Source organism: Clostridium paraputrificum (assembly GCF_900447045.1).
GTDB classification, from domain to species: Bacteria; Bacillota; Clostridia; order Clostridiales; family Clostridiaceae; genus Clostridium; species Clostridium paraputrificum.
Genome location: NZ_UAWH01000016.1, coordinates 115,344 through 173,014 on the forward strand (window position 1 = coordinate 115,344; position 57,671 = coordinate 173,014).

Annotated in this window: 58 protein-coding genes, 1 pseudogene and 1 other annotated feature (2 of these 60 cut by a window edge); of the genes and pseudogenes, 5 read left to right on the forward strand and 54 right to left on the reverse strand. The window is 29.9% G+C overall.

What is annotated here, in order from left to right:
- From phoU to DR024_RS14015, 35 genes are all read right to left on the reverse strand, one after another.
- A protein-coding gene (phoU, locus tag DR024_RS13845) for a phosphate signaling complex protein PhoU (protein ID WP_027097470.1) crosses the window boundary here: on the reverse strand, positions 1–555 show its 5' portion. Its footprint begins 108 nt before the window's first position; only the first 555 of its 663 coding nucleotides appear in the window; its start codon is at positions 553–555; its stop codon lies beyond the left edge, outside the window.
- A 15-nt stretch (positions 556–570) separates the two neighbouring features.
- On the reverse strand, positions 571–1,320 hold the full coding sequence (pstB, locus tag DR024_RS13850) for a phosphate ABC transporter ATP-binding protein PstB (RefSeq protein ID WP_027097469.1): 750 nt from the start codon (positions 1,318–1,320) through the stop codon (positions 571–573).
- 9 nt (positions 1,321–1,329) lie between these two features.
- Positions 1,330–2,211, reverse strand: coding sequence for a phosphate ABC transporter permease PstA (gene pstA, locus DR024_RS13855; RefSeq protein WP_027097468.1), 882 nt, complete (start codon positions 2,209–2,211; stop codon positions 1,330–1,332).
- Positions 2,211–3,101 carry a phosphate ABC transporter permease subunit PstC gene (gene pstC / locus DR024_RS13860; RefSeq protein ID WP_027097467.1) on the reverse strand — a complete coding sequence of 297 codons (891 nt, stop codon included), beginning with the start codon at positions 3,099–3,101 and terminating at the stop codon, positions 2,211–2,213. Before pstC ends, pstA begins: the two co-directional genes overlap by 1 nt.
- A 19-nt stretch (positions 3,102–3,120) precedes the next feature.
- Entirely contained in the window at positions 3,121–3,990 is an 870-nt protein-coding gene (locus DR024_RS13865) for a phosphate ABC transporter substrate-binding protein (protein ID WP_027097466.1), read from the reverse strand.
- A 193-nt stretch (positions 3,991–4,183) separates the two neighbouring features.
- The gene (locus DR024_RS13870; RefSeq protein ID WP_027097465.1) at positions 4,184–5,860 is read right to left on the reverse strand and encodes a HAMP domain-containing sensor histidine kinase; all 1,677 of its coding nucleotides are present in this window, start codon (positions 5,858–5,860) and stop codon (positions 4,184–4,186) included.
- Position 5,861: 1 nt separating this feature from the next.
- A complete protein-coding gene (locus tag DR024_RS13875; protein ID WP_027097464.1) occupies positions 5,862–6,560 on the reverse strand; it encodes a response regulator in 699 nt (232 codons plus the stop codon).
- Between the two features lie 13 nt (positions 6,561–6,573).
- Positions 6,574–7,308, reverse strand: coding sequence for a peptidoglycan editing factor PgeF (pgeF, locus tag DR024_RS13880; RefSeq protein ID WP_111919040.1), 735 nt, complete (start codon positions 7,306–7,308; stop codon positions 6,574–6,576).
- Between the two features lie 145 nt (positions 7,309–7,453).
- Complete coding sequence (gene nrdR / locus DR024_RS13885; protein WP_027097462.1) at positions 7,454–7,906, reverse strand: transcriptional regulator NrdR; 453 nt, start codon at positions 7,904–7,906, stop codon at positions 7,454–7,456.
- A 75-nt stretch (positions 7,907–7,981) separates the two neighbouring features.
- Positions 7,982–8,248 carry a YlmC/YmxH family sporulation protein gene (locus DR024_RS13890; RefSeq protein ID WP_027097461.1) on the reverse strand — a complete coding sequence of 89 codons (267 nt, stop codon included), beginning with the start codon at positions 8,246–8,248 and terminating at the stop codon, positions 7,982–7,984.
- A 114-nt stretch (positions 8,249–8,362) separates the two neighbouring features.
- Positions 8,363–9,136, reverse strand: coding sequence for an RNA polymerase sporulation sigma factor SigG (gene sigG / locus DR024_RS13895; RefSeq protein ID WP_027097460.1), 774 nt, complete (start codon positions 9,134–9,136; stop codon positions 8,363–8,365).
- A gap of 81 nt (positions 9,137–9,217) precedes the next feature.
- Positions 9,218–9,922, reverse strand: coding sequence for an RNA polymerase sporulation sigma factor SigE (gene sigE / locus DR024_RS13900; protein ID WP_027097459.1), 705 nt, complete (start codon positions 9,920–9,922; stop codon positions 9,218–9,220).
- Positions 9,923–9,933: 11 nt separating this feature from the next.
- Complete coding sequence (locus DR024_RS13905; protein ID WP_027097458.1) at positions 9,934–10,737, reverse strand: sigma-E processing peptidase SpoIIGA; 804 nt, start codon at positions 10,735–10,737, stop codon at positions 9,934–9,936.
- 366 nt (positions 10,738–11,103) lie between these two features.
- On the reverse strand, positions 11,104–12,225 hold the full coding sequence (gene ftsZ / locus DR024_RS13910) for a cell division protein FtsZ (RefSeq protein ID WP_027097457.1): 1,122 nt from the start codon (positions 12,223–12,225) through the stop codon (positions 11,104–11,106).
- Between the two features lie 13 nt (positions 12,226–12,238).
- Positions 12,239–13,456, reverse strand: coding sequence for a cell division FtsA domain-containing protein (locus DR024_RS13915; RefSeq protein WP_027097456.1), 1,218 nt, complete (start codon positions 13,454–13,456; stop codon positions 12,239–12,241).
- A gap of 293 nt (positions 13,457–13,749) precedes the next feature.
- On the reverse strand, positions 13,750–14,805 hold the full coding sequence (locus DR024_RS13920) for a type IV pilus twitching motility protein PilT (protein WP_027097455.1): 1,056 nt from the start codon (positions 14,803–14,805) through the stop codon (positions 13,750–13,752).
- 107 nt (positions 14,806–14,912) lie between these two features.
- A complete protein-coding gene (sigK, locus tag DR024_RS13925) occupies positions 14,913–15,611 on the reverse strand; it encodes an RNA polymerase sporulation sigma factor SigK (protein ID WP_027097454.1) in 699 nt (232 codons plus the stop codon).
- Positions 15,612–15,882: 271 nt separating this feature from the next.
- A complete protein-coding gene (locus DR024_RS13930) occupies positions 15,883–17,421 on the reverse strand; it encodes a penicillin-binding transpeptidase domain-containing protein (RefSeq protein WP_081663562.1) in 1,539 nt (512 codons plus the stop codon).
- A 123-nt stretch (positions 17,422–17,544) separates the two neighbouring features.
- On the reverse strand, positions 17,545–18,162 hold the full coding sequence (gene udk, locus DR024_RS13935; protein WP_027097452.1) for a uridine kinase: 618 nt from the start codon (positions 18,160–18,162) through the stop codon (positions 17,545–17,547).
- Positions 18,163–18,184: 22 nt separating this feature from the next.
- Complete coding sequence (locus tag DR024_RS13940; protein ID WP_027097451.1) at positions 18,185–19,420, reverse strand: peptidase U32 family protein; 1,236 nt, start codon at positions 19,418–19,420, stop codon at positions 18,185–18,187.
- A 5-nt stretch (positions 19,421–19,425) separates the two neighbouring features.
- Positions 19,426–20,070: an O-methyltransferase gene (locus tag DR024_RS13945; protein ID WP_055184515.1), complete on the reverse strand. Its 645-nt coding sequence runs from the start codon at positions 20,068–20,070 to the stop codon at positions 19,426–19,428.
- 14 nt (positions 20,071–20,084) lie between these two features.
- On the reverse strand, positions 20,085–21,137 hold the full coding sequence (mltG, locus tag DR024_RS13950) for an endolytic transglycosylase MltG (RefSeq protein WP_027097449.1): 1,053 nt from the start codon (positions 21,135–21,137) through the stop codon (positions 20,085–20,087).
- 82 nt (positions 21,138–21,219) lie between these two features.
- Positions 21,220–23,046 (reverse strand): translational GTPase TypA, encoded by a 1,827-nt coding sequence (typA, locus tag DR024_RS13955; RefSeq protein ID WP_027097448.1) that lies wholly within the window; start codon positions 23,044–23,046, stop codon positions 21,220–21,222.
- 136 nt (positions 23,047–23,182) lie between these two features.
- Positions 23,183–24,850, reverse strand: a complete 1,668-nt coding sequence (locus DR024_RS13960; RefSeq protein WP_027097447.1) for a ribonuclease J — start codon at positions 24,848–24,850, stop codon at positions 23,183–23,185.
- 40 nt (positions 24,851–24,890) lie between these two features.
- Positions 24,891–25,352 (reverse strand): Fur family transcriptional regulator, encoded by a 462-nt coding sequence (locus DR024_RS13965; protein WP_027097446.1) that lies wholly within the window; start codon positions 25,350–25,352, stop codon positions 24,891–24,893.
- 26 nt (positions 25,353–25,378) lie between these two features.
- A complete protein-coding gene (locus tag DR024_RS13970; protein ID WP_027097445.1) occupies positions 25,379–25,648 on the reverse strand; it encodes a DUF1292 domain-containing protein in 270 nt (89 codons plus the stop codon).
- Between the two features lie 75 nt (positions 25,649–25,723).
- Positions 25,724–26,143 carry a Holliday junction resolvase RuvX gene (ruvX, locus tag DR024_RS13975; protein ID WP_027097444.1) on the reverse strand — a complete coding sequence of 140 codons (420 nt, stop codon included), beginning with the start codon at positions 26,141–26,143 and terminating at the stop codon, positions 25,724–25,726.
- 52 nt (positions 26,144–26,195) lie between these two features.
- On the reverse strand, positions 26,196–26,453 hold the full coding sequence (locus tag DR024_RS13980; RefSeq protein WP_027097443.1) for an IreB family regulatory phosphoprotein: 258 nt from the start codon (positions 26,451–26,453) through the stop codon (positions 26,196–26,198).
- 134 nt (positions 26,454–26,587) lie between these two features.
- Positions 26,588–29,227, reverse strand: coding sequence for an alanine--tRNA ligase (gene alaS, locus DR024_RS13985; RefSeq protein WP_027097442.1), 2,640 nt, complete (start codon positions 29,225–29,227; stop codon positions 26,588–26,590).
- Between the two features lie 52 nt (positions 29,228–29,279).
- Positions 29,280–29,458, reverse strand: a binding site (T-box leader).
- 73 nt (positions 29,459–29,531) lie between these two features.
- Positions 29,532–30,563, reverse strand: a complete 1,032-nt coding sequence (locus DR024_RS13990; protein WP_055184517.1) for an AI-2E family transporter — start codon at positions 30,561–30,563, stop codon at positions 29,532–29,534.
- Entirely contained in the window at positions 30,541–31,041 is a 501-nt protein-coding gene (locus DR024_RS13995) for a PRC-barrel domain-containing protein (protein ID WP_027097440.1), read from the reverse strand. The genes DR024_RS13990 and DR024_RS13995 overlap by 23 nt, the downstream gene beginning before the upstream one ends.
- A 113-nt stretch (positions 31,042–31,154) precedes the next feature.
- Positions 31,155–32,231, reverse strand: coding sequence for a tRNA 2-thiouridine(34) synthase MnmA (mnmA, locus tag DR024_RS14000; protein WP_027097439.1), 1,077 nt, complete (start codon positions 32,229–32,231; stop codon positions 31,155–31,157).
- A gap of 9 nt (positions 32,232–32,240) precedes the next feature.
- The gene (gene nifU, locus DR024_RS14005; protein WP_027097438.1) at positions 32,241–32,678 is read right to left on the reverse strand and encodes a Fe-S cluster assembly scaffold protein NifU; all 438 of its coding nucleotides are present in this window, start codon (positions 32,676–32,678) and stop codon (positions 32,241–32,243) included.
- Positions 32,679–32,680: 2 nt separating this feature from the next.
- Positions 32,681–33,862: a cysteine desulfurase NifS gene (gene nifS, locus DR024_RS14010; RefSeq protein ID WP_111917944.1), complete on the reverse strand. Its 1,182-nt coding sequence runs from the start codon at positions 33,860–33,862 to the stop codon at positions 32,681–32,683.
- Between the two features lie 12 nt (positions 33,863–33,874).
- Positions 33,875–34,318: an RrF2 family transcriptional regulator gene (locus DR024_RS14015; RefSeq protein ID WP_027097436.1), complete on the reverse strand. Its 444-nt coding sequence runs from the start codon at positions 34,316–34,318 to the stop codon at positions 33,875–33,877.
- Positions 34,319–34,472: 154 nt separating this feature from the next.
- On the opposite strand from DR024_RS14015, the gene DR024_RS14020 reads away from it, so the two are divergent.
- Positions 34,473–36,218: a glycosyl hydrolase family 18 protein gene (locus DR024_RS14020; RefSeq protein WP_055253729.1), complete on the forward strand. Its 1,746-nt coding sequence runs from the start codon at positions 34,473–34,475 to the stop codon at positions 36,216–36,218.
- A 48-nt stretch (positions 36,219–36,266) separates the two neighbouring features.
- On the opposite strand, the gene DR024_RS14025 is transcribed toward DR024_RS14020, so the two are convergent.
- The 4 genes from DR024_RS14025 to DR024_RS14040 form a co-directional block, all read right to left on the reverse strand.
- The gene (locus DR024_RS14025) at positions 36,267–37,538 is read right to left on the reverse strand and encodes a replication-associated recombination protein A (RefSeq protein WP_027097435.1); all 1,272 of its coding nucleotides are present in this window, start codon (positions 37,536–37,538) and stop codon (positions 36,267–36,269) included.
- Positions 37,539–37,631: 93 nt separating this feature from the next.
- Complete coding sequence (locus DR024_RS14030) at positions 37,632–38,429, reverse strand: ABC transporter ATP-binding protein (protein WP_027097434.1); 798 nt, start codon at positions 38,427–38,429, stop codon at positions 37,632–37,634.
- Entirely contained in the window at positions 38,389–39,315 is a 927-nt protein-coding gene (locus DR024_RS14035) for an ABC transporter permease (protein ID WP_027097433.1), read from the reverse strand. Before DR024_RS14035 ends, DR024_RS14030 begins: the two co-directional genes overlap by 41 nt.
- The gene (locus DR024_RS14040) at positions 39,315–40,316 is read right to left on the reverse strand and encodes an ABC transporter substrate-binding protein (RefSeq protein WP_027097432.1); all 1,002 of its coding nucleotides are present in this window, start codon (positions 40,314–40,316) and stop codon (positions 39,315–39,317) included. The genes DR024_RS14035 and DR024_RS14040 overlap by 1 nt, the downstream gene beginning before the upstream one ends.
- Before the next feature lie 281 nt (positions 40,317–40,597).
- Here DR024_RS14040 and DR024_RS14045 point away from each other — a divergent pair, with 281 nt between their 5' ends.
- Positions 40,598–41,404 carry a mechanosensitive ion channel family protein gene (locus DR024_RS14045; RefSeq protein ID WP_027097431.1) on the forward strand — a complete coding sequence of 269 codons (807 nt, stop codon included), beginning with the start codon at positions 40,598–40,600 and terminating at the stop codon, positions 41,402–41,404.
- 38 nt (positions 41,405–41,442) lie between these two features.
- Here the strand turns inward: DR024_RS14045 and DR024_RS14050 are convergent, their stop codons facing one another.
- The 4 genes from DR024_RS14050 to DR024_RS14065 form a co-directional block, all read right to left on the reverse strand.
- Positions 41,443–42,114 (reverse strand): M48 family metallopeptidase, encoded by a 672-nt coding sequence (locus tag DR024_RS14050; RefSeq protein ID WP_027097430.1) that lies wholly within the window; start codon positions 42,112–42,114, stop codon positions 41,443–41,445.
- A gap of 586 nt (positions 42,115–42,700) precedes the next feature.
- Positions 42,701–44,026: a family 4 glycosyl hydrolase gene (locus DR024_RS14055; protein ID WP_027097429.1), complete on the reverse strand. Its 1,326-nt coding sequence runs from the start codon at positions 44,024–44,026 to the stop codon at positions 42,701–42,703.
- 39 nt (positions 44,027–44,065) lie between these two features.
- A complete protein-coding gene (locus tag DR024_RS14060) occupies positions 44,066–45,628 on the reverse strand; it encodes a PTS transporter subunit EIIC (protein ID WP_055184523.1) in 1,563 nt (520 codons plus the stop codon).
- A gap of 71 nt (positions 45,629–45,699) precedes the next feature.
- Complete coding sequence (locus tag DR024_RS14065; protein WP_027097427.1) at positions 45,700–46,485, reverse strand: carbohydrate deacetylase; 786 nt, start codon at positions 46,483–46,485, stop codon at positions 45,700–45,702.
- Between the two features lie 237 nt (positions 46,486–46,722).
- Between DR024_RS14065 and DR024_RS14070 the strand changes: the two genes are divergently transcribed.
- Positions 46,723–47,442: a MurR/RpiR family transcriptional regulator gene (locus DR024_RS14070; RefSeq protein ID WP_027097426.1), complete on the forward strand. Its 720-nt coding sequence runs from the start codon at positions 46,723–46,725 to the stop codon at positions 47,440–47,442.
- A 264-nt stretch (positions 47,443–47,706) separates the two neighbouring features.
- A pseudogene (locus DR024_RS14075) lies at positions 47,707–48,033 on the forward strand (helix-turn-helix domain-containing protein); the annotation flags it as partial.
- A 127-nt stretch (positions 48,034–48,160) separates the two neighbouring features.
- Here DR024_RS14075 and DR024_RS14080 read toward each other — a convergent pair.
- The 4 genes from DR024_RS14080 to DR024_RS14095 form a co-directional block, all read right to left on the reverse strand.
- Entirely contained in the window at positions 48,161–49,720 is a 1,560-nt protein-coding gene (locus tag DR024_RS14080; RefSeq protein WP_027097425.1) for a MutS-related protein, read from the reverse strand.
- 276 nt (positions 49,721–49,996) lie between these two features.
- Complete coding sequence (locus DR024_RS14085) at positions 49,997–50,665, reverse strand: response regulator (RefSeq protein WP_027097424.1); 669 nt, start codon at positions 50,663–50,665, stop codon at positions 49,997–49,999.
- Positions 50,643–51,818 (reverse strand): sensor histidine kinase, encoded by a 1,176-nt coding sequence (locus DR024_RS14090; RefSeq protein WP_034865878.1) that lies wholly within the window; start codon positions 51,816–51,818, stop codon positions 50,643–50,645. The genes DR024_RS14085 and DR024_RS14090 overlap by 23 nt, the downstream gene beginning before the upstream one ends.
- A gap of 147 nt (positions 51,819–51,965) precedes the next feature.
- Entirely contained in the window at positions 51,966–52,202 is a 237-nt protein-coding gene (locus tag DR024_RS14095) for a TIGR04540 family protein (RefSeq protein ID WP_027097422.1), read from the reverse strand.
- A 155-nt stretch (positions 52,203–52,357) separates the two neighbouring features.
- On the opposite strand from DR024_RS14095, the gene DR024_RS14100 reads away from it, so the two are divergent.
- Positions 52,358–52,765, forward strand: a complete 408-nt coding sequence (locus tag DR024_RS14100) for a hypothetical protein (RefSeq protein ID WP_027097421.1) — start codon at positions 52,358–52,360, stop codon at positions 52,763–52,765.
- 24 nt (positions 52,766–52,789) lie between these two features.
- Here DR024_RS14100 and DR024_RS14105 read toward each other — a convergent pair whose 3' ends face one another.
- The 7 genes from DR024_RS14105 to DR024_RS14135 form a co-directional block, all read right to left on the reverse strand.
- On the reverse strand, positions 52,790–53,137 hold the full coding sequence (locus DR024_RS14105; protein ID WP_027097420.1) for a hypothetical protein: 348 nt from the start codon (positions 53,135–53,137) through the stop codon (positions 52,790–52,792).
- A 17-nt stretch (positions 53,138–53,154) separates the two neighbouring features.
- Positions 53,155–55,110, reverse strand: a complete 1,956-nt coding sequence (locus DR024_RS14110) for an elongation factor G (RefSeq protein ID WP_055253728.1) — start codon at positions 55,108–55,110, stop codon at positions 53,155–53,157.
- Between the two features lie 90 nt (positions 55,111–55,200).
- The gene (locus tag DR024_RS14115; RefSeq protein ID WP_027097418.1) at positions 55,201–55,377 is read right to left on the reverse strand and encodes a (2Fe-2S)-binding protein; all 177 of its coding nucleotides are present in this window, start codon (positions 55,375–55,377) and stop codon (positions 55,201–55,203) included.
- Between the two features lie 48 nt (positions 55,378–55,425).
- Complete coding sequence (locus DR024_RS14120; protein ID WP_027097417.1) at positions 55,426–55,608, reverse strand: ferredoxin; 183 nt, start codon at positions 55,606–55,608, stop codon at positions 55,426–55,428.
- Between the two features lie 99 nt (positions 55,609–55,707).
- Entirely contained in the window at positions 55,708–56,478 is a 771-nt protein-coding gene (locus DR024_RS14125; RefSeq protein WP_055185249.1) for an endonuclease/exonuclease/phosphatase family protein, read from the reverse strand.
- Between the two features lie 304 nt (positions 56,479–56,782).
- Positions 56,783–57,412 carry a DUF488 domain-containing protein gene (locus DR024_RS14130; RefSeq protein ID WP_027097415.1) on the reverse strand — a complete coding sequence of 210 codons (630 nt, stop codon included), beginning with the start codon at positions 57,410–57,412 and terminating at the stop codon, positions 56,783–56,785.
- A 32-nt stretch (positions 57,413–57,444) separates the two neighbouring features.
- Positions 57,445–57,671 carry the 3' portion of a hypothetical protein gene (locus tag DR024_RS14135; protein ID WP_027097414.1) on the reverse strand. The gene runs 187 nt beyond the window's last position, so 227 of the gene's 414 nt are visible here — the last part of the coding sequence; its start codon lies beyond the right edge, outside the window; the stop codon is at positions 57,445–57,447.

Genomic DNA, 57,671 nt, shown 5'->3' on the forward strand with positions numbered 1-57,671 from the left:
TTGAGCACTTTTATTTGTTTTGCTATCATCTAATTTTATGCCCTCTAACAAAGCTCCAAATATACTACCATATAGTTCATCTATTTCATCATCCATAGCACAAATTTCATAAGCTTTATCTACATCCCCTTCAATATAAGTTTCTATAGATAATCCTATCATATTTCTTACTTTTTCTTCCATATCCCATAATGGAAGGGCTTCATCTCTTGTTTCTCCACCATTTCCATTTACCTTTTTAACAATCTTACATATATCAACTGCATGATCGGCCATTCTTTCAAGGTCTGTTACTATTTTAGATGCAGTAAATACATTTCTTAAATCTTTAGCTAATGGTTGTTCAGTAGCTATAAATTTTATACATTCTTCTTCTATTGACTTCTGTAATTCATCTACCTTATCATCATCTTTTATTATTTCTTCAGCTGACTTAACATCAGCATTTCTTAAGGCTAACATACTTAAGTAAATTTGTTTTTCCACCAAACTTGACATTAGTATTAATTGCCTATTTATTTCATTAATCCTTGCTTTTTGTGAAGTTCTAGTCATAAAGCACCTCCTATTTTAACCGAATCTACCTGTTATATAATCCTCTGTTCTCTTATCCTTTGGTTTATAGAAAATATCCTCTGTTTTACCAAACTCAATCACTTCACCATTTAAGAAGAATGCTGTTTTATCTGCAATTCTTCCTGCTTGTTGCATATTATGAGTAACAATAATAACAGTATATTTTTTCTTTAGTTCATCCATTAATTCCTCTACTTTACTAGTAGAAATAGGATCTAAGGCTGACGTAGGTTCATCCATTAATATAACTTCAGGAGATACAGCAAGAGTTCTTGCTATACATAATCTTTGCTGTTGCCCACCAGATAATCCTAAAGCACTCTTTTTTAATCTGTCTTTTGTTTCATCCCAAAGAGCTGCCCCCCTTAAACTTCTCTCCACTATTTCATCTAATGTCTTCTTATCCTTTATACCATGTATTTTAGGACCATATGCAATATTATCATAAATTGACATAGGAAAAGGATTAGCCTTTTGGAACACCATTCCCACCCTTTTTCTTAATGCAATTTCATCATAATCATCATATATATTTTTACCTTCAAATAAAACTTCCCCAGTTACTTTAACCCCTTCAATCAAATCATTCATTCTATTTAATGTACGTAGAAATGTTGACTTGCCACATCCTGAAGGCCCAATTAAGGCTGTAACCTCATTCTGATTTATATTCATATTTATATTTTTTAAAGCTTTATTAGTTCCATAATATAAATCTAAGTTTTTAGTTTCTATAATCGACATAATTTCCTCCTACTTTCCACCATAAGCCTTTAGTAATCTGTTCCCTATAACTCTTGCTAGTATATTGAATAGCAATACTGCTATTATTAATACAGCTGCTGTTCCATTAGCAATTGCTGCTGCATCTGGAACTATAGCTTCAGAATTCAACTTCCATATATGAACTGCTAGGGTTTCAGCTGGCCTAAATAATGAGAATGCTGACTTCCCAGTTAAGCTAATTGTATTAAAGTTTAATTTTCCCGAACTTAATCCTGCTGTATAAAGGAAGGCTGCTGCTTCACCAAATATTCTACCTGCTGACAAAATAATACCTGTTAATATTTCTCCCATAGCTATTGGAAGTGTTAGTTTAACAATAGTTTGCCACTTACTAGCCCCTAAACCCAATGAAGCTTCCTTAACTCCTTTACTAGCTGTTTTTATAGCATTTTCTGCAATTCTTGTCATAGAAGGAATATTTAAAATGCTTACTGATAAAGCACCAGCAATTATAGAATATCCCCATCCAGCAAAGTTAACAAAAACTAATAATCCAAACATACCTATTACTATTGATGGTAATGAAGACATAGTTTCAAGCGACAATCTTATAAATCTTACTAAAGGTCCTTCCTTAGCATATTCAGCTAAGTATATTCCAGCTCCTATTCCTATTGGAACAGTTATTATTAACGATATTAAAAGCATATAGAATGAATTAAATAACTGAGCTCCTATTCCTCCTCCTGGAGATGTTGTCTTAGATGCTCCAAACAAGAAACTAGGTTTTAACATTCCTAACCCTTGATATAAAATATATGCTATGAATGATCCTAAAAGAAATACAACAAAAAAGCTAACTATATATATAATTACGGTAGAAATCTTATCTACTTTCTTTGCATTCACTATCCTTCACTCCTCTTTTCAATCTTTCTAATTGCAAGTATAAATAAGAAAGATATCACAAGTAATATTAACGCTAGGCTCCACAATGCATCATTCCAAGCCGTACCACCTACTGTATTTGCCATATCCATTGTTAAAATACTCGTAAGTGTAGATGATGAAGATAATAGTCCATTAGGAATCTTTACTGCGTTACCTATTACCATTTGTACTGCTAATGCCTCACCAAAAGCTCTTGCTACTCCTAAAACCACTCCTGTTAAAATACCGCTTTTAGCTCCTGGAATAATAACATTTTTTATAGTTTGCCATCTTGTTGCCCCTAATCCATAAGAAGCTTCAATATGCTCTCTTGGTATGCTCTTAATAGCATCAATAGATAATGTTGCTATAGTTGGTAATATCATTAAGGATAATACTAATATACCTGCAAGCAATGAAAATCCCATTCCACCTATATGATTCTTTATAAAAGGTACTAATACAGATATCCCTACCCACCCGTAAACAACAGATGGTATACCAACCAGTATTTCTAATGATGGCTTTATAAGTTTATTACCTAACCCTTTGGAAATCACATTAACAAAAACCGCTAATGTAATAGCAATAGGTGCACTAATTATTACCGCACCCATTGATACAAAGGTTGATCCTAATATGAAAGCCAAAGCTCCAAAAGAGGCTGGTGTTTCACTCGGGTTCCAATTATTTGTAAACAGAAATTCTACTATTCCATAATTTCCTTTTGTAAATGTTTGAATTCCTTTTTGACCAATGAATATTATTATTGATAATGTAACTGCTATTATTAACATTCCACATAATGTTGCAAATGTTTTTCCTATATATTCATTAAATAGCCTCTCTTTAAAGCTTCGTTTTTCCATACCTATCATTCCTTAACTATTATTCTACTTTCATTTCACTTCCTGAAATAAATCCTGTATCTTCTACTACTTTTTTATTATCTTCACTCATAATGTAATCAATAAACTTCTTAGCTTCTTCTGTTGGTTCTCCCTTAGTGTACATGTGCCCCCAAGACCAGAATGGATATTTACCAGTAGTTATATTTTCCTTACTAGCTTCAACACCATCTATAGCTACTTTAACCATTGACTTAGCTTCATCTGAATTTAAGTAAGAAAGTGCCAAATAACTAACTGCTCCATCATTTTGAGCCATTGCCTTTGCTACTGCTCCACTTGAATCTTGAACTGATCCTAATGAATCATTTTCTAAGTTCTTGTCTCCACCTAAAACAGTTTTAACAAATGTTGCTCTAGTACCTGAAGATGATGGTCTATGAACTAAGAATATTTCTTTATCTGCTCCTCCAACTTCCTTCCAGTTCTTAACTTTTCCTGAGAAAATATCTTGAATTTGTTGCTTTGTTAACTCTTTAACTCCAGCAGCTTCATTAACTACAACTGCAAATCCTTGAGCTACTACTTTATGATCAACTAACTCTTTTGCTTTATCTTCTTCAAGCTTTTCATTTGCAAAAATATCTGAATTACCAATATCTACACTTCCATCTAATACTTGTGTTAAACCAGCACCAGAACCACCAGCTTGTGCATTAATTTCATAACCTGAATTCTTTTCTATAAAGCCGTCAATAGATGCTTCAACTAATGGAAGTAACGCTGATGACCCACTTAGTGTTACTGTTCCACCTTCTTCTCCTTCACCAGAGCCACAACCTACGAAAGCGCCTCCAATCATTGTTATAAGTAATGCCCCAACTATTAATTTCAAACTTTTCTTTTTCATTTTTATCTCCTCCAAAATTTTTAATGAAGATTTTCTTTACACTTATATTTTAGTTTCTTTAAGTTAAGGCTTTATTATACAAATGTTAAGTATCTTTATAGCTATGTTAAATAGATTTTACATATAAAATGGTAACTTTCACTAAACATATATAAAAAGAGCTGAGTACTAAATAATTAGCACACAGCTCTTTTTATATATGTTTTATTTGAATTATAAATTTACTTCCTACCCCTAACACACTCTCAACCTTAATATTCCCATTAAAAGTTTTAACAATGTGTTTTACTATTGCTAAACCTAAACCAGTGCCTCCACTTTTTCTTGCTTTATCAACTCTATAAAACCTTTCAAATATTCTTGGTATGTCCTCTTTTGGAATACCTATACCATTATCTTCTACAATTAAATTATAATTATCTCCATTAGTAAAGCTTGATATCTTAACCTTTGACCCTTCATTAGAATATTTAATACTGTTTTCAACTATGTTAAGTACTAACTGTAAAAACCTATCCTTATCTCCAAAAAGCAAATCATTATTTCTTTCATCTAGCTCTATTGTAATATTTTTATTATCTGCTAAAACTTTTACCATATTTATAACATCATCTACTACTTTATTAGGTAAAAATTCATCTTCCTCACCTGAGATATCACTTTCAATCTTAGATAATATTAAAATATCATTTATTAATCTTCCAAGCCTATCAGCTTCCTTTTCAATAATATCTAAAAACTTCTTGCGTGTTTCTTCATCTTCAACATATTTTAACGTCTCTGTAAATCCTTTAATGGAAGTTAATGGTGTTTTAAGTTCATGAGATACATTGGCAACGAACTGACTTCTCATATTTTCTAGACGTTTTATATTTGATATATCTTGCACTGCAATTACCTTTCCAATTCTATCAATACCATCTATTATTGAAGCTTTTTTTATTCTAAGCTCCCTCTCAACTGGATGAAGTATTTTTACTTCTTTTTCACTATCATCTTCTTCATTCAAAAAGGTATTTATATCGTAATCTTTAATATATTTTGATATCTTTTCACCGCTTATATCTCTTCTTATTCCAAATACTCGTTTAGCGTATGGATTAATAGTAATTACTGTATCATCCCCATCAACAGCAATCACTCCACTTTCCATACTTCTCAAAATTGATTCTAATCTATTTTGTTTATCAACTACTTCTTTAATTTTTGCTTGTAATTGATCAGCCATATTATTGAACGTCTTCCCTAAAGAACCTATCTCATCATTTGAAAGAGATTTTACCCTAATATTGAGATCACCACCAGCTATACGTGCTGTTACATTCTCTAAGTTCTTTAAAGGCTCAATAATAGTTCTTACAAGCTTCATTGATAATGAAATAGAAAATAGCATTACTATAGTTACAATACCAATGCATACTTTAAGGTTAGTGGGTTCAAAAATATCTATTGTCTCAAAAGGTAAAGATGCTCGAAGAATTGTACCATCCTCTAACTTTTCTGCGTAATATACAGTTTTTTTACCTGTTGTATCACTTATCCTAGTAGAATATCCCTCCCCATACTTGTTAGCTTTTATTACTTCATCCCTATTTTTATGACTATTTAAGCTTTTGTCTACACTATCATACACAACATTTCCATTCTTATCTATCACTGTACATCTAACAGGTGTATTATTTATTCTATATCCCGATATAAGATCTTCATAGGCACCATTTACATTAACAATATAATTAGCAAAATCCTTTAAACTTTTTTTAGTACTATTTAGATCCTGATAATTGTATAAGACAACAAATGATGAAGATGCTATAATAAGTGCAAATAAAACAGTTATAATTACAGATGTTAATATCTTTTTTCTCATATTACTCAACAGGATTAAATCTATATCCTACTCCTCTTATAGTTTCTATAAATTTAGGATTTTTATCATCATCTTCAACCTTTTTCCTTAGATATCTTATATGTACATCTACAGTTCTAGTTTCTCCAATATATTCATATCCCCATACCTTATCAAGTAGAGTCTCTCTTCTAAGAATCTTCCCCTTATTCTTAATTAAAATCTCTAACAGTTCAAACTCCTTTAGGGTTAATTCAACTTTCTCATTATTAATTAATACTTCATGCCTTTCAAAATCCACCTTTAATCTTCCAATTTCATAGATTTCTTCAGATATTTCATCTGAACTAGACCTTCTTAAAACAGCTTTAACCCTTGCTAATAACTCCCTTATTGAAAATGGTTTTGTAATATAGTCATCTGCTCCAAGTTCTAAACCTAATATCTTATCAAGTTCTTCACTCTTTGCAGTCAACATTATTATTGAGGTTTTTGATGTTTCTTTATCTCTTTTAATTTCTTTACATACATCTAGCCCGTCCATTCCAGGCAACATAAGATCTAATAAAAGTAAATCTGGTTTATTTTCTTTTACCTTCTTTAATGCATCTAATCCATTGTTGGCTGTAATAACTTTATAACCTGCATTTACTAAATTAAACTGTAATAACTCTACAATATGCTCCTCATCATCTACAATCAGAACTTTTTCATCAGCCATTTTTATATCCCCCTTATTTTAAAATAACAAATGAAAATAATCTTCCATAATCTCCATTTGATTTTCTATACGAATGTAGCCTTATATCTTCATTACAATAAGTACATAAATTTAATGTATATATATTTTCCTCTAAAACACCAATTTCTCTTATATCTTTTAATATACATTCCTCTAGAGATAACCTTCTTCCATCAAATAAAACATCTTCTGGTATTCCTGTCGCTTCTAAAAAAGTTTCTTTTAATTCTTGAGATACCTCATAACAACATTTTCTTATATGAGGTCCAACATATACCTTCACATCTCTATAATCAGTGTTAAACTTTCTATTCATTGTTTCAATAGTTTTCTTAGTAATAGAACTTATTGTTCCTCTCCAACCACTATGTACAACTGCCACAACACCCTTAATATCATCTACTACAATAACTGGTACACAATCTGCTGTAAAAACACCTATAGCTGTATTAGTTTTAGATGTTATTATTGCATCTCCTTCTTTTTCAATAAATTCTTTAATATCCTCATTTGATAAAACATGTACAGTAGATGAATGTACTTGTCTCATATACGCAACTTCATCTACTTCAAATTCTTCTATAATGGCATTTAAAGTTTTTACTCCATCTTCAGTATGTCTATTGAAATTTTTTCCTGTTTCTGCAGTTGAAAAAACTATCTTTGCCTTATCACTCTCAAATTCAATATATCCTTCTTTATTTACTGTAATATCTAAATACTTCATACTTCCTCCAAACTTATATATATTTTAACATCCTAACTATATTTTATCTATTTTAGTTAAATAATTTAACCTATCTTTAACGAAATTTATTAGAAACTAAAAAGAATTGAAAGTCCCCTTCCAATTCTATACATATATACAAAACTTACTTAGTCATAAGATTTTTTATTTCTTCTAAAAATGTATTTATATCTTTAAATTGTCTATAAACAGATGCAAATCGTACATAAGAAACTTCATCAATATCCTTAAGTCTATCCATAATCATTTCTCCAATATACTCACTAGCTACTTCAGTTAACATTCTATTAGAAATATTTTTTTCAATATCATCTGCTATATCTTCAATTTGTTTCCTTGAAACTGGTCTCTTTTGACAAGCAGTTATTAATCCATTTATAATTTTTTCTTTATTAAAATTCTCTCTAGTAGAATCCTTTTTTATAACTAAAATAGGAATGTCCTCAATCTTTTCATAAGTTGTGTATCTTTTATTACACTTTAAACATTCTCTACGTCTTCTTATAGCTGTATGATCCTCAGTGGACCTAGAATCAACTACCTTGCTTTCTTCATATGCACAAAAAGGACATTTCATATCTATTCACCTTCCAAGCTAATCTTTACTTCATCTTAAGGTAATTATACATATTTTTATATATTTTTACTAGTATTAATCAAAAATATTCTCCTTATCGCTACAGTTAATATTAACTAATATAACGTCTATTCCAACCTTAACTATGTCACTCCAAAGAACTTCTACATCTTCAGTCTTTGAAAACCAACCTTTAGCCTCTCCTGGAAGTAAAATCGATAATATTTTGTGTTCATCACTGTCTATCTTTATGTCTTTAATAAATCCAACCCTACTACCTGTATTTATATCAATTACCTCCATAGATCTCATAGCATTTATAGAATGTAAATTTTCCTCCATAAATATCACTCCCTCCATTACATAATTATATGTAATAAATGTTTTAATATAACAAAATCTTATCCAATTTAAAATAAAAAATGAGATGCAAGTTTAAACTTGCATCTTATTAATTCATACATGTTTTCGCATATGTTTTAATGCTGTTTTTTCTAAACGAGATACTTGTGCTTGTGATATTCCAATTTCCTCTGCAACTTCCATCTGAGTTCTCCCATTAAAAAATCTTAGGTTTAATATTAATTTTTCTCTATCACTTAACTTTTTCATAGCCTCTTTAATTGATATATTCTCTAACCAATTCTCATCAGTATTTTTATTATCACTTACTTGATCCATTACATATATTGCATCTCCACCATCATGGTATATGGGCTCATATAATGAGACTGGATCTTGTATCGCATCTAAGGCAAATACCACTTCTTCTCTTGGTATATTTAGTTCCTTAGATATTTGAGAAATCGTCGGCTCTTTATTATTTTCTTTTATTAGTTTATCCCTAACAACTAAAGCCTTATAAGCTATATCTCTTAAAGACCTACTAACTCTTATAGGATTATTATCTCTAAGATATCTTCTAATTTCGCCTATTATCATAGGTACTGCATATGTAGAAAACTTTACATTTTGGCTCAAATCAAAGTTATCTATTGCTTTCATCAACCCTATACATCCTACTTGAAATAAATCATCTACATTTTCTCCTCTATTATTAAACCTTTGTATAACACTTAAAACTAATCTTAAATTTCCTTTTATAAAAGATTCTCTAGCAGAATTATCTCCTTGTTGCATCTTTAAAAGTAGTTCTCTTTTTTCCTTTTCTTTAAGTACTGGAAGTTTTGAAGTATTTACGCCGCATATTTCCACCTTGTTTATTATCAATGTCATCAATCCCTTCAGAGGTAATAACGTTCTGCATTAAACATTATCTCCGATAGATGATACTTTTATACTAAAGACAAACTATATCATTCTACTAATTTCTTTTTTTAATCTATTTATAATTTTCTTTTCAAGCCTTGATATATATGATTGTGATATGCCAAGTAAGTCTGCCACTTCCTTCTGAGTCTTTTCTCTCTTTCCATTTAACCCAAACCTAAGTTGAACAATTTCTTTTTCTCTATCATTTAAATTCTTTAAAGCCATAAATAATAATTCCTTATCAACTTCATCTTCAATTAAATTATAAACAGTATCATTTTCTGTTCCTAAAATATCTGATAATAGTAATTCATTTCCATCCCAGTCTATATTTAATGGTTCATAAAAGGATATTTCAGCCTTTACCTTACTGTTTCTTCTTAAATACATAAGGATTTCATTTTCAATACATCTAGATGCATAAGTTGCTAACTTTATTTTTTTCTCTGGATTAAATGTATTTACAGCTTTTATTAAGCCTATTGTTCCAACTGATATTAAATCTTCTATATAAACTCCAGTATTTTCAAACTTTCTTGCTATATAAACTACTAGCCTTAGGTTTCTTTCAATTAAAGTACTTCTAATACTTTCTTCCCCATTTAATAATTTACCTACTAACTCTTCTTCTTCCTCCTTTGTAAGTGGTGGTGGTAATGCATCATTTCCTCCTACATAATGTAACTTTTTAGATAGAAATTTAAACTTTTGTACAATTCTGTTTAACAATACATCTAACTTCATATTATCCTCCTCTAAATTACTCCACGTGACAATAGAGCGTTAAATTCATTTTCCTTATTTAGTACTTCTTTACATGGACAAATAATAGCTGAGATTTCTAACTCTTCATTATCATTCTTTTTTAAAATAACCTTGTCCACTTTAAACCCTTTCATTTTTCCTCTATATCCAATACCGTTATATTGAATATAGTATGTGTTACTGTCATTTTCCTGGAAATAATTTATATATTTCTCCTCAACAATAATACATGGTAAATTTGTTATAGACTCCCTTAATTCATTTCCCGTGTCTAAGAACCCTCTTACTACATATCGTACTCCTCTAATATACAGCTCCACCTCATAAATAAAATTAGTGATTAACGCTCTTTCTCTTAAGTAACTTAAGACTCTGTCCGAAATTATATATACTAGTATAATGGATATAAGTAAGTACTGCATTGAAGCATTACTAATTACATAACTATGTTCAAAAGAATACTTGTTTTCCCAAGTAGAAAATCCAAAGCTTATCCCACTTAATAGAAAAGCTATTAATATATATATTCCTGTTGCTTTCAATTCCACTTTAAAATTATTTCTTTTCCAGAGTATTCTTATCATTATCCACGCTACTAATATTTGAAAGGGAAATAAAGAAAACATCTTTAGTTTTGGAAATATGGACACCACTGTATATAACGCACCTAAAGAAGATGCTAATAACAAGCTTTTATTATTATGCTTTATATGCATCAGCTTAGCAGTTATAAGTAATATAAACATATCGATTACAAAGTTTTCTATTAAAACTATATCTAAATATATCTCCATATATCCGCCCCCTCTCATTAAGATTATTATAGACCTAACTCAAATAAAATTTTGTCAGTTTTACTTAGTGTAAACAGTTTTTTTAACTGTTCTTTTTTACATTAATGCACAAAATAATTTTTATATGAGTAAGTTTTATTTATTTCCTTCTTTTTTTCATACTTATGCAAAGTATCTTATAATGACATTTTTAAGAATATAATTATTTCATTTTTAAATATAAAACATACTAATTTCAAGGCCTACAGCCTTTATTTCTACTAAAGCTTATAAGATTTAACCCAAATAGAATTTTGCCATAAAAAGAAAAGTCATGCTGAATAAAAATTCGCATGACTTTAAAATCAATTTCATAAAAATAATATATTAACTTTTTCTAGCTCTTCTTAAGAAAACTGGAATGTCTAAATCATCACCTTCATATTCTCTAGTTGATTGAGTTTCTGTTTTCTTTTCTTCTTCTGTAGCTGCTACTTCTTCTCTAGCAGCTTCTTGCTTCTTAACTTCCTTAACTGGTTGAACTGTACTTATTCCTTCTGCTTCAAATCCAGTAGCTATTACAGTAATTCTTATTTCATCATTTAAAGTTTCATCAATAACAGCACCAAATATAATATTAGCATCAATATCTGCAGATTCTCTAACAACATCAGCAGCTTCATAAACTTCTAAAGCACCTAAATCAGCACCACCTGTAAAGTTTAAAATAACTCCAGTAGCTCCATCTATAGATGTTTCTAATAATGGGGATGCAATAGCTTGTTTTACAGCATCAGATGCTCTATTATCACCTTTCCCATAACCAACTCCCATATGTGCTAAGCCTTTATTAAGCATTACAGCTTTTATATCTGCAAAGTCAGCATTTACTACACCTGGTATAGTAATTAAGTCAGATATAGCTTGTACACCTTGTCTTAATACATCATCAGCTAACTTGAAAGAGTCAAGAAGTGTAGTCTTCTTATCAGCCATTCTTAATAGTCTTTCATTCGGTATAATTACTAATGTATCAACCTTTTCTTTTAGCTTTGCAATACCCATTTCGGCATGCATCATTCTTCTTTTTCCTTCAAAAGGGAAAGGCTTAGTAACAACACCAACTGTTAAAATATCCATTGATTTAGCGATTTCTGCTACTACTGGTGCTGCACCTGTTCCAGTACCACCGCCCATACCAGCAGTTATAAATACCATGTTAGCGCCTTTAATTGCAGCTGTTATTTCTTCTCTACTTTCTTCAGCCGCCTTTTGTCCAATTTCTGGATTTGCTCCAGCTCCTAGACCTTTAGTTAACTTTTCTCCTACTTGAATCTTTTGATTTGCGTGAGATAACATTAATGCTTGCTTATCTGTATTTATCGCAATAAACTCTACGTTTTTTAAACCTTCAACTATCATTCTATTAACGGCGTTACTTCCTCCGCCACCACAACCTATTACCTTTATATTAGTTAATTCTTGCATATCTACTTCAAAATCTAACAAAATAATACCTCCTTTAGAAAATTTCATCTAGGAAGCTTCTAAACTTCCCCATTATTCCTAGATTGTTTTTGTCAACATTAAATTCATCTTCTTCAATTTCTTCCTTTATAGGACAATCATAAAGTAACTTTAATCTATCATATACTTCTTTAATTATAGATAAAGATGATATATTCGAGAAATCCTCCATACCTAAGCAGCGACTATTAATAACTTTAATTTTTTTATCCATCTGCTCTTTAATTACAGTAAATACATTTTCGTAACAGGATATACCATCTCCATAGATGATTATACTACAAATTCCCTCAAAAAAGGAAGTCTTTTTTAACTCTAAGTTAATATATTCCACTATTTCTTCTATTCTTGCTTTAGTGACTTCATAAAATAATTTAGTAGGAACTACAGCTGAACCAACATTAACTTCTTCTTCTTGAAGAAGACTTTCATATGTAGAACTATATATTTTCTTTATATTTTCTGCTTCCGATAATGTAAAGTTTCCACAAATAGATAAATCCTTAGTAATATTTTCTCCACCTAACGGCACAGATGATATATATTTTAGAACGCCATTATTAAATATTGCAATATCAGATGTTCCTGCTCCTATATCTATAAGTGCTTTCATTCCTAGAGAGTTTTTCTCATTTAGAAACACCTTTCTGCCACTTAATATATTGGGTACAAAGCCTTCTAACACTAATCCACAATTATTTATAACCCTTTTGTATTTTTCAAGTTCTTCAGTACTACCAATTAGTATAGAAAAATTAACACTTAATATATTAGCTCTCCATCCTATAATGTTTTCATTAAATATATTGCCATCTATATTAAAAAAATTTACTATTGTATCTACTATTTCTTCTCCATCACCTAAAATAACATTTCTCTTCCCTTTTTCTATAGCTCTTTTTACGTCAACCCCTCTAACTTTACCCTCACGCAAATTTACACTGCTAGTTACTTCTGATAATCGAATATTTCTTGATGAAATACCAACATAAACATTACGTAACTTTTTTAATGTCTTGTGTTCTACTTCTTCAACTAATCTCATTAAACTTTGACAGCACTTTTCTTCATCTATGATAATTCCTTTATTTATTCCATCTGAACTTTTAAAGTATGATCCAAGAATTTCTATATCATCATTATTTTCTCTTCCTAAAGAAATAGAAATTTTCTTACTTCCAAAGTCTATTGCTGTCAATGTTAATTCATTCATCTCTTTCTTGTCCCTCCCTTGTAGCAACTTATATTATTCTTATTCAACAAAAGATCTTTATTTCCTTTCTATTTTAATTTAATTATAAAATTTTATTTGAAAAAAATGAATGCGTTTTAATTTGGTACAAAAGGAATATATGGGAAGTATTTTTTTATGCTTTTATTTACCCTCATTTACACAGCAAATATAGTTTTATACAAATAAAAAAGTGACTCTCTACGCTTTAGCGAAGAAGTCACTTTTTTAACCATATCACATTTTGTTGTTCTATGATATCACTATATTTTTGTTTATAACATCATTATTCTTTTTATAGTTTCTCTATCAACTGAATATGTTAAAGCAGTTTCTTTTGATATTATTCCCTTCTTATACAAATCAGCTAAGGCCATATCCATTGTCTTCATTCCATACTTAGTTCCTGTTTGTATAGATGATTCAATTTGATGTGTTTTTCCTTCTCTAATTAAGTTTTGTATTCCAGGAGTTATTGTCATAATTTCAAGAGCTGCAACTCTGCCTAAACCATCTGCTGTTGGTACTAATTGTTGAGATATAATTCCTTGTAAAACAGCTGATAATTGAATTCTAATTTGTTGTTGTTGATGTGGTGGAAATACGTCAATTATTCTATCTATTGTTTTAGCAGCACCAATTGTATGTAATGTTGAAAACACTAAGTGACCTGTTTCAGCTGCTGTAATGGCAATAGAAATAGTTTCAAGGTCTCTCATTTCTCCTACAAGAATAACATCAGGGTCTTCTCTAAGCACTGCTCTTAAAGCATTTTGATAACTTCTACTATCTTTCCCAATCTCTCTTTGGTTTATTATACACTTATTATGCTTATGAAGATACTCTATAGGATCTTCTAATGTAACTATATGTGCTTGTCTAGTAGAATTAATTTCATTAATCATAGCTGCAAGTGATGTAGATTTACCACTACCTGTTGGTCCAGTTACAAGAACTAATCCTCTTTGTTTTTCAACCAAATCTTTTAGTATCCTTGGATGTTTAAGCTCATCAAGAGTTGGAACCTTTAAGGTAATTACTCTAAGTGCAATAGCATCACTATTTCTTTGCTTAAAAACATTAACTCTGAATCTACCTACCCCTTGTACAGAATATGATGTATCTGCTTCACCTATTTGATTATATCTTTCAAATCTTTCCCCTAGTATTTCTTTTGCAAATTCTTTTATATCTTCTGGCATAAGCTTATTAGGTCCTATTGGAATAAGCTTACCATTTACTCTTACTGTTGGCTGTATTCCAACTGTAAGATGTAAGTCAGAAGCCTTTAGTTCAAGAGTTCTAATAAGCAAATCATTCAAAATATACATATATATACCCCCACCTTTTTACAGTTAAATTTTTCTACTAATTATATAATATTCTATATAAAAAGCTAAATTCCTTTAAATAATAAAGGAATTTAGCTTTAAAGTAATTATATCTTTGTATATAAAGCTTTTTGCAACTTTTTTAAAGCTTTTTTTTCAATACGCGATACATATGACCTAGAAATATTAAGGTTTACCGCTATCTCTCTTTGTGTCTTACACTTTCCATCTTCTAACCCATACCTCATTATTAGAATATCACATTCTCTTTTTGTTAATACTTCATACATTTTATTGTATAAAGATTTTATCTGAAGATTGCTTTCCACCTTTTCAATTACAGAATCTTTTTCACTACTTAAAACATCAATAAGACAAATTTCATTACCTTCTTTGTCCACTCCTATTGGATCCTGCAAATAAACCTCACTCTTTTGTTTCTTATTATTTCTAAACAACATTAGTATTTCATTTTCTATACATCTAGAAGCATAAGTAGCAAGTCTAGTACCTTTTGATGAATCGAAGGAATCTATCGCTTTTATAAGTCCTACTGTGCCAATAGAAATTAATTCATCTACATCTTTATTAGGAAAAGAATACTTCTTTACAATATGAGCAACTAGTCGGAGATTCCTTTCAATTAAGATACTTTTTGCTTTTTTATCTCCCTCTTTTAGTTTGTTTAAGTATAATTCCTCATCTTTTTCATCAAGTGGTAAAGGAAATGTGTTATTTCCAGTAATATACCCAGTTAAGAATAGGGAGTTAGTTATAAGATTTAAAAAATTTGATAATATAAACACCTTACTCCTCCTAGTAATGCTTATTACTATAATATTCACTTGAAAAGATTTTCTTTCCTAATTTTTTAAATATTTAATTTATAAATTTTAAAGGATAAGAAAATACATATTTATATTTTCTTATCCTCTATACTTTTTTAACGTCTAGGAAAGTGTAAAATTATAATTAGCTATAAAACAAAGATATTACTACAATTTCATATTAGAAAATATAATTTTTTTATAATTCCCTTACCTTAAGTAAGAGGGGAATAAATATCCCGAAACCCTTTTATTTAGCTATATTTTTTACTATATCCGAAAATATTGGAGCAGCAGTATTACTACCACCTAAATCTTGCCCCTTATCATTTACAGACTTAATATTAGGCACTATAACCACAACTGTATAATACTTATTATTATATTTATAGTATCCTGTAAACCAGCAATGTACTGAATTTTCATCACTTGTATTGGCAGTTCCTGTTTTCCCTCCAACTTCAACTCCATCTACATTTGCCATTTTTCCAGTTCCAGAATCTACTACCTTATTCATACCATTCATTATTATTTTACTGGTAGTACCACTAAATATTCTTTCTTTTTTAGTAGAATATTCTTTAACAATATTATCATCCTTATCTAATATTGCTTCTAATAAATATGGTTTTACATATTCTCCTCCATTTACTATTGCATTAGTTGCTCCAAGCATCTGAAGTGGTGATAGAGTCATACACTGCCCTATAGATATATTAGTCATACCATCTTCAATATCAGGTGCAATACCTTCTGTTTCATTTTGTCTAGGTGCAGTTACATTTAGAACTTTAGAAAATAACCCCAACTTTTTACAATAATCCATCATTGTAGTATAACCTACCTTTTCTCCAATGGCAGCATATACGTCATTACAAGAATTTAATAAAGCCTGTTCAACAGTTTGAGTTCCATGTATTCCCAAACCACATATCTTTCCTGTACAGGTATACTTATCATTCATAGTAACCAAACCTTTATCTAAAGCACTAGCTAAAGTAATAAGTTTAAAAACAGATCCTGGCTCATAACCGTTACCTTCAATACCTAAATTAACGTTGGGTTCACTTTCATCCTTTTGAACCATTGCTTTTATTTTGCCCGTATCAGCTTCCATTATAGTTACCCCTATATTATTGAAAGCTTTATACTTTTCAGAAGCTAATACCTCCCTTACCTTATTCTCTATATCTAGGTCTATAGTTAATTGTAAATTTCTATTATTATCAGATATAGAAACTTCACTTTTTCCATAAACAGCTTTATCATCTAAATAAAATCTTTTAGTAGGCAAATCATTATCTTTTATATTATTATATATTTCTTCTTGCATCGAATTACTTACTATATCTTCTTCTTTAGGTAGATTAGATAAAAAGTTACTAACCTTCCACGCCTTCTTTCTATCTACATTATCATATGAATAATAATACAAGCCCTTAATATTATCTAACTTTTTAACTTTATTATAAGTTTCTTCTGAAACTGTGTAATACAACTTTCCAGTACTTTTCATAACATCAGTATAATTAAAATTGCTATCTTCACCTTGCATTATAAAATTAAGCGCCATTAGATCTTCTAATGTTTCTTCATAATTATTTAAAGTAAATGGCTTTTTATCTATTACAATTACATATTTCTTATTATAATTCATCATATCTTTACCATTAGTATCTAGTATCATATAGCTTGAATTACTTATGTATTCTGATTGATGATTTTGATACTGACTAAGAACTTGTTCACTTGGAAATAGCTGTAATACTGCTAATCTAATTGATAGCATTATTAATATAGTTATAAAAAGAGATAAAACCCCTAACTCTCTTTTTTTCAATTTTCTTACCAAATAAAAACACCTCCCTCTGCCTAAATTCTAGACAAAGAGAGGTACTTTTATTCATATATATTATTTTAGTATATCTCTAATTTTAGCTACTAAAATATCAATTGCTACTTTATTATGACCACCTTCAGGTATAATTATATCTGCAAATCTTTTTGATGGTTCTGTAAATTGAAAATGCATAGGTCTTACAACTGATAGATATTGATCTACAACTGATTGTACTGTTCTTCCTCTTTCTTCAATATCTCTTAATAACCTTCTAATAATTCTAACATCGGAATCTGTATCAACAAAAGCCTTAATATCTAGAAGATTTCTAATTCTTTCATCCTCTAATATTAATATTCCTTCAACTATTATTATCTCTTTAGGATCAACCTTTGTAGTTTCTTTTGATCTATTATGAACTGTAAAATCATAAATTGGCTTGTTTATTGATTCTCCATTAATTAAACTCTTTAAGTGCTCAACTAAAAGAGCATTATCAAAAGCATTTGGATGATCATAATTTGTTTTAGTTCTCTCTTCCATTGAAAGATGGCTTTGATCCTTATAATAAGCATCTTGCTGAACCATTGCAATGTGTTCATCACCAAAAGTTTCAAATAATTCTTTTGCTATAGTACTCTTACCTGATCCAGAGCCTCCAGTTATTCCTATTAATATTGGTTTTTTCATTAGTTTTCCTCCTAATTATGTATTAAAGCGTTAATACTTTTGTACCTTTTATTAGCATATCATTTTTCTTTAGAGGCGTATCAACTTTAGCTCTAAACATCATCATAGCCCTATTCGCCACATTTGTTTTAACTTTTTTATCTAAATCAAACATATCTTCTAACTTAACATTAAAGTCTGGAGTATGAGCTCTTAAAACTTCAACTTCATCCCCTTCAAATACTCTGTTCTTTTGTAAAATAGTTGCAGTTTTAGTTTCTTCATCATAGGATTGTACAATTCCAACAATGTCGTAATCTCTTATATATGATGATTCATCATAGTTTTGTTCACCCATTTTTCCATAATAGAAGCCTGTATGGTAGTTTCTATGACTTATTCTAGTAAGTGTATGCATCCATTCATCTTTAAATTCATATCCTTCAGGGTTTGCCATGTAACTATCAATAGCTTCTCTATAAGCCTTAACTACTGATGCTACATAGAACTCACTCTTCATTCTTCCTTCAATTTTGAAAGAATTTATACCACTCTTCATTAAATCAGGTATGTGCTTAATCATACATAAGTCCTTAGAATTCATTATGTATGTACCATTATCATCTTCAATTACTGGATAATATTCTCCTGGTCTAGTTTCTTCAACTAGGTAATACTTATATCTACAAGCATTTGAACATATTCCCTTATTTGCATCTCTACCTAACATATAATTAGAAATTAAACATCTTCCTGAATATGCAACACACATTGAACCATGGACAAATGCCTCTAATTCACATTCTGCTGGAATATTTTCTCTAATTGTCTTTATTTCTTTAAAAGTTAATTCTCTTGCCAAAACTATCCTTTGACACCCTTGCTCATACCAAAACTTAACTGCCTTCCAATTAGTTATATTAGCTTGAGTACTTATATGCACTTCTAAATTAGGAGCTGCTTCTTTTGCTGCAACAACAATAGATGGGTCTGCAACGATTATTGCATCTATACCTAAATCTGCTAATCCCTTTATATACTCCTCAACACCTGTTAAATCATGATTTCTTGGGAATACATTCATTGTAACATATAATTTTGCCCCTCTATCATGACAATATTTCACACCTTCTGCTATTTCTTCATTAGTAAAGTTATCAGAGAATGCTCTAAGGTTTAATCTACCTCCACCTATATATACAGCATCTGCTCCAAAATCTATTGCTATTTTTAATTTTTCTAAACTTCCTGCTGGTGCTAAAATTTCTGGTTTCATCATATTAATTACCTCCTCTTAGTCACTGCAATTCCATCCCCCATTGGTATTACAGACGTTATTAAGCTTTCATCCTTTGATACCATCTCTAAGTATGTTCTCATTCTTTTTACTATAGTTATTTTTCTTCTTTTTACAAGTTCATCTGTAGCAACCATTCCTCTAAATAGAACATTATCAGCTATTATAATTCCATCCTCTTTAAGTAATCTTAAACAATGTGGAAGGAAATGATTGTAGTGTCCTTTTCCTGCATCCATAAAAATCAAATCAAATGGTTCTTCAAGCTGTTCAAGTATTTCTAAACAGTCACCTTCTTTAATCTTTATTTTATCTTCAAGATTAAATTTTTTAAGATTTACGTTAGCAAGTTCTATCATTCTGCTGTCTCTTTCAATAGTAACTATTTCTGGTTCTGTACCTGACGCTTCATACATTAATATTGAAGAAAATCCTATGGCTGTACCTAACTCTAAAATACGTAATGGCTTCTTCATACTAACCATAAACTCTAAAAACTTAGCAGTTTCTTTTTGAACTATAGGCACTCCATTTTCTCTAGCAAAATCCTCTATCTCCTTTAAGGTGCCCTCTCTATCTGAAATAAGCTCCCTAATATAGCTTTCCATATATTCAAAAGTAATTCCACTCATCCTAATCCTCCAAATTAATTGCTTGCACTACCTCTTTTTTTATTTTGTTCTATATTAACTCTTTCATGTTCCTCATAATTAGTTGAAAAATGATGTTTTCCATTTTCACCATATAAAAGTACGAAATACAAATAATTAGTATCTGCTGGTTCTAAAACAGCTTTTATTGAATTATATCCTGGACTTCCTACTGCTCCAACTGGCAATCCTGCATTTTTATATGTATTATAAGGAGATTCAACTTTTAAATCATTGTATGATAAAATTTCATTTCCTTCATATCCTATTACATAATTTACTGTAGAACAAAATTCTAATTTCATACCTTTTGATATTCTATTATTAATTACTGAAGCAATCATAGGTCTCTCTTCATCTAGTCTTGCTTCTTTTTCAACTAATGAAGCCTTTATAACAATGCTCTCAATTTCATCTTTATTTATTTTTTTTCCTGTTTCTTTTTCCAGTTTAGATAACTTTTTATCAAAATTATCTAACATAACTTTTATAACTGATTTAGCATCAAAATTTTTATCAAAAAAATATGTATCAGGAAATAAATATCCTTCAAGGTTATACTTTTTATTAGAATCTACTTTAACATAATCAGGAAGTGGATAGTTTTTAATTTCATTTATAAACTCATCTCTTGTACATATTCCACTTTCTGCAATTACATCAGCAATAGTATCTATAGTATATCCTTCTTTTATAGTAACCTTAACTTGATTTTTCAAAAAATCTTCTGTAGTTAACATTTTTATTAACTCTTTTAAAGTTACGTCACTCTCAACTTCATAACTACCAGGTATAATTTTAAGATTCTGATTAGTTAATTTCAAATTAACTTTTATTAAGGTTTTATTTTTTATTACTCCCTCACTATATAATCTATCTAATAGATTATAAAATCCTTCACCCTCATTAACTTCTATTGTTATCTTGTCAGAATCAGTTTTCAAAGGCCTTTTTACGACATTATTATATGCAATAAACATTCCTATTATAGAAATCAACAAAATCCCTATAATAACAAGTAATATTTTCTTTAAATGAATACTCTTCATAAAATCCTCCTAAATATAAAAGTAAATAGCCTATTATTAGGCTATTCACTTTATTATAATACTTTTTTAGGATTTAAGAAAGTTACTTTTTATTTCTACTAATCAGTCTTCTTCTTTCGCCACTGTCTAATACTGTCTTTCTCATTCTTATGTTTTGTGGAGTTACCTCTACTAATTCATCATTATTAATGAATTCTAGACAATTTTCTAATGACATAACAACTGGTGGAACTAATTTAACTGCATCATCTGATCCTGATGCTCTTGTGTTAGTAAGCTTCTTACCTTTACATACATTTATATCTAGGTCTTCTGCTCTTCCACATACACCTACAACCATTCCTTGGTACACTGGTACACCAGCTCCTATAAATAATTGTCCCTTATCTTGTGCATTAAATAATCCGTAAGCTATTGCATCTCCTGTTTCAAATGCAACAATTGAACCTCTACTTCTTGATGGAATGTCTCCCTTGTATGGTCCATATCCTTCAAATACATGATTCATGATACCATTACCCTTAGTATCTGTCATGAATTCATTTCTAAATCCTATAAGTCCTCTAGCTGGTACTACAAACTCTAATCTTGAATAACCATTTACTGCTGATGTCATATTAACCATTTCAGCTTTTCTTGGTCCAAGCTTTTCCATAACTGGTCCCATAAATTCTTCTGGAACATCAATTGTTAAATATTCCATCGGTTCAAGCTTTTTACCATTTTCTTCTTTATAAATTACATTAGCCTTTGATACTTGGAATTCATATCCTTCTCTTCTCATTGTTTCTATAAGTATAGAAAGGTGTAGTTCTCCTCTACCTGAAACTTCAAAGCAATCAGGAGTAATTTCTCTTACTCTTAAACTTACATTTGTTTCAAGTTCTTTCATTAATCTATCTCTTAAGTGTCTTGATGTAACAAACTCACCTTCTTGACCTGCAAAAGGAGAATCATTTACCATAAAGTTCATGCTTAATGTTGGTTCATCAATATGTACAAATGGTAATGCTTCTGGATTTTCAGCATCTGCTATAGTCTCACCTATGTTTGCATCGGTAACACCACTTATAGCAACTATATCACCAAAACCAGCTTCTTCTGTTTCTTCTCTTTTTAATCCATTATATACAAATAAGTTAGTAACCTTATAGTTCTTTGTAGTTCCATCATTTGAAACTAAAGCAACATTTTGGTTCTTTTTAACTTTTCCTCTATGAATCTTTCCTAAAGCAATTTTTCCTACAAATACGTTAGAATCTAATGTTGTAACCAGCATTTGGAATGGAGCATCTAGGTATCCTTCTGGTGGAGCAACATGCTTTATTATTGTTTCAAATAATGGTTGCATGTCTTCATTTGTATCTTCAACGTTATATCTAGCAAATCCATTTCTAGCAGAAGCGTAGATAATTGGGAAATCTAATTGTTCATCATTTGCTCCAAGTTCAACAAATAAATCAAACACTTCATCAATTACTTCTTCTGGTCTAGCATCTGGCTTATCTATTTTGTTTATAACAACGATTGGCTTTAATTCTAATTCTAATGCTTTCTTTAATACGAACTTTGTTTGTGGCATTGGTCCTTCATAAGAGTCAACTACTAGCAATACTGAGTCAACCATCTTAAGTACACGTTCAACTTCTCCACCAAAGTCAGCGTGTCCTGGAGTATCTACTATGTTTATTTTTACTCCTTCATGCATAACTGCAGTATTCTTAGAAAGTATTGTAATTCCTCTCTCTTTTTCTAAATCGTTAGAGTCCATTACTCTTTCTTCTACCTTTTCGTTTGTTCTAAAAACGTTACTTTGTCTTAAAAGAGCATCTACTAGAGTAGTTTTACCATGGTCAACGTGCGCTATAATAGCTATGTTCCTTATATCTTCTCTTTTATTTAATTCCATGCTTTGCCTCCAAATTCTTGGTTTTCAAATATGTAAACCTATAAATATTTTTTTCAAAAAGAAAATTGGATACACAAGTACCCAATTTTTTAAACCTTTTTTATTTTAATCTTTTAAGCTTTAAAAGTCAACCTAATTATATCTCCATTATAATAGGTAAAATCATTGGTTTTCTCTTAGTTTTTTCATATAAGAATTCTCTTAACTCTTCTCTTATATTAGATTTCAGTGTAGCCCAGTCGCTAATTTTCTTTTCTTCACAATCTTCCAATACATTTTTTACAATTTCTCTAGCCTCATCCATTAGTCCTTCAGATTCTCTAACATAGACAAAACCTCTTGAAATAATATCTGGTCCAGCTATAACTGTACTTGTTTCTTTTTCTATTGTAACAACTACTGTTAATATTCCATCTTGAGATAAATGCTTTCTATCTCTTAATACAATATGACCTACATCACCTACACCTAAACCATCTACAAATACTTGACCCGAAGTTACAGTTCCATTCTTTTTAATATAATTTCTTGCAACTTCAACTACATCTCCATTTTCTGCTATAACAAAGTTTCTTTCTGGAAGACCTAATTTACAAGCTAATTCTGCGTGTTGTTTTAGATGCCTGTACTCTCCATGCACAGGAATAAAAAATCTTGGCTTTACTAATGTTTGCATCAACTTTAATTCTTCTTGACAGGCATGACCTGACACATGAACTTCAGCTAATGATTCATATATAACTTCAGCACCTTGTTTAAATAACTGATTAACCACTCTAGATACAGTCTTTTCATTTCCTGGTATTGGATTAGCAGAAATAATAACAGTATCTCCCTCAACTATACTAATCTTTCTATGTTCGGAAGATGCCATTCTTGCTAAAGCTGACATTGGCTCTCCTTGACTTCCTGTAGTAATAATTACCGCCTTGTTATTAGGATATTTTAAAATCTGATCCAAAGAAATTAATGTATCTTCCTTTGATTCTAAATACCCTAGTTCTTTAGCAACCTGAACTATATTCTCCATACTTCTTCCAGATACAGCAACTTTTCTTCCATAACTCTCTGCTGCATCTATAATTTGTTGGATTCTATGAATATTAGATGCAAATGTAGCAACTATTATTCTCCCTTCTGCTTTGGAAAATAGCTTCATAAAGCTTTCTCCTACAGTTCTTTCAGACATAGTATATCCAGGTCTTTCCACATTAGTAGAGTCGGCCATCATAACAAGTACGCCTTTTCTACCAAGTTCAGCTAATCTGGCAAAATCAGTTAACTGACCATCTATAGGAGTATAGTCAATTTTAAAATCACCAGTATGTAATACTACTCCTAAAGGTGTATGAATTGCTATTGCTACTGAATCAGCAATAGAATGATTTGTTTTTATGAATTCAACAGAAACAGAATTCAACTTTATTGTATCTCTTGGTTTTACAGTTATTAAAGTTGTTGAACCTAATAATCCGTGCTCTTTTAGTTTAGTTTCAACTATACCAAGAGTTAATTTTGTTCCGTAAACTGGAACATTTAATTGTCTTAAGACATAAGGTAACGCTCCGATATGATCCTCATGTCCATGTGTCAAGAAAATACCTCTTATTTTCTCCTGATTCTTTAATAAATATGATATATCTGGTATAACAACATCTATACCAAACATATCTTCATCAGGGAATCTAAGGCCACAATCTATGATAACAATATCATCTTTAAACTCAATTGCTGTAATGTTTTTCCCAATTTCGTTTAAACCACCGAGAGGTATTATTTTGACCTTTGCTCTCTCTGTTCTCATATTTCCCCTCCTTTTACTCTACGTAAAAACTTTTGTTATATTACTTCCCATTTTTCTTCTGACATTCTTTACAAACACCATAGAACTTTAGAGCATGATCTACTATCTTAAACCCGTATTCTTTTTCAATTTCTTCTTCTAGTTCTTCTAATAAGTCATCTTCTACTTCTATAACCCCATTACATTCATTACACACTAAATGATGATGTCTATGTGTTTCGTCACTATGAACTAATTCATATCTACTGCATCCATCATTTAAATGAAGTCTACTTAGAATACCTATATCTTCAAGTAATAAAATTGTTCTATATACAGTTGCAAGTCCTATTTCAGGGCAACTTTTTTTAACCTCATCATAAATCTCTTCAGCTGTTAAGTGCTTACCTTCACTTTCTACAATAGTATCTACTATAGCTCTTCTTTGAGGAGTAAGTTTATATCCCTTATTTTTTAAATCCTCTTTTAGTGCTACATAATCAATTTCTATATTTTTCCCCATTAACAACACCCTCTTCCTTTTCTAATTTATTCGTCTAAATCCTCTTGCATTAAAAGTTCATATGTCTCTGCAACTAGATTAAATTCCTCATCATTATCTATAGTCATATAACTTTCGTTACCTTCTTCGTCCTTTACAAACTTAAGTACATAAGCTTCCTCTACATCTAAATCTGCTGGAGTAACAACAACATACTCTTGGTTAGTATCCTCTATTTTAAAGAAAGTAATTACTCTCATTTTTTCTTCCTTACCTTCTTCGTTTAATAAATATATAAATTCAAGTTCTTTTACCATTTTTATATCTCTCCTTTTTGTTTATTTTAAAATTTCTTTATGGATATTGTCAATAATAATTTTCAATTGGGAATTTTATTTCATATTTGATAACCTATCTAGATAACCTTGTAAAATATATGTAGCTGCAATTTTATCTACTATCTTTTTTCTCTTGCCTCTTGAAAGATCAGCTTCTAACATTGCTCTATGTGCAGCAACTGTTGTAAGCCTCTCATCCCAAAGTTCAATTTTACATTCTACAGAATCCTTTAATAGTTCTGTAAACTCCATTATTTTCTCTCCTGCAAAACCAATTGAACCATTCATGTTTTTAGGTAATCCAACTACTATAGTCTCTACAGCATATTCTTTACATAAATTTATAATTTCATTTATGTCTTCTTCTTTTTTCTTTCTTCTTATTGTTGTAATACCTTGAGCAGTAAATCCTAAGGGATCTGATATTGCTACCCCAATAGTTTTTTGCCCTATATCTAAGCCAAGTATTCTCATTTTGTGCTCCTATTCTAAATATATTAAAGGTGCCCGTATAAACGGGCACCTTCTACTTAATTTCTAAATAAGATTTCATTACTTCTTCAAGAATTTCGTCTCTTTCAAGTTTTCTTACCAAAGCTCTAGCTCCGTTATAATTTGTAATGTAAGTAGGGTCTCCTGATATTAGATAACCAACAAGTTGATTTATAGGATTATAACCTTTCTTCTGTAAAGAATCATAAACCTCTGTTAATATAGCTTTTGTTAATGCTTCCTTATTTTTTTGTACATCAAATTGCATTGTATGTTCTATATTTTTACTCATATTCGTCGTTGCCTAAAGTGCAACTCCACCCCCTTACATATTGTTAAGGAAATTATATTTCATCATTAATAATATAACCACTTTTTATGTTTCTATTCATATATAATTATACATTATTTAATTGGAAATGTATACTACTTTACTAAAGATTCTACTATTTCATAAACCTTATTCACTGCTTCATTTATCTTTTCAGGGTTCTTACCGCCGGCTTGAGCCATATCTGGTCTACCGCCTCCCCCTCCTCCAACTATTGAAGCAACTTCTTTTATTACCTTTCCACAATGTACACCTAATTGAACGCTATCCTTAGTAGCCATTGCAACTAAATTAACTTTTCCACCTACATTACTAATAAGTACCACTATGCCTGACTGAACTTTGTCTCTTATTTTATCTGCTAAATCTCTTAAAGCATTTCCATCAACATCCTCTAATGCATATGAAACAACCTTAACTCCATTTATTTCTTTAACAGAATTTAAAATATCATCTTCAGCTCCCATAGTTAACTTACTCTTAAGTTCAGAAATTTCTTTCTCTTTTTCCTTAAGTTCAGCATTACTATTAGAAATTCTATTTAGTATTTCCTTTTCACTACATTTTAAAGCATGACAAGCATCTATAAGAAGCTTTTGTTTATCTTCAACATATTTAATTGCATTAAATCCTGTTAAAGCTTCAATTCTTCTAATTCCAGCTGCAACACCAGCTTCACTAACTATCTTAAATAGTCCTATTTCACCAGAATTATGCACATGAGTTCCACCACAAAGTTCTTTAGAGAATTCTCCAACACCTACTACTCTTACCTTATCCCCGTATTTATCGTCGAATAAAGCCATTGCTCCTGATCCCCTTGCTTCATCTAGTGTCATTAAATTAGTTCCAACATTATAAACTTCCATAATCTTTTCATTTACTAATGTTTCTACCTTTTCTAACTCTTCCTTACTTAATCCTTGGAAGTGAGTAAAGTCAAATCTTAATCTTTCATCATCTACATATGAACCAGCTTGATTAATATGATCTCCAACAACCTTCTTTAATGCACTGTGTAGCATATGAGTTGCTGTATGGTTCTTACAAATGTTACTTCTTCTAATTCTATTTACTTCTAAAGTAACCTTTGAACCTACTTTAACAGTTCCTTCTTCAACTTTAATATATTGAACAGTCTTACCACCAACATTTTTCTTTGTATCAAATACAACTATCTTAAATCCTTCACCATGGATTATACCCTTATCTCCAACTTGACCACCCATTTCAGCATAAAATGGTGTCTTATCTGAAACTAAGTATCCTTTTTCTCCTTCTGATAATTCTTCTCTAAAATCATTATCATCAGCTAAAACTAATACTTCACCTTCACAAGTAAGAGTTTCATATCCTAAGAATTCACTTTCTACTGCAGCATCAATCTTATTTATTGGAAGTTCATCACTACCCATGTAAGAAGATTCCCCTCTTGCATTTCTAGCTCTTGTTCTTTGGTCTTCCATTTCTTTATCAAAAGCTTCTCTATCAACTTTTAATGACTTTTCTTCACATATTTCCTCTGTAAGTTCATATGGGAATCCAAATGTATCATAAAGCTTAAATGCCTTTTCTCCATCAAGAGTATCTTTTCCTTCTTTGATTAATTCATCAATATATCCAAGTAAAATATTCATTCCCGAATCAATAGTTTCATTGAATCTTTCCTCTTCTAATGTAACCATCTTTTTAATATAATCTTGGTTTTCTTTTAATTCTGGATAAGCTGGTGCATAGTTTTCTACAACTGAATCAACTACATCCTTTAAGAATATCCCCTTAATTCCAAGTAATCTTCCATGTCTTGCAGCTCTTCTAAGAAGCCTTCTAAGCACATAACCTCTTCCTTCATTACTTGGTGATACACCATCAGATATTAACATAGTTACAGCTTTTACATGATCAGTAATTATTCTTAAAGATACATCTTTATTAGAATTTTCTCCATACTTAACTCCTGATAATTCACTTACTTTAGCTAAAATATTTTTAACTGTATCTATTTCAAATATATTATCTACGCCTTGCATTATAGTTGCAATTCTTTCTAATCCCATTCCAGTATCTATGTTAGGATGCTCTAATCTGTTGTAATTTCCTTCTTCGTCCTTATCAAATTGTGTAAATACTAAGTTCCAGAACTCAACTACTCTGTCTTCATCTGCAGCCTTTAAGAAATCTTCCACATTAGTTATTACACCTTCACCTCTATCAAAGTGAATTTCTGTACAAGGTCCGCATGGTCCAACTCCAATTTCCCAGAAGTTATCATCCTTACCTAATCTGAAAATTCTGTTTGGATCCACATCAGTTTTGCTCTTCCAAATTTCAAAAGCTTCATCATCTTCTAAGTAGATAGTTACATAAAGCTTATCCTTTGGAATTTGAAGAACCTCTGTAATAAACTCCCAAGCCCATGGAATTATTTCTTCCTTAAAATAATCCCCAAAAGAGAAATTTCCAAGCATCTCAAAGAAAGTACCATGTCTCGAAGTCTTACCTACGTTTTCAATATCACCTGTTCTAATACATTTTTGACAAGTTGTTACTCTTCTTCTTGGTGGTTCTTGAAGACCTGTAAAATACGGCTTAAGAGGAGCCATTCCAGCATTTATTAATAATAAGCTTTTATCATTCTTAGGAACTAAAGAAAAACTCTTCATTCTTAAGTGATCTTTACTTTCAAAAAACTTTAAAAACTCTTCTCTTAGATCGTTTGTTCCAATATTTTTCATATTAATTACCTCCATCTAAATTTAAATATAAAAAAGCCTTTCATCCCTAAAAATAAGGGACGAAAGGCTAAACTTCCGCGGTACCACCCTAATTACGCACAAAATAAAATGCATCACTTAGTATACTTATAGCTCCAAGGCAGCTTCGAAACTTTTTCTAGAAAGTTTTCACCAACCACTTTCTCTCTAAATAGAAAAACAAAATCTACTAATCCTCTTCACAGCTTAATATTAATTTTTCATCTCAAATTATATTTTATATAGAGAATTATGTCAATATTTTTGTATTCTTTATGGATTACATCTAAAATATATAGTAATTGATATCTTCATATATAACCTTAATTATAACCCCTATTGGAACAGCTAATATCATCCCCACAAATCCACAAAAACTTTCTCCTATAAGCAGTAGTATTATAATTACTAAAGGATGCATGTTGGTGCTATTTCCTGTAATCTTTGGCGAAAGAATATTACCTTCCACCTGTTGTATTATTAAAATAGCCAATGCCGCCCATAACGCTTTAGTTGGAGATTCTAAGAAAGCTATAAAAACTACTGGCACTGCCCCAAAAATAGGACCAAAGTAAGGTATTATATTAAAAATACCATTTAATATAGATAGCCATAAAGGAAATTTTACTCTTATCAAAATCAAAGCTATAAATGTTATTACACCAACAATTAAGGATAATAATAGCTGCCCTACAATATAACTTTCTAATAGCTTATTTATATCCTTAATAATCTTTTTAACCAATTCCCTTTTTTTAATTGGTATAAGTAAAGAACATTTATTCCATATAAATTCATCATCTGCCAAAAAGTAATATGTAATAACTGGCACTACTGCAAAGCTCATAATATTCTCACTAAATGTAATAATATACCCCACTATACTTCCTGAAAACGAATTTATAAATGAGGATATTTTTTCTTTACCATCTTCATACAAGAACTTGAGAAATGTAGAGTTCCCTATATTAGACGTAAGAAAAAAATCTTCTATAGACTCCGTTAATTTATTTATCATTGGCCCAATATTATTCATTTCTTTAAACATTGTAGGTATTAATAGAACTATAGAAAGTATAGCTATAATTAGTATTCCTAAAATAATTATTAATGCTACCTTTTTCTCTTTTATCTTAGTATGTTTTGCAATATATATTTTTAAAGGCTTTAATATGTAAGATATAATAAAGGATAGAAGTATTAAATTAAATATTTTTCTTATATTTAAATTAAATATATATATGGCTATTAAAACTAGAACTACTATACATAAACTAAGTTTTATAATTATATTTTTATGCTTTTTTATAATATTCATTATTATTCACTTCACGAGGTATATTTTTAACTATTACATTAGAATCACCTAAATATAAAATGCAGTCTTCTCCCAAAATAGACTGATTAATTAAAATAACTTCACGTCCATATATCAATTTATCAATTATGCCTGCACCAACTATTATACCTTTTATGGAATAATCATCCTCCTTTATTAAGACATCCTCAACAACACCTTTTATAGTTCCATACCTATTAATTACTTCCATTCCTATTATCTCAGATATCTTTAGCCCTTCTCCTTTTATACATCCCTTCACTAATATATCATCATCTATATTTAGGATTCCATCAATTGGAGTATAATTATTCTTCAATCTCAAGGAGTACCCCCCTACTGCTAGCCCAATTACTTTTCCCTTGTAGAAATCAATAAATATATCTCTTACAGAACCTAATTTCTTTCCTTTTATATCATATACTGTCTTATAAAAAAAATCTTTAATCCTATACATCTCAATTCCCCTTTCATCAAATACAGGAATAGTTTACCCATTATGGTATTTTTGATACAAAAAAAGAGACTGTATTAATAATAATTTTACTAATACAGTCTCATTTTTTGCAGCTATAATATTTTTTCAATTATCCCCCCGCCAACTACAATATTACCGTCATAGAATACTACTGACTGTCCTTTTGTAATAGCTCTTTGTTTATCTTTAAATGATACTCTAACTTTACCATTCTTTTCAGGGTATAAAACAGCCTCTGCTGGTCTTGCAGAATATCTAACCTTTGCAGTTACTTTTAACTCACTCTGAAGATTATCAAAGGGAATAAAGTTAACATCCTTAGCTAATAAATCTGTTTTAAATATATCTTCTTCAGGACCAATTACAACTTCATTTGTCTTTGGTCTAATATCAGTTACAAAAACAGGTCTTCCTAAGGATAGTCCTAATCCTTTTCTTTGACCAATAGTATAATATACTATTCCTTTATGTTTTCCTAATACATTTCCTTCTTTATCAACAAAGTTTCCTGGTTTTATTTTTCCAGGCTTAGCTTCTAAGATAAATCTTCCATGGTTGTTATCGGGAATAAAACATATTTCTTCACTATCTTTTTTGTTATGAACAGCTAATCCTATTTCCTTAGCTATTTCTCTTATTTTATCCTTAGTATATTCTCCACAAGGCATTAATGTATGTTCTAATTGATCTTGTGTAAAATTATATAAAGCATAAGTTTGGTCTTTCTTATCATCATCAGATTTAATTAGAAGGTATCTTCCATCTTCTTCTACAATCTTAGCATAGTGTCCTGTTGCAACATATTCTGCACCTATACCTCTAGCTTTTCTAAGTAAAGCATCAAACTTTATATGCTTATTACAAGCAATACATGGATTAGGAGTTTTTCCAACCATATATTCATCTATAAAATAATCAATTACCTTTTCTTTAAATATATCTTTAAAATTCAACACATAAAAAGGTATACCTATTCTATCACAAACTCTTCTAGCATCTTCTACAGCAGAAAGTGAACAACACCCACCTTCATTTTCTATAGTTTCATCATCGTCTGGTGACATTCTTAAAGTTATACCTATAACATCATATCCTTGTTCTTTTAAAAGATAAGCAGCGACGGAGCTATCAACTCCGCCACTCATACCTACAACTACTTTTTTCTTCATAGACTACTCCTATTCTTCTCCATGAACGTGATCGTGTAAATCATCTCCATGCTCTTCGAAATCCCAAAGTTCCATTCCTTTGCTCTTTCTGTAGTCATTAATTGCCTTGTGTATAGCTTCTTCTGCTAATACTGAACAGTGCATTTTTACTGGTGGAAGTCCATCTAAAGCTTCTGCAACTGCTTTGTTTGATAGCTCCCAAGCTTCATCTATATGTTTACCCTTAATTAGTTCAGTTGCCATTGATGATGATGCTATAGCAGAACCACAACCAAATGTCTTAAACTTAACATCTTCTATAATTCCGTTATCATTTACCTTTAAGTAAATCTTCATTATATCTCCGCACTTAGCGTTTCCTACTTCACCTACACCATTTGCGTCTTCAATTTCTCCTACGTTTCTTGGATTTCTGAAATGATCCATAACCTTATCTGTATATATCATAATTATCTTACTCCTCTCTTAATGAAATCTTCCCATAATGGTGACATATCTCTTAATCTTTTAATGATTGGTGGTAATACTTCTATTACATAGTTAACATCTTCTTCTGTTGAAGCATCACCTAATGTTAATCTTAATGATCCATGAGCTTTTTCATGTGGAAGCCCTATAGCTAATAAAACATGTGATGGATCAAGTGATCCTGATGTACATGCACTACCACTTGAAGCACAAACTCCCTCAAAGTCTAATGAAAGCAATATTGATTCTCCTTCAATAAATTCAAATCCAATATTAACGTTACCTGGTAATCTCTTATCACCAGTTGGTCCATTAAGCTTTGAATATGGAATCTTTAATAAGCCTTCTATTAATTTATCTCTTAATGCTGTCATTTTATCTACATGTTCTTGTAGATTTTCAGTAGCAAGTTCAATAGCTTTTCCAAGCCCTACGATACCAGCAATATTTTCAGTACCTGCTCTTCTAGCTCTTTCCTGTCCACCACCGTGAATTAAATTATGTATTCTAACACCCTTCTTTATATAAAGAGCTCCTACACCCTTTGGTCCATATATCTTATGTCCCGCTAAAGATAACAAATCAATATTCATATCCTTAACATCAATTTCTATATTACCAATTGCTTGGACAGCATCAGTGTGGAATAAAACCTTCTTTTCTCTACATATAGCTCCAATTTCTTTAATTGGTTCAATAGTACCTATTTCATTATTAGCAAACATTACAGAAACTAAAATTGTTTTATCTGTAATTGCATTTCTTACATCTTCTGGATTAACAAAACCTTCGCTATCAACATCTAGGTATGTAACTTCAAATCCGTTCTTTTCTAAATATTCACATGTATGCAACACAGCATGATGCTCAATTTTAGTTGTTATTATATGGTTACCTTTATTCTTATACGCTGAAGCTATTCCTTTAATTGCCCAGTTATCGGCTTCTGAGCCTCCACCTGTAAAGTATACTTCATTTATATCACAATTAAGGGCCTTTGAAACTTGGCCTCTAGCCTTATCTACAGATCTCTTAGTAATTCTTGATATTTCATAAAATGAAGATGGGTTACCAAATTTACCTGTGAAGTATGGTAACATTTCTTCTAAGACCTCTGGCTTAACAAAAGTTGTTGCAGCATAATCCATATACACTGTATTCATGTTTCTTCACCTCTATAATTTAAGTTTTAATGATTCGTTATTTGTCTTGATTCTTTCATAGTCATTTACTATATCTTGAAGAGTTACTGACTTCATTACATCATCAATACTGTTTTTAATCTTTGCCCAAAGTAATCTTGTAGCACAACAATCAAGATTATCACAAGAAACACCATCAATGCATTCTGCAATTTCAATTGGCCCTTCAAGTACATACATAATTTCAGCTACAGTAATATCTTTAGGTTCTCTACTTAAAACATACCCTCCTTGAGCACCTCTAATACTTGTTATTAGCTTTGCTTTTCTTAATGGGGAAAATAATTGTTCTAAGTAATATTCAGATATATTTTGTCTTTTTGAAATAGTTTTAATTGATAAAGGCGCTCCACCGTAATTAATAGCAAGTTCAACCATTGCTTTTACTCCATAACGCCCCTTAGTTGAAAGTTTCATTCTCTTCACCTCTTAATGTTGAGTAAATTACTATGCTTTACATTTCATATCATAGCAAAACACTCGGACATTGTCAATAATCTAAATACATCAATATTTACTTTACTCAAATATAATTTTATAATTAGTTGTAATAATATGTAAGGAGGGCTCTATGAAAAAGAAATTATTAATATCTGCATCTATTGCACTTATACTATGCTTAAGCCTATTTATCTCCTATAGAAATATAACAAAAAATAACTTCAATAATAATTCTACTGTAAATGAAGAAGTCTCTAATAATTCTGCCACAAACCAAAACAATACATATAATAACAACAAAAATATTATTATGTACTTTCCTAATTGGGGAGTTTACAGTGAATCTCACAATAATCTTACTGTTGGAGATATTCCCTGGGACAAGGTTACAGTTATAAATCATGCTTTCTTTACTGTATCTAAAGAATTTAAATTAGAGTCTACAGATAAGGATGCTGATTTTGAAAAATTCTTTCCCAATTCAGAAGGATGGAATCAAGATCAACTTAGGGGACATATTGGTGAATATAAATACTATAAATCCAAATACCCTAATGTAAAAGTCCTTATATCTGTTGGTGGTTGGACACGTGGAGAAAACTTTCATGATATGTCAAAAACAAAGGAAAATAGAAAAATATTTATTGATAGTATAATAGATTTCCTAAAAAAATATCCCTTTATTGATGGTATAGATATAGACTGGGAGTATCCAGGGGAAAATCGTGAAAAAGACCCTAATGATGAATATGATAAAGGATGCCCAGGTGGACCAGAAGATAAAGAAAACTTCACCCTTTTACTTAAAGAAATAAGACAAGCTTATAATGATAACAATTTTTCTAATAAAATGCTTACTATAGCCAACGCTGGAAATTATGAAAAACTTCAACTTCAAGAGCCTGATAAATATATAAAATATTTAGATTTCATTAATGTAATGACTTACGATTTTCATGGTGCTTTTGAAAGTAAAACCAATCATCACTCTCCTATCTACTACAATGATGATGACCCTACTAGATATAATAAATATACTTTCTGTGCTGAAGATGCTTTGAAAATGTATGTTAAGGAATATAATATTCCTACTGAAAAATTAAATGTAGGATCACCATTTTATTCAAGAGGATGGAGTGAAGTAGATGATTCTACTGGTACAAATGGTTTATTTTCAACTGCTACAAAAGCATATAAAGGTTCATGGGATAGCGCAACAAGCCCTGGTGGTCAAATACCATGGTTTCAAATAAAAGAAATGGAAAACAAAGACGGATGGAAAAAGTACTGGGATGATAAAGCTAAAGTTCCTTATTTATATAATAAGAATTTAAAATCTATGATTACATATGAGGATGAAAAATCCCTAAAAGAAAGGTGTAACTTTGTAATAAAGAATAATTATGGAGGAATAATTGTCTGGGAAATAACTGGTGATGATAAGAGCAAAAATTTCCCTCTAACCACTCTTCTATGGGAAAGCCTTGGTAAAACAACTGAAACTTCTACTGAGAATAATTCATCTATTAAAGATAATGAAGAAAATATTAATGAAGAAGTTATGAATAACAATTTAGATGGTTTTAATATAAACTTTGAAGTGACTTCAGATTGGACTTCTGGTGCAAATTGGTCTATGGCTATTGAGAACAATAGTGGTAAGGATATTTCTTCATGGAAAGTATCCTTTGATTTTGACAAGAAGCTTTCTCAATGTTGGGAAGGAGTACTTGCCTCCTCTGGTAATACCTACACTATATCTAACCCAAGTTGGGGCGGAAGCATTAAAGACGGTAGTTCCATTACAGTAAATGGAGCTTGTGAAGGTAATTCCAAGGACCTTAAAATTAAAAATATTAAAATAGAAGTGAACTAAAATAAAAGGAGATATTGCAAACTATGTTTAGCTATATCTCCTTAATTTCTATTTTCCTTTAACTTTATCCCAATAATCCTTAGAGGTTCTTTCCATCTTGTTATCTCCATACTCATAATATACCTTATCTTTAATATTATTAGGTAAATACTGTTGTTTAACATAATGGTTAGGATAACTATGAGGATATTTATATTCCACTCCTCTTCCTAATTTTGATGCTCCAGAATAATGTGCATCTTTCAAATGAGGTGGTATATCATCAATAGATAGATTATCTAAATCCTTTAAGGCACCATCTATTGCATTAATTGCTGAATTTGATTTTGGTGATGTAGCCAGTAGTATAGTTGCCTCAGCTAGTGGAATCCTAGCTTCTGGAAAACCTAACTCCCTTGCTGAATCCACTAATGACTTTACTATTAATGCTCCTTGAGGATATGCTAATCCTATATCCTCAGCTGCTATAACTTGAAGTCTTCTGCATATAGAAATTAAATCACCTGCTTTTATAAGTCTTGCTAAATAATGAATTGCACCATCTGGGTCACTTCCCCTTATTGACTTTTGAAAAGCACTTAAGTAATCATAATGGCTATCTCCATTAATATCATAGGAAACCACCTTTGTTTGAGTAGAATCTCTTGCAATTTCCTCATCTATGTATACTACTCCATCTTCATTAGGATTAGTTGACCTAATGGCAACCTCTAAACCATTAATAGATTTTCTTACATCTCCATTTGATGCTTTTGCAAAGTAATCTAAGGCTCCATCAGTAACTTCTAATAAAATTTCAGTATAGTCCTTTTGTTCAATTTGAATTGCTCTGCTTAATGCCTTTTTTATATCATCCTCACTTAATGGCTTAAACTCAAAAATAGTTGATCTACTTAATAAGGCTTTAAACACGTAATGATATGGGTTTTCTGTAGTTGAGGCGATTAAAGTAATTCTACCATCCTCTATGTATTCTAATAGGGACTGCTGTTGCTTTTTATTAAAATTCTGAATCTCATCTAGATACAGTAATACCCCTTCTCTTCCCATAAATGTATCTAAATCCTTACAAATATCTTGAATATCTTTTAAAGAGGCATTTGTTGCATTTAGTTTGTAAAACTGTTTATTAGCTTTTTTTGCAATTATGTTAGCTACAGTAGTCTTTCCTATACCTGGTGGCCCATAAAAAATCATATTGCTTATAGCTCCACTTTTCACCATTCTATCTAATATCCTATTTTTACCTAGTATATGTTTCTGACCACATACATCCTTAAGTTCTGTGGGTCTAATCTTATCTGCTAATGGTTTATACATCTCTATCTCTACCTTTACTTTAAATATATATAAATCATATCATAATTTAACACATGAATAAAACTCCTACGTTTTCACATAGGAGTTTACATTTTAAACAAATAAAGTTCTATCACTAAGCTCATCTTTAATATGAACCTTTTCAAAAAGTTGCATTAACTTATCAGTTGAATCTAATTCTTCCCTCTCTTTTCCTTTAACATCTATAACTATATCTCCTCTGTGCATCATAAATAATCTATTTCCAGAATCTATAGCATGCTTTAAATTGTGAGTTACCATCAAAGTAGTTATTCCTCTTTCTTTAACTATCTTTTTAGTAATCTCCATTATCTTTTCTGACGTCTTAGGATCTAGGGCAGCTGTATGCTCATCTAATAGTAACAACTTAGGATTTGACATTACTGCCATTAAAAGTGTTAAAGCTTGTCTTTGTCCACCAGATAATAATTCAACTTTATTATAAAGCTTATCCTCTAACCCTAAATTTAGCTCTTTAAGAAGTTCCTTATAGGCTTCTATTCTCTTTTTATTAATCCCTAAGGACAAACCATATTTTTTCCCCTTATTATCTGCAAGTGAAAGATTTTCTAATATAGTCATTTTAGGAGCAACCCCAAAAGATGGATTTTGATATACCCTACCAATCTCTTTGCACCTATAAAACTCTTCTTTATCAGACACATTTTCTCCATCAATATATATCGTTCCAGAGTCTTGTTCTATTGATCCTGCAATGATGTTTAACAAAGTAGATTTTCCAGCTCCATTAGAGCCTATAATGGTAACAAAATCACCCTTATCAATTTCTACCGATAATTTATCAAATACCTTATTTTCATTTATGCTATTAGGATTGAATACTTTCGATAGCTGCTTGATCTTCAGCATTTTCTTCAGCACCACCCTTCACTTCAGTTTTTTTCTTTTTAAATAGTCCATTTTGTGTACTTAATGCAATAACTAATACTCCTGCTGTTAAAAGATTTAAAAGATTTGGATTTAATTTCATCTTTAATGCTACTGAAATAGCAAAGTAATATATTACAGTGCCTATAATAGCTTGAGTTGTAGATTTAACTCTCCTAAACCTTCCTAACAATGATGTACCTATTATTACACAGGCTAGTCCTTTTACTACTACACCGGTACCCATACCAACATCAGCATATCCATTATACTGCGCTGTAAGGCCTCCAGACAAAGCAACTAACCCATTACTTAACATAAGACCTATTATCTTTATATTATTCTTGTTCACTCCAAGAGAGGTTACAACTTGTTCATTATCTCCTACAGCAAATAGTAGAAAACCAACCTTTGTTTTCATAAAAATATCTAATAAAATCTTAAATATAATCAAAAGTACAGCAACAATAAGTAATGTTGTAAATAGTCCACTTACTTCTGAAAATATATGAGTTGTTTGAAATAATGGGGTATTTGATTTATTACCCATAACCAATAGGTTAACTGAGTAAAGCCCTATCATTACCAATATACCAGACATTAAATTCGTTATCTTTAGCTTCACATGCAAGAATGCTGTAATAAATCCTGCTATAGCACCTCCTAAGGCTGATGCAACAACTGCTATCCATGGATTTACTCCATTTACTAAAAGAACAGCTGATATACATGCTCCTAAAGGATAAGTACCATCAACTGAAAGATCAGGAAAGTCTAATATCTTGTAAGTAATAAATACTCCCATTGCTACCAAACCAAATAATGAAGCCTGCTCTAAGACATTGATAGCTATTTTAAGAATATCCACTACTTAACGCCTCCTGTAACCTTCTTTGCTGAATCTAAAATATTTTGAGGTATTGTAATACCTAGCTTTTTAGCCACATCTGTATTTACTGTTATTGCAAGTTCTTTCATAGTTTCAATTTCAATGTCTTGAGGGTTCTTTCCATCTAATATTTCTGCCGCCTTATAGCCTGCCATCTTTCCTAATTCATAATAATCTATTCCCTTTGAAATTAATCCACCTTTTTCAACCACTGCTGGTTCTGCTCCCATTACAGGCTTATTTGCTTTTAAGGCTATTTGTGCAACTAATTCATAAGAAGCTGCAACATTATTGTCAGTTGGAGCATATAAAACATCTATATCTCCCATAGAATTAGATAGCACTTGATTTATTTCATTTATATTAGCCACCCCTATCTTCTTAATAGTTAGCTTATATTTAGAAGCTAATGTCTCTAATTCATTCACTTGATTTACTGAGTTTGTTTCAGATGTTGTATAAACTACACCTAAAGTTTTAGCATCAGGTAAAACTTCTTTTAATAAAGCTAATTGTTCATCTATATTGGCCATATCTGATGTTCCTGTTGTATTACAACCTGAACTCTTCAAATCCTTAGCTAGTCCATCCTTTACTGGATCTGTAACTGCACTAAAAACAATTGGAATATCCTTTGTAGCATTATAACAAGCCTGCGCTGTTGGTGTAGCTATAGCAAATATCAAATCCTTTTTTGCTGATACAAATTGCCCTGCTATTTGTTGTGCAGTATCTTGTTTTCCCGAAGCATTTTGTTGTTCAATTTCAATGTTTTCTCCATCTTTGTATCCTTTTTCAGCTAGTCCATCAATAAATCCCTTATTAGCTTGGTCTAACGCATCATGTTGAATAAGTTGAATTATCCCGACCTTTTTCTTTGATGTTTCTTTTTCATTCTCAGTCTCTCCTCCACATCCCACAAGTAAAGATGCACTCAAAAGACCACATAGCAATAAAGCTATCTTCTTTTTACCTACCATAATACCATCCTCCTAAATTTTTATACCTTAAATCACACAAAACTTCAAAAGCAAATATCTATTTCTTAAAAAAAATCTATATTTTTTGCTTATTACTACTATACTGCATCCATTTAATCTAAATATATTAATTATTTAAGGTATATGTTAATAATTTATAAAATACTTTTTGTTTATAATACCACAATTTATCACCACTGTAAATATTACTCACATTTTGCTGTTGTATTATTTTTATATGTGTGTAAAATAAAACTTATTATAAAAAAAGGAGAGATATTATGAATTTTGAAGACTTATTAAATGACTTTTTATCCTGGTCATTAAAAAACGGAATAAAATTAATACTAGGTATTATAATTCTTGTGGTTGGCTGGAAGCTTATAAAAAAAGTCATTACAACTTTAAATAACTTTTTAGAAAAAAAAGGATTTGATTCTACTCTTCATTCTTTTTTAGATGCTTTAATAAATATTTCACTGAAAACTCTACTTATTTTTGTAGTTCTTCAGTTTATGGGTATTGAAATAGCAGGTCTTGCTGCTATAGTTGCATCTGCAGGTTTTACTATTGGTCTTGCCCTTCAAGGAAGCTTGTCAAACTTTTCTGGTGGAGTAATACTATTATTAATGAGACCATTTAAAGTTGGAGATTATATAGAAACTTCAGGGCATGCTGGTACTGTTGAAAACATAAAAATATTTTATACTCATTTAGTTACTCCAGATAATAAGGAGATTATGATTCCAAATGGTACAATTGCAAACAATAGTATGATTAATTACACAAATAAAGATACTAGAAGAGTAGATTTAACTTTTGGTGTAGGATATGAAGATGATATACTTCATGTAAAACAGACCTTATTTAAGATCATAGAATCAAATGATAAAATATTAAGTCATCCAGAACCTTTTGTAAGTATTTGTGAACACGGACCAAGTTCCCTTAACTTTGTTGTGAGAGTTTGGACAAAAACAGAAGATTATTGGAATGTATATTTCTACCTACTTGAAGAAGCTAAGATAAAATTTGATGAAGAAAAAATTAACATACCATATCCTCAAATGGATATTCATATGAAATAATTTAAAGAGAGTGAAGTTTTCTAAACCTCACTCTCTTCTTATATTAGCTTTATATTTGCAAGATGAGAATTCTCCCTTAAATATTTATGTTCCTGTTCATAATTTGGCATTATGTTCTTTACTAAAGCCCAGTAATCTTTAGAATGATTTTTATGAATCATATGACACAATTCATGAATAACAACATAATCAATAGCTTCATTCCTAAACATTATAAGTTTTGAATTAAACACCAACATATTGTCATAAGAACAACTTCCCCATCTACTCTTTAACTTTTTAACCTTAATTTCTTTAGGAATAATCTTAAATAAAACTTTATACCTCATTACTTTTTCTTCTACTATTCTTAAAGTTTCTCTCTTTAAATATTCTTCTAAAACTTTCATAGCATTTTCTTTAATCGTAACATTCACCACAAATTTATCATTAAAAAATGCAACAAAATTTCTTTTCAAAAAAGGTTGTTCAATAATTTCTATAGAGTATTTTTTTCCTAAATACATAATTGTATTTACTTCTAACTCTTCTCTACTATTAATCTCCTTTATTTTTCTTGATATCCATTCACTTTTGGATTTTATAACTCTTTCTATGGTATCCTTACTTGTATTATTAGGAACGCTAACTTTAACATTTCCTTCTACATCAATAGAAATTGATATAGACTTTTTCTTCTTATAAATTATTTCATACTTTATCTTACTCATATTAATAATAATAAAATAAGTTAGAATTATTAACAATATAAAAAAGGTAGGAGGATATTTATATATTTTTATATTTATAACAATATATAAATATTTCTTTTTAGGTTAATAAGCTTTAATCAATTCAAATCTCTCTATACATATAGAATTTTACTAAATCTATCCCAGATACCCTTTTTAATCTATAGTTTTCTAAAAATAAAAGAAGGATATTAAACCTATCCTTCTACCAACATAATTAATCTATATTAATTCTTTTCTGCCTAGTCAATTTAATGCTCTAAATGTATCGTTTTTTCCTTTCTGCCCTTCTTCTAAGACTCTTCTATACTTTACTAAATCTGTTTTTATCATTATAGTTTCAATCACGATATATTTTAAATAATCTCTAAGATTAAACCAATAATGTCCTGCTGATTCAACACCTGCTCTATATTGAAAAACTTATAATAAAAAGTATATTAGTATCTTTAATAAATCCATATTAATTTTCTCCAAAAACTAAGGAGCTGTATCAGATTGAATTAATAAATTCAGTCAGAACACATCTCCTTTTTTATTGTTATATTAAATTTTAAGTAATAGCTTACTTTAATTCAGGCCATAGTCCCTTATTAGCTACGTATAATTCATCTAACACCTTTTTACCCACAGTGTAATTAGGTATTGTTTTGTTAAGCATCACAGCTTCTAAGGCTTTTTGGTAAGATCCAGATAATGCTGCGTCAACTGTCATTTTTTCATATGCTTTTTGCATTTCCATCAATCCTTTTTGGAAAGTTGGTATTTCACCAATATTGATTGTTTCAGCTCCCATTGATCCAATATAAGCTGGTGTCTCAACAACTGCTTCTGGATCAAAATTAGAGATTGCACCATGATTCTTTTTATTGACTATAAATCTTTCCCTAGTATTATGAATAATTGCATAAGCAATATCTACAATATAATTGCCATGAACTCCTGCATGTAGTGAAGAATCCTTAGCCGATCCTTCTGAAATCACTCTACGGCATTCATCATAAATACGTTTTTCCCTACCTTGCATCACATAATCTCCACGAGTAAATGAAACGTCATCATGCGCAACCATTTCATCTGGAGTCAAATAATACTGTAAGTAACAATTAGGGAAATACTCTGGAAATCTTTTAAATAGACTAATCATTTGTTTATAAGTATTCACCCAATATTGATCTCCAACAGTTTCATCATTTGACATTAAAAGCGTATCAATTTTACCTGAAAGAACATCTTCACGTAATTGTGGCAACAAATCAAAGCCATTTTCATCATAAACATTTGTCCACCAACCAAAATGATTCAGTCCAAAGTATTTAAATGTTAAATCACGGTGCTCCTTATTAAAGTACTTTGCAATGGCACCTTCAATTGAAATCGGCATATCACAAATACACAAAACATTTGCATCTGGAAACTCACGATAAATTGCTTCTGATAAAATAGCCTCCGGATTTGTATAGTTTAAAATCCAAGCCTTAGGACAAACTTCTTTTACCTTTTTAACTATTTCTAAAACAGCTGGGATTACCCTCATAGCAAAGGAGAATCCACCTAAACCACAAGTTTCTTGACCAACAACACCATTGTTTAAACATATTTTTTCATCAATAGCTCTTTGTTTATTCAAGCCAGGACGAATTTGCATAAATAAGAAATCAGCACCTTTTAAAGCTTCATCAATATTTGTTGTGTATATAACATTTACTTTAGAGCCTAATTCCTTATAATACATTTTCGTATATTGTCCAAGCAAAGAAACTCTTTCTTCATCAATATCATATAAAACTAAATCACTTAAGTTTAATTCTTTTGCACGCTTTCTTAAAACTTCTAAAATACCAGGTGACTGAGTAGAACCGCCACCAACCATTACAAATTTATTACCCATTTTCTATCTTCCTCCAATTTTCAAAAACTATTTCTCACTTTATACATGTACTTTTTTTAAATAATCTATATAAGCTTCAACTTTTTCACGTTCTTGTTCTACACCCATACCAATGACGATTTGGATATGTTTACCTTTATCAACAATTCCAGAAGACTTGACTTTTTCTTTTAATACTTTAATGTCAACTTTATTTTCATCTTTTACATCAACACGTAATCTTGTGTAGCAATTAATGATGCTTTCAATATTGTCTGCACCACCTAAACCTTCAACAATATTTTGAATTTGTGGTTCAAATCCTGAATCAGAATTATCTACAATGGAATCAATGAATGGCTCACTTACAACCTCGGCTCCTTCACGTCCTAATGTTGGAATATTTAACTTAACTATTAATTTTTTAAATACAAAATACTCTAAAACAGCAGTTACTATAAAGATTATTGGAATTAAATATTGATGCCCTAAGCGTGTTGGAATTGCAAAACTATTGATAATCATATTTATTCCTGTATCAAACTGAATAGCAATACCTACTAGGTTTGTAATGAATAAACTCAATCCATATACTACAGCATGCGCTACCCATAAAACTGGTGATAAAAACAAGAATAAAAATTCTAGTGGCTCAGTAACACCAGCCAAGAAAGCTGTAGTTACAGTTGGAATTAAAATTGTAGCAACCTTCTTCCTATTTTCTGGACGTGCCGTTTTCCAAATTGCAAAGGCAATACCAATTGGTAAAGAAATTGAACCAAAGTTTGATAGATAACCTATCGATGGATGCATTGTTGTAATTTGACTTGCATTTCCTAATTCTGCTAACCAGATATTAAATGCACCGTTATACGTTTGACCCGCAATTTCTGCCATACCGCCAAGTGGAGTATAAAAAATTGGCATCCACAAAAAGTGATGTAAACCTACTGGCAAAAGGAGACGATTTAAGAACCCATAGAAGAAGAACCCTACTGTTCCCGCAGTTGTAGTTGTTTTAACCACTCCTTCAACTGCTGAATTAACCATTGGCCAAACATAAGTAATTCCTATTGCAAACAGAATTGTTGCAAATACGATTAAGATGTAAACAGACTTTGTACCAGCATATGGTGACAAATACTTATGTAGCTTAATTTCTCCGAATTTATTGACCATCCATCCTACGAATACACCTAAAGATATCCCTAGAAAAACTCCCATATCAGTTACTTGAATACCAAAGACAATTCCTTGTCCAGTACCATAAAGTCCTTGTTCTCCAGCAACAGCTAAGCGATCCGTAATTGTTAACCAAGAATTATTTGCATATAAAAATATTAAAAATGTAATAATCCCTAAAATTGCCGCATCTGTTTTATATTTTGGTTTTGCTAATGCTGCAGCAATTCCTACACAAAATATAACGCTTAGTTGACCAATCATACCACCAGATAAAATATTAAAGATAAAATCCCCAATATTTTTTGTGAAGGTTGGCATAAATTCCAGTTTTAAAATTGCACAAACTGATAAAATAATTCCAGTCACCGCCATAAACATTACTGGCTGAATAATTGCTTTTGAAAAAATACTAGCTGATTTAACAAATTTCTCCTTCATATATATGTCCCCCTTTAATAGTATTAATTTAATTATTACAACTTTTAAAAAAGTTAATAATCAACAAATACTTATACATTTTTGTAACTACATGTAACAATCTGATTATCTGCAAATAGTTGCTTCATTTGTGAGTCACACAAAATTGATACTTCCTTCATCCTTTGAATATTGAATGAAGAATTGAAATACAGAATCTCATCTACATAAGCTGGATGAACCATAAGCTCTGTTATCTCATTATCCTCAACTTGATCAAGGACTGCTTGAACTTCCTCGAAACATCTAATTCGGTTTTTTTCAAAAGGTATTGTTAAGTCACGAATTGCGGAATGATCCATTAAATCTAGAAACCCCTTAATTCCCTTCTGAACAGGTAAATCTATATTTTCTTCTAACTCAAAGACATTTCTAAAACACAAATGATATTTATCTGCAATTCTTTTCGTTATCTCCAAGTTTTCAGGAAATGTATGGGCATGATGATGACTATCTAAATGAGTCAACTTAAGTCCATGATCCATTAAATAATCTATTTGATGAGACCATTCCTGAAAAATTTCTTCATCACACATTTCATTACGATGTTTTTTATATTCAGCTAGACTATAAAAATATCCGTTTTCATCTATGAGTGACTCTCCTTTAGTTAAAGGTTTTCCACAAGTTAAAACAAGATGACCTCCTACTCCAAGATCTGGATTTTCCTTAGCAAGCGTAATAGCTTCATCACATCCTGGCATATTTGCCATTAAAGTTGTAGAGGTCAGAATCCCTTCTTTATAAGCTTTTATGATTCCTAGATTGACCGCTGAAGAGTATCCAAAATCATCAGCATTTATAATTACTTTTTTCATAATCTCCCTCTTTCATTAAAGACGATCTTTTAATTTAAAGAACAATAAAATCTAGATTTTATTAAGCTATTCTTTCATAACAGCTTAACAGATTTATTAAAGAAACTATATTCATACAATTGTATTTGCTTTCTTTATGTTAATAGTATATTATATAAAAAAAACGTAAACAACGCTTATACACTAGTATGGCTACGATTTCATTTTATGAATATATTTTCACAGGAGCGTGATATTATGTCCAAAATTTACTATTTAAATCGTTTGTTTCCAAACAGTAACTTTCGCGATGAAGATGAAAAAATAATAGAGAGCATTATAGAATCAATTAAAAGCAAAGACATCATCGATATTCGTACTGTTGCACAAATGAACTATACCTCACAATCCTCAATCAGTCGCTTAGCAAAAAGAGCAGGCTTTAATAATTTTAAAGAACTCATTTTTTTCCTTTCAAAAGAATTTTCACATAAGTCTACTAATCAATTGGAATACTTGCCTTTTGTGAGTGTAACTCAAGACTGGGATCAAATAGATAGTTATTTTAATGATGCTTTTTCTAATAAAAAAATCTACTTGTTTGGTGAAGGATTTTGTCAAACTCTAGTTAATTATACTTATCGTAAATTACTCTTAAAAAAAATTTATGCTATTGATTTAGAAGGTGTGGAAATCAGTTTGGTGTCAGATCAAACACCATATACCTTAATTACATTTTCTCAATCAGGCGAAAACAAAAACGGTTTGCTCAAAATGGATGAATGTAAGATTTATGGTGGTAAAGTTATTGCTTTGACAGCTACAGAACACAGTAGCTACACTGCTAAAAGTGACCTTTCCTTCATTGTAGAAAGTGGAAGCACTGGTATAGATCACGAAAATCAAAATTTAAATTATTTTTTTGGTAACTCTTTAAATTTAATGGAGTACCTTATAAATCGTTATACAAAAGCATAAATCTTTTTGATTTATGCTTTTTCAGTTTGTTGAAAAAGGGACTATATCCAAAAAAATTTGATACAGCCCCTTTTTTATTTACTAAAGGTATTTTTTGATGCAAATATTTGAAATAACATAGTTATTAAAAACGCCTTTATATCTGTGTTCTTAGGATTTTTGACTAATTGTAAAATGAAATTGAACTAATAAAAAAATCCATAATAGATTATTCTGTGTTATGATTTAATCGCCAAACCAAAACATACACGAAGGATAATCAATATGGATCATTCAAATATTAATACAGAATTAAGCAAAAATAAACACTTGATTTTTTTAGAACGTATGACTATAGAGCTTCGTTTGAAATATGGATTTTCAGCATATAAGATATCTAAAGAACTTGGTAGATCAATAAATACTATTCTAATTGAAATACGTCGTGGTACAACTATTCAAATAAGACAAGGAAACCATGTTCAAGTATACATTACCGATACTAGCGAAGCTGTACGTAATTTTAAACTATTAGAATGTAGCAACTTTAGTAAGTATACTGTAGACAAAATTACAAATGACTCATGGTCACCAGATGCTTCTATTGGGGAAGATACCAATGAGTGTCATAATGGTTTGATACGACATTTTTACCAAAGGGAAAACGTATATCGGACTATTCATGTGATGATATTGCTTTTAAGGATAATAAACCTATCCTTCTACCAACATAATTAATCTATATATACTTTTCTAATTTCTCTGATTTCTTATAAGATTTCTGTATAATCTCATTTGGATATCCAATATACTCTAAAAGCCTTATGGCATTTCTAGTTTTAGAAACTCCCTTTTTTAATTTGTAATCAAAGCTTAATCCTGTATTATCATCTATATCTTCGCTAAAGTAATAAAATTCATACTCATCTTTAAGCATATCTGTTAATTCTCTGTCATGAGTAGCAACAATCGCAATAGCATTTCTTTCATTAATATAACTTAATATCTCTGCTGAAGAAGATATCCTTTCAATAGGATTTGTTCCCCTAAAAATTTCATCAATTGGACAGAAGACTGTTACATCTTTTTCTAAAGCTTTAATTATCCTAAGTATTGATTCTGCTTCTGCTAAATAATAACTTTTTCCAGCATTTATATCATCCTTAGGAGCAATAGATGAAACTATATTTAAAAAACATCCTTCATACTCTTTTGCCATAACAAAATTCATAGTTTGAGCTAGAACTATATTAGCTCCAAGCATTCTTAAAAAAGTAGATTTCCCAGACATATTTGTACCTGTAAGGACTATTCCCTTTCCATCAATACTTATTGAGTTAGGTACAGGCTTTTTTAAAACAGGATGTACCCCATCTATAACCTTTAATTTATTTTCATTAATGAATCTAGGCTTTGATAGTTTATTTTTATTACAAGCCTTATAGCTAGCTATAGCTGTTAAAGCATCTAATTCACCTATTAAATAATAAATTCTATATATTTCACCTGCATTCTCTTCAATTTTGTCACTTATTTTATAGAAAGTAGTTTCTTCTAATAAAAAAGGGATTGATAGTAACTCAAGTAATCCTCCAAAGGCATTAATTATTTTTATTACTATAGTCCCCTTTTTTAAAGAACTAATATTTTCTAAGTTATACTTTAAGTTTTCAACATAGTAAGATATCTTATGATCTTTAATTTTACAGATTTTTTCACTAGCTATAAATAAATCACTTAAATAACTTAGTCCATGAGACTTAATTATTTCCCGCTCTTTTCTATTAATCTCTATATTTACAAATACACTTACTAATAATAAAAGATTTAGTCTAGGTTCTTTAAAAATAAAGGCTAAAACAATTAATGCTATAGGAATAATATTCCCAAGAACCTTATATAACCAATACTTTTTCTTATTTACAGGTAATTTATCAGATATCATCTCTAATAATCTATTTTTCTTATCATATCCTAACTTAAATAAATTAAATCTTATCTCTGTGGTCAAATCTTGATTTTCTATAAAATAATCTATTAATTCACTTCTTTTATTAAGTTTCTCCTCACTCATTAATGGGTTTTTAAAAATAGAATATAATACCTGCTCTCCAGGAGTGGAATATGTTTTATCTATCTCCCCATATATATCGTTCATACTTAAGTCATTCCAAGTTTGATCATCAATAGAATATTCATTTTCTTCACTAATATCACTTAAAATCCTTATTTTATCAAACTCTCTTGTTTTATTTTGTTCCTTTAAAAAGTCAACTCTTACATCATCCTTTAAACTCATAGTCACCCCTCCAATTTAGTCTATATTATCACATAAAAAACACACTTAACAATATTTCACTTATATAAAGTAAAAAGGTGTAGAAAAATCTACACCTTTTTATGAAACACTGCAAACGATATAACATTATAAAATAATCTTGCCCGTTTGGGGAAACAGGTACTTAATCCTGGGAGAATTAACTACAAAGCAAGATTAATCTTATAACTTATATTATATAGGAATTCTTGCTGAGCTCAAGTAGGCAAAAGTCCCGTTTTTTCTAGGACCTTTTTCCTATTTTTCTATTTTTTTATACACTCTTCTATTATAATATCCCTCTATACCATTATTTATGGCAAAAATAGTAGCATGAACTCTATCTTCAACTCCTATCTTTTTAAATATAGCTGTTACATAATTCTTTATTGTTTTTTCTGATAAATATAACTTTTCTGCTATATCCTTATTTTTAAGTCCATTAGATATTTCAAGTAATATTCTAAGTTCTCTATTAGTTAATGAATCAAGTAAATTATTTGTTCCCTCAATATTCACGTCATTAATAAATGAGTCTATCAATGATTTATCTATATATTTGCCACCAGCATATACTGTTCTAATTGCATTAGTTATTTCACTTCCAGCCGATTCTTTTAACACATATCCTGAAGCACCTAAATCCATTGCTTCTCTTATTTTTCTTCTTTGCTTTTCAACTGTCAAAATAATAACCTTTATTTTATTCCATTTATTCTTTATGATTTTTAATGTTTCTATTCCATCTAAAGCATACATATTTATATCTAAAAGAACTATCTCTACTTCTATTCCTTCTATTTTTTTAATTAAATCTTCCCCACTACTGCTTTCTGCTACTATATTTAAATCTTTTTCATAACTTAGTATCTTGCTTAATCCCTCCCTAATTAAAGCATGATCATCAGCTATTGCAATATTTATCATCTATCATACTCCCCCTAATAATAGGCACCTTTATCCTATACTTTGTTCCTTGATTTATTCTCGAATTAATGTCTACTTTACCACCTAATCCTTCTACTCTATCCAATATTCCGACTATTCCATATGATATTTTTCTTAGCTTTGACTCATGTATTACCTCTTCTAAGTTAAATCCCACTCCATCATCTTTAAAACTAATAAACAAGTAATTTGTTCCTTTTTCTATTAAAATTTCCACATAGTTAGCTTTTGAGTGCTTCTTTACGTTACAGATAAGTTCTTGTACTATCCTATAAATACCAATTTCCACTGTATTATTACATTTGTCGTAATTTAACATCTTAAACTTTATATTTATATTACTTTCATCTGAAAAAGTATCAATTAAATCTTGAATTGATTCCTCTAAAGTTTGTTTCTCTAAGTATGGAGGTCTTAAATCAAATATAATTCCTCTTACTTCCATTAATGCTTTTCTTACTGTACTTTTTAACTCATCTATTTCTTTAAGGCCTTTTTCTAAGTCTTCCATTAATATTTTCTTACAAAAGTCTATTCTCATTATTGAACTTGCCAAATATTGAGCTGCTCCATCATGAACTTCTCTTGCTATTCGTCCTCTTTCTGCTTCCTGTATTTCTAGTATCTTGATAACCATCTCTTGATTATTCTTTTCATTCATACTAGCAACAGTTTTGCCTAAATCACCACATAAATAGTTTAAAACTACATTTACTTGACAGACAACGCTTTCAGCTTCTTCTATGTTTTTAAGGTAATTTTTTAAGGATATTTCAATTTTGTCCCTTTTTCCCCTTAATTCACGCTCTTCTTTTTGTTTAGTTATATATCTTACTTTAGTTTCAAGAGCTTCGTTGTAAACCTTCTTTACTAATTCATCAGATACAGTTAAATTAGCTGAAATTTTAGCTAGTTTATTTCTCATCTCCCTATCCTTTTTTTCTAATTGGTCTACTTCTCTAATTGTCTCCTTTATATTAACTAAAATTATCTCTAACTCCTGTTTTTGATTTTCAAACTCATTTTTAAGACTCTCTGTAATACTAAATATTTTATCTTTACCTTCATTTATTTCTTCTATTACTTTTTCTAAAATCAAATTTATATCTTTTATACCATTACCATTACCCATTACCTACGTACCCCTTATTAAGTAAAATAATCTGCTAATTAAAGTATTCAATATTTTACTTAAAACTCCTTCTTTTTATATATGATTATATATTCTTACATATTTATTCACTAAATTTATAAAATAAAAACTCACAATCGTGAGTTTTTATTTATCATTATCTTTTATTATCTTATTAATAATCTCAACTCTATCTTCTCCTAAAACTAATGATACCTTTCTATCAACATTACCATTCTTAACTAGTCTTTCTTCATTTACTTCTATCATTTTTAAAATCTTTTTTTCTAGATCTTCATAAGACATTAGGTCTTCTAAATAAGTATCAATTGCATCTTTCACAGCTGTAGCTAATTCTTTAGGATTTCTATAACTAACTCTCATCTTTAAGTACTCCTTATAATTTAATATAACTTTCACTTAAAGTTTAACAACTGGATAATAAAATTGCAACACTTAAGACTAATATAGATTTTTTATCATTTTATCAACTTACTTTACATATATTTTTATAAATAATATTAATGAGGTGATTTTAAATGAAAGAAACTAAATTTTATAAGACATTAAATATATCTCTTCAATCAAAAAGATATACCATAGTACAAGACATTATAAATAGCTGGGATAATAATTTAACTAAAAGTGAAGTCGTTTGTGAAGATATTCTCGCTATGTATAAGATTAAGCAGATACCTTGTTTAAAAGATATAGTTAACCTAATAATTAATAAGTGTGAACCTCTAACCAATATAAATGATAATGAATATTTTCTTTCGCTTAATAAATCAATTATTAATTATTTTCAAGATAAGTATTCTAAAAATCCAGAGATAGCAATTACTAAAGAAACAAATGAATTAAATAATTATAAAAAGTTACTTAGCTTGCTTATTGAATACGACCCAGCTCTTGCTATTAACCTTATAAAGAAGCTAGATAGTTAAAAGAGGATAGGCTAGGAAAAAAATTCATCCTAGTCTATCCTCTCTTATAACAAGTGAGTTATATATCTTATACCACTTTTGCACCGTATTTTCTAATCTGTAATAATGAATTATATAAGCAACTGACAAAACTCCCAAAATAAACATTAATACTCCTAGGGGCAAGCTAACATTATTATAAAATATAAAAAAAGTAATAAAGAAAAGTATAATAGTCATTACCATTACTATTAAATGTACAAATCTCTCATGTTGAAGAAATTGTATTTGAGTTTTATGGTAATTCGCAAGTTTATTTGCTTCATCATTATTTAACTCCTGCTTTAATATTTCTTTAAGCCACTTCTCATAATTCTGTATATACTCCTTCACACTAACACTTCCTATTATTAAATTAGACCTTCTAAATCACAATGAACTTCTTCTTTAACCTTGTCCCATTTAACTAAATATCCTTGTCCTTTTGAGCAAAAAATTGAAGTAGATGTGTATTCTATATCTGCATCTTTATTATATCCTCTACTTTCTATTACCTCTTCCCAGTTATGACACTTATCATACCCATCATATGTAAGACTAATACTACCTTTTCCCTTTGTAAATGCATTAAATTCATTACTATAATCCATAAATGTAGATACTGGCCCTCTCCCCTGTATAACTACCTTATTTTCATTTTGTTCTGGGGCATTAAAGCTTCCACTTAATCTTTGTATATCTGAAATAATTCTTCCCATATATTCTATATCTGCACTAATTTTAAACCTATAGTATGGCTCTAAAAGAATATTTTCCACCTGTTCTAGCCCCTGTCTTATTGCTCTATAAGTAGCTTCTCTAAAATCCCCTCCGCTAGTATGTTTCAAATGAGCTTTCCCTGTTAAAAGAGTAAATTTTATATCAGTAATTGGAGAACCCGTAAGTATTCCTCTATGCTCTCTTTCAAATACATGTGTTTTTATAAGATTCATCTGTCCTATATTTAAATTATCACTATGACACTTATTTTCAAATGTTATTCCTTTGTCCCTATTATTAAGTTCCATTAATAAGTGAACTTCTGCATAATGTCTTAACGGCTCAAAATGACCTGATCCAATAGCCTTTTCTTTAATGGTTTCTTTATATAAAATATTACAAGGCCCAAATTCAATATCTAAGTTAAACCTTTCCTTAACTATTTCCTTTAAAATTTCAGTTTGAATCCTTCCCATAATATGAACATTTATTTCTTCAAACTCTTCTATCCATGTTACATTCAATAAAGGATCCTCACTATTCAAGATCTTAAAGTAATTAAATACTTCTTTAGCATTTATATCATCATTAAATATTACCTTTGATACCATAATTGGTATAAAATCATATTCTATCTTTTCTTTCTTATACCCTATAGCTTCACCAGGGTATAACTCTGTAACCCCTGTAACTCCAAATATATCTCCAGCCTCTACAGAATCAACACTCTTAAATTTTTCACCATTATAAATCCTAATACTACTAATCTTATCCTTTTTGTCTTTATACTTAATTTCATCCCTTACTTTAAATTTTCCATTAGTACATTTAATAAATGTTATTCTAGTTTTATTATCTTTATCATATTTCACCTTATATACAGCACCTTTAAATTCACCTTCACTATCATAATTTGTATATGTTAGATTATCTAAAGCATATATAAATTCCTTTATACCTATATCTTGTAAAGCCGAACCTGAAAATACTGGATAAATTCTGCACTCTTTTACTTGATTTCTTAATGCTCTAATCCATTCATCTTTACTATATTCACCATTAAAATACTTTTCAATTAACTCCTCATCATTTTCTGAAATTCCTTCAACTACTTCTTCACTTAACTCTTCTTCTAAACCATTTTCTATGAAACAAATTTTATTAGAAAAGTTAGTTTTTATTTCATTTATAATTCTCCCTACCTCTGCCCCTACTCTATCTATCTTATTTATAAATATAAATGTAGGCACATTATTTTTCTTTAATATATTCCATACAGTTTCTGTATGACCTTGAATTCCTTCTACTGCACTAATTATTAATATTGCATAATCTAACATGGATATAGTTCTTTCCATTTCTGTAGAAAAATCAACATGACCTGGGGTATCTAACAAATAATATGTAGATTCACCAATATTAAATATGGCATCATGAGAAAATACAGTTATACCACGTGCCCTCTCTATATTATGATTATCTAGATATGAATTCTTGTAATCAACTCTTCCTCTAGTTCTTATACTGTTTGTATGATAAAGCAATTGCTCTGAAAAAGTAGTTTTTCCAGCGTCTACATGTGCTAATATTCCTATAGTTTTCTTCATATGATATATATCCCTTCTTTTATTACTTACTTTTATTATACAAAAAAATAATCCTAGTTTGAAAACCAAACTAGGATTATTTACTAAAAACTACTTATTTTCATCTATTAATTTTAAAATAGTTTCTTTACATCTTGATGCATGACAGAATCCAGTACCTGCTCCTGTCTTTTCACTTACTTCATCAAAAGTTTTTGCACCATTCTTTATTGCTTCAACTATTGTTTCTTCCGAAACACCTTTACATAAACATACTGTATTTGACATATGCTCAACTCCTTTTCTATACATATAATTTCTGCAAAAATTTTTTTTTTATTCTTCTATAGATATTGCTGCTACTGGGCAATTTTCACACGCTTCTCTTACAGCATCTTCAGTTCCATCTACAACTTCACCTGCAACTGCTATTCCAGTATCTAAGGAGAAAACTTCTGAGCATGTTCCTTCACATAATCCACATGATATACAAATATTTTCATCAACAAATGCTTTCATAAAACTAAAACCTCCAAATAACCTTTATAGCATCCCATATCAGACTAGAATGCTCAACTATATTATCAATTAATAATCGTTATTTGTCAATACCTTATATTATTCAACTTCTGAAATTAAAGGATAATGATCCGAAGGATACTTTCCATTTTCATTATATGTTAGTATTTGAATACTTTTAATTGATAAATTATCTGTCACGAAAATATAGTCGATATGAATCCCCTTACTTCTCCCTTTAAATCTGCTCATTGTGGTATGATTGTATATTTCTTTTTTATAGTCCTGAACAGCTACAAACTTTTTATTGTTATAGTTATATTTTCTTATTTCTTCTATAACTTTAGAATTTGGTGATGCATTAAAATCTCCCATAAGAATAGTTGGTAAATTTTCTTTACCTTCTTCATTTTCAATAAAACTTAGTATCTTCCTCACTTCATATACTCTTGATTTTGTAAACAAAAAATCCAAATGAGAATTACATATTCTATACTTATTCCCATTATTATCTCTTATCACAGCAGCTGTGCATATTCTAGGAAATACAGAATACCATCTAGAGCTACTTATTTTTTGTGGAGTATTAGAAAGCCAGAAAGTTTTATATTCTTCTACATGAAATTCTCTAGAGATAAATATATCATTTCTTTCTACAAACATTTTTTTACTTCTTGGAGTTCCGACCACATAATATTCATCTAACACATCCACTAATTCTCTATGCATAACATTTGTTAACTCTTGCACTCCAATAATATCAGGCTTATATTTCTTTATAATATTTATTACCATATCTTTTCGATTTGTCCATCTGTTATTAATATCTAAAATAAAATCACATCTTAAATTAAATGTCATTATTCTCATAAGAAAACCTCTTTTAAAAATTATTTTTACAGCACAATTTTTGCTTAAGTGCATAGTATAAAGTATAGTTAAAAGGGAGTAGTTATAACTATAGGGTCAACATACTGGTCGTTAGCGCCTGGCCTTATAACCCATTGGGTAACGAGACTTTTAGCACAATCTATTTAGGTTGTGTTAAAAGTCTTTTTTAATTCTTTAATTGTTTATTATACTTACTACCTGTATTTATCCCAAGTTATTTTAGATATAGGTATTTTAAAAATTTATCCCTAAATAATAATAAAAAGTGGTAGACTCCCTACCACTAATTTTTTTTCCTATCTTCACCTATATGCTCTATTCTATATCCAATTTCTTTATTAGCATGTTTATATGCTTCTCTTATCATATCTTCTTCTGAAATACTGCTATTTAAAGAGTCTAAAGTTAATTGATATCCAGATTTATAATACTTTTCTAATAAATACTTTTCAATATCTTCTTGACTTCCTATAGAATAATCGTGAAGAATATGCTTAACTTTAAATCCTGCATCTCTTAGTGATCTTCCAACCAATATTGCTCTATGACACCTTATTGGATCTTGCATAGCACCAAGTAAAGCAATTCTATACCCTTTTTGGCAACCATTCTTTAATCTTTCCATTCCCTTTATAAATTCTTCTTCCTGAACTACTTTCTCAAAATCTGAATACCCTTCATCATTATAAGAAACTTTATTTATACGTTTAGCAGCTAACTCTTTTGCCATATAAATATATATAAAACCTTCTCTTTCAAGAGTTTTTTGTATAATTTCTTTATTATATTGGATATTATACTTAGAATAAGGAGTACCTCTAATATCTACAACGCAATTAATATTATAAAATCTTAGCATATCTATCAGTCTCTCTACATCATAATTTGAATGACCTATTGTAAATATCTCCATACTAAAGACTCCCTTCTTTATATGACTATAATCTATTCTACTTGAGTTAATAGTCTTCTAGTTATATCTTTAAGTTTTCCTTCACTAAACTCTTCATGAACTATAACAATTATTCCCCTTACATCATTATCGCTTTCATCCCATTTATAGCTTTCAACATTAATAACAGAATCATCTGGCATGAACTCCTCTAAATCTGTTCCAAGTTCAGTGAATAATCCTAATAATTCTTCAAATAGTTCATCTTCTGTTAGCTCAT

Coding starts and splice junctions, on each gene's coding strand:
- pstB (WP_027097469.1), bottom strand. CDS start 1,320: ATGTCGATTATAGAAACTAAAAACTTAGATTTATATTATGGAACTAAT.
- pstC (WP_027097467.1), bottom strand. CDS start 3,101: ATGGAAAAACGAAGCTTTAAAGAGAGGCTATTTAATGAATATATAGGA.
- DR024_RS13865 (WP_027097466.1), bottom strand. CDS start 3,990: ATGAAAAAGAAAAGTTTGAAATTAATAGTTGGGGCATTACTTATAACA.
- DR024_RS13870 (WP_027097465.1), bottom strand. CDS start 5,860: ATGAGAAAAAAGATATTAACATCTGTAATTATAACTGTTTTATTTGCA.
- DR024_RS13875 (WP_027097464.1), bottom strand. CDS start 6,560: ATGGCTGATGAAAAAGTTCTGATTGTAGATGATGAGGAGCATATTGTA.
- pgeF (WP_111919040.1), bottom strand. CDS start 7,308: ATGAAGTATTTAGATATTACAGTAAATAAAGAAGGATATATTGAATTT.
- nrdR (WP_027097462.1), bottom strand. CDS start 7,906: ATGAAATGTCCTTTTTGTGCATATGAAGAAAGCAAGGTAGTTGATTCT.
- DR024_RS13890 (WP_027097461.1), bottom strand. CDS start 8,248: ATGGAGGAAAATTTACATTCTATAAATGCTATGAGATCTATGGAGGTA.
- sigE (WP_027097459.1), bottom strand. CDS start 9,922: ATGAAGTTAGATGTATTGTTAAACAGAATTGTACAAAAGTTTAAATTT.
- DR024_RS13905 (WP_027097458.1), bottom strand. CDS start 10,737: ATGGAGATATATTTAGATATAGTTTTAATAGAAAACTTTGTAATCGAT.
- DR024_RS13915 (WP_027097456.1), bottom strand. CDS start 13,456: ATGAATGAATTAACATTGACAGCAATAGACTTTGGAAGTAAGAAAATT.
- DR024_RS13920 (WP_027097455.1), bottom strand. CDS start 14,805: ATGTATATTTTGAATGATTTGCTTATTAGAACTCTTGAACTAAAGGCT.
- DR024_RS13930 (WP_081663562.1), bottom strand. CDS start 17,421: ATGCTATCAATTAGATTAGCAGTATTACAGCTATTTCCAAGTGAACAA.
- udk (WP_027097452.1), bottom strand. CDS start 18,162: ATGAAAAAACCAATATTAATAGGAATAACTGGAGGCTCTGGATCAGGT.
- DR024_RS13940 (WP_027097451.1), bottom strand. CDS start 19,420: ATGATGAAACCAGAAATTTTAGCACCAGCAGGAAGTTTAGAAAAATTA.
- DR024_RS13945 (WP_055184515.1), bottom strand. CDS start 20,070: ATGAGTGGAATTACTTTTGAATATATGGAAAGCTATATTAGGGAGCTT.
- mltG (WP_027097449.1), bottom strand. CDS start 21,137: ATGAAGAGTATTCATTTAAAGAAAATATTACTTGTTATTATAGGGATT.
- typA (WP_027097448.1), bottom strand. CDS start 23,046: ATGGAATTAAATAAAAGAGAAGATATAAGGAACATAGCTATTATAGCG.
- DR024_RS13960 (WP_027097447.1), bottom strand. CDS start 24,850: ATGAGAACAGAGAGAGCAAAGGTCAAAATAATACCTCTCGGTGGTTTA.
- DR024_RS13965 (WP_027097446.1), bottom strand. CDS start 25,352: ATGGGGAAAAATATAGAAATTGATTATGTAGCACTAAAAGAGGATTTA.
- DR024_RS13970 (WP_027097445.1), bottom strand. CDS start 25,648: ATGGTAAAAGAACTTGAATTTATATATTTATTAAACGAAGAAGGTAAG.
- ruvX (WP_027097444.1), bottom strand. CDS start 26,143: ATGAGAATACTTGGCTTAGATATAGGGCAAAAAACTATTGGGGTAGCA.
- DR024_RS13980 (WP_027097443.1), bottom strand. CDS start 26,453: ATGAGTAAAAATATAGAACATACAATGCAATTTGATGTACAAAAAAAT.
- alaS (WP_027097442.1), bottom strand. CDS start 29,227: ATGAAAAATATTGGAACAAACGATCTAAGAGAAGAGTTTTTAAAGTTT.
- DR024_RS13990 (WP_055184517.1), bottom strand. CDS start 30,563: ATGAATATTATAAAAAAGCATAAAAATATAATTATAAAACTTAGTTTA.
- DR024_RS13995 (WP_027097440.1), bottom strand. CDS start 31,041: ATGTATAGGATTAAAGATTTTTTTTATAAGACAGTATATGATATAAAA.
- mnmA (WP_027097439.1), bottom strand. CDS start 32,231: ATGAAGAAAAAAGTAGTTGTAGGTATGAGTGGCGGAGTTGATAGCTCC.
- nifU (WP_027097438.1), bottom strand. CDS start 32,678: ATGATATATACAGATAAGGTTATGGATCATTTCAGAAATCCAAGAAAC.
- nifS (WP_111917944.1), bottom strand. CDS start 33,862: ATGAATACAGTGTATATGGATTATGCTGCAACAACTTTTGTTAAGCCA.
- DR024_RS14015 (WP_027097436.1), bottom strand. CDS start 34,318: ATGAAACTTTCAACTAAGGGGCGTTATGGAGTAAAAGCAATGGTTGAA.
- DR024_RS14020 (WP_055253729.1), top strand. CDS start 34,473: ATGAAAAAGAAATTATTAATATCTGCATCTATTGCACTTATACTATGC.
- DR024_RS14025 (WP_027097435.1), bottom strand. CDS start 37,538: ATGTATAAACCATTAGCAGATAAGATTAGACCCACAGAACTTAAGGAT.
- DR024_RS14030 (WP_027097434.1), bottom strand. CDS start 38,429: ATGCTGAAGATCAAGCAGCTATCGAAAGTATTCAATCCTAATAGCATA.
- DR024_RS14040 (WP_027097432.1), bottom strand. CDS start 40,316: ATGGTAGGTAAAAAGAAGATAGCTTTATTGCTATGTGGTCTTTTGAGT.
- DR024_RS14045 (WP_027097431.1), top strand. CDS start 40,598: ATGAATTTTGAAGACTTATTAAATGACTTTTTATCCTGGTCATTAAAA.
- DR024_RS14050 (WP_027097430.1), bottom strand. CDS start 42,114: ATGAGTAAGATAAAGTATGAAATAATTTATAAGAAGAAAAAGTCTATA.
- DR024_RS14055 (WP_027097429.1), bottom strand. CDS start 44,026: ATGGGTAATAAATTTGTAATGGTTGGTGGCGGTTCTACTCAGTCACCT.
- DR024_RS14060 (WP_055184523.1), bottom strand. CDS start 45,628: ATGAAGGAGAAATTTGTTAAATCAGCTAGTATTTTTTCAAAAGCAATT.
- DR024_RS14065 (WP_027097427.1), bottom strand. CDS start 46,485: ATGAAAAAAGTAATTATAAATGCTGATGATTTTGGATACTCTTCAGCG.
- DR024_RS14070 (WP_027097426.1), top strand. CDS start 46,723: ATGTCCAAAATTTACTATTTAAATCGTTTGTTTCCAAACAGTAACTTT.
- DR024_RS14080 (WP_027097425.1), bottom strand. CDS start 49,720: ATGAGTTTAAAGGATGATGTAAGAGTTGACTTTTTAAAGGAACAAAAT.
- DR024_RS14085 (WP_027097424.1), bottom strand. CDS start 50,665: ATGATAAATATTGCAATAGCTGATGATCATGCTTTAATTAGGGAGGGA.
- DR024_RS14090 (WP_034865878.1), bottom strand. CDS start 51,818: ATGGGTAATGGTAATGGTATAAAAGATATAAATTTGATTTTAGAAAAA.
- DR024_RS14095 (WP_027097422.1), bottom strand. CDS start 52,202: ATGAGAGTTAGTTATAGAAATCCTAAAGAATTAGCTACAGCTGTGAAA.
- DR024_RS14100 (WP_027097421.1), top strand. CDS start 52,358: ATGAAAGAAACTAAATTTTATAAGACATTAAATATATCTCTTCAATCA.
- DR024_RS14110 (WP_055253728.1), bottom strand. CDS start 55,110: ATGAAGAAAACTATAGGAATATTAGCACATGTAGACGCTGGAAAAACT.
- DR024_RS14115 (WP_027097418.1), bottom strand. CDS start 55,377: ATGTCAAATACAGTATGTTTATGTAAAGGTGTTTCGGAAGAAACAATA.
- DR024_RS14120 (WP_027097417.1), bottom strand. CDS start 55,608: ATGAAAGCATTTGTTGATGAAAATATTTGTATATCATGTGGATTATGT.
- DR024_RS14125 (WP_055185249.1), bottom strand. CDS start 56,478: ATGAGAATAATGACATTTAATTTAAGATGTGATTTTATTTTAGATATT.
- DR024_RS14130 (WP_027097415.1), bottom strand. CDS start 57,412: ATGGAGATATTTACAATAGGTCATTCAAATTATGATGTAGAGAGACTG.